The organism is Pseudomonas rubra, from assembly GCF_028656935.1.
Taxonomy (GTDB): Bacteria; Pseudomonadota; Gammaproteobacteria; order Pseudomonadales; family Pseudomonadaceae; genus Aquipseudomonas; species Aquipseudomonas rubra.
The window spans coordinates 1-56,034 of record NZ_JAMDGZ010000043.1; the positions used below are offsets into that span (position 1 = coordinate 1).

55 protein-coding genes (1 of these 55 only partly in view) are annotated in these 56,034 nt (G+C 61.9%); 26 read left to right on the top strand and 29 right to left on the bottom strand.

The window, feature by feature from the left end:
* The 5 genes from M5G17_RS18405 to M5G17_RS18425 all read left to right on the top strand — a co-directional run.
* Positions 1-253, top strand: a 253-nt coding sequence (locus M5G17_RS18405) for a hypothetical protein (RefSeq protein WP_273894350.1), incomplete at its 5' end; no start/stop codon positions are given.
* Between the two features lie 92 nt (positions 254-345).
* On the top strand, positions 346-843 hold the full coding sequence (locus M5G17_RS18410; RefSeq protein WP_273894351.1) for a universal stress protein: 498 nt from the start codon (positions 346-348) through the stop codon (positions 841-843).
* Between the two features lie 123 nt (positions 844-966).
* A complete protein-coding gene (gene cysB, locus M5G17_RS18415) occupies positions 967-1,941 on the top strand; it encodes an HTH-type transcriptional regulator CysB (protein ID WP_045189882.1) in 975 nt (324 codons plus the stop codon).
* A gap of 226 nt (positions 1,942-2,167) precedes the next feature.
* Positions 2,168-2,791, top strand: a complete 624-nt coding sequence (locus tag M5G17_RS18420) for a response regulator transcription factor (RefSeq protein ID WP_273894352.1) — start codon at positions 2,168-2,170, stop codon at positions 2,789-2,791.
* Positions 2,763-5,309 carry an ATP-binding protein gene (locus M5G17_RS18425; RefSeq protein WP_273894353.1) on the top strand — a complete coding sequence of 849 codons (2,547 nt, stop codon included), beginning with the start codon at positions 2,763-2,765 and terminating at the stop codon, positions 5,307-5,309. The genes M5G17_RS18420 and M5G17_RS18425 overlap by 29 nt, the downstream gene beginning before the upstream one ends.
* Positions 5,310-5,327: 18 nt before the next feature.
* On the opposite strand, the gene M5G17_RS18430 is transcribed toward M5G17_RS18425, so the two are convergent.
* On the bottom strand, positions 5,328-6,062 hold the full coding sequence (locus tag M5G17_RS18430) for a phosphoadenylyl-sulfate reductase (RefSeq protein ID WP_273894354.1): 735 nt from the start codon (positions 6,060-6,062) through the stop codon (positions 5,328-5,330).
* A 129-nt stretch (positions 6,063-6,191) separates the two neighbouring features.
* Between M5G17_RS18430 and thrH the strand changes: the two genes are divergently transcribed.
* Positions 6,192-6,809 (top strand): bifunctional phosphoserine phosphatase/homoserine phosphotransferase ThrH, encoded by a 618-nt coding sequence (gene thrH, locus M5G17_RS18435; protein ID WP_273894355.1) that lies wholly within the window; start codon positions 6,192-6,194, stop codon positions 6,807-6,809.
* 50 nt (positions 6,810-6,859) lie between these two features.
* Here the strand turns inward: thrH and pabB are convergent, their stop codons facing one another.
* The 4 genes from pabB to rloA form a co-directional block, all read right to left on the bottom strand.
* A complete protein-coding gene (pabB, locus tag M5G17_RS18440; protein ID WP_273894356.1) occupies positions 6,860-8,203 on the bottom strand; it encodes an aminodeoxychorismate synthase component I in 1,344 nt (447 codons plus the stop codon).
* 128 nt (positions 8,204-8,331) lie between these two features.
* Positions 8,332-9,309 carry an alpha-L-glutamate ligase-like protein gene (locus M5G17_RS18445; protein ID WP_273894357.1) on the bottom strand — a complete coding sequence of 326 codons (978 nt, stop codon included), beginning with the start codon at positions 9,307-9,309 and terminating at the stop codon, positions 8,332-8,334.
* Entirely contained in the window at positions 9,309-10,841 is a 1,533-nt protein-coding gene (rloB, locus tag M5G17_RS18450) for an osmotic stress tolerance membrane protein RloB (RefSeq protein ID WP_273894358.1), read from the bottom strand. The genes M5G17_RS18445 and rloB overlap by 1 nt, the downstream gene beginning before the upstream one ends.
* A 5-nt stretch (positions 10,842-10,846) precedes the next feature.
* On the bottom strand, positions 10,847-11,383 hold the full coding sequence (gene rloA, locus M5G17_RS18455) for a retropepsin-like aspartic peptidase RloA (protein WP_026001282.1): 537 nt from the start codon (positions 11,381-11,383) through the stop codon (positions 10,847-10,849).
* Positions 11,384-11,676: 293 nt separating this feature from the next.
* Here rloA and M5G17_RS18460 point away from each other — a divergent pair, with 293 nt between their 5' ends.
* The 6 genes from M5G17_RS18460 to prpD all read left to right on the top strand — a co-directional run bounded on the left by M5G17_RS18460 (position 11,677) and on the right by prpD (position 20,061).
* Complete coding sequence (locus tag M5G17_RS18460; protein ID WP_273894359.1) at positions 11,677-12,387, top strand: GntR family transcriptional regulator; 711 nt, start codon at positions 11,677-11,679, stop codon at positions 12,385-12,387.
* Entirely contained in the window at positions 12,384-13,274 is an 891-nt protein-coding gene (prpB, locus tag M5G17_RS18465; protein ID WP_273894360.1) for a methylisocitrate lyase, read from the top strand. The genes M5G17_RS18460 and prpB overlap by 4 nt, the downstream gene beginning before the upstream one ends.
* A gap of 79 nt (positions 13,275-13,353) precedes the next feature.
* Complete coding sequence (gene prpC, locus M5G17_RS18470; protein ID WP_273894361.1) at positions 13,354-14,481, top strand: bifunctional 2-methylcitrate synthase/citrate synthase; 1,128 nt, start codon at positions 13,354-13,356, stop codon at positions 14,479-14,481.
* Positions 14,482-14,646: 165 nt separating this feature from the next.
* Positions 14,647-17,235, top strand: coding sequence for a Fe/S-dependent 2-methylisocitrate dehydratase AcnD (gene acnD / locus M5G17_RS18475; RefSeq protein ID WP_273894362.1), 2,589 nt, complete (start codon positions 14,647-14,649; stop codon positions 17,233-17,235).
* 99 nt (positions 17,236-17,334) lie between these two features.
* Positions 17,335-18,525, top strand: coding sequence for a 2-methylaconitate cis-trans isomerase PrpF (gene prpF, locus M5G17_RS18480; RefSeq protein WP_273894363.1), 1,191 nt, complete (start codon positions 17,335-17,337; stop codon positions 18,523-18,525).
* Between the two features lie 51 nt (positions 18,526-18,576).
* Positions 18,577-20,061 carry a 2-methylcitrate dehydratase gene (gene prpD, locus M5G17_RS18485; protein ID WP_273894364.1) on the top strand — a complete coding sequence of 495 codons (1,485 nt, stop codon included), beginning with the start codon at positions 18,577-18,579 and terminating at the stop codon, positions 20,059-20,061.
* A gap of 89 nt (positions 20,062-20,150) precedes the next feature.
* Here prpD and acnB read toward each other — a convergent pair whose 3' ends face one another.
* The gene (acnB, locus tag M5G17_RS18490) at positions 20,151-22,760 is read right to left on the bottom strand and encodes a bifunctional aconitate hydratase 2/2-methylisocitrate dehydratase (RefSeq protein ID WP_273894462.1); all 2,610 of its coding nucleotides are present in this window, start codon (positions 22,758-22,760) and stop codon (positions 20,151-20,153) included.
* A gap of 406 nt (positions 22,761-23,166) precedes the next feature.
* On the opposite strand from acnB, the gene M5G17_RS18495 reads away from it, so the two are divergent.
* The gene (locus tag M5G17_RS18495) at positions 23,167-23,634 is read left to right on the top strand and encodes a DUF1289 domain-containing protein (protein ID WP_273894365.1); all 468 of its coding nucleotides are present in this window, start codon (positions 23,167-23,169) and stop codon (positions 23,632-23,634) included.
* Between the two features lie 73 nt (positions 23,635-23,707).
* On the opposite strand, the gene M5G17_RS18500 is transcribed toward M5G17_RS18495, so the two are convergent.
* Complete coding sequence (locus M5G17_RS18500; RefSeq protein WP_273894366.1) at positions 23,708-24,571, bottom strand: universal stress protein; 864 nt, start codon at positions 24,569-24,571, stop codon at positions 23,708-23,710.
* A 158-nt stretch (positions 24,572-24,729) separates the two neighbouring features.
* On the opposite strand from M5G17_RS18500, the gene M5G17_RS18505 reads away from it, so the two are divergent.
* From M5G17_RS18505 to M5G17_RS18520, 4 genes are all read left to right on the top strand, one after another.
* Positions 24,730-25,335: a MiaE family protein gene (locus tag M5G17_RS18505; RefSeq protein ID WP_273894367.1), complete on the top strand. Its 606-nt coding sequence runs from the start codon at positions 24,730-24,732 to the stop codon at positions 25,333-25,335.
* Positions 25,336-25,499: 164 nt separating this feature from the next.
* A complete protein-coding gene (locus M5G17_RS18510; protein WP_273894368.1) occupies positions 25,500-25,973 on the top strand; it encodes a MarR family winged helix-turn-helix transcriptional regulator in 474 nt (157 codons plus the stop codon).
* A 54-nt stretch (positions 25,974-26,027) separates the two neighbouring features.
* Positions 26,028-27,224, top strand: a complete 1,197-nt coding sequence (locus M5G17_RS18515) for an HlyD/EmrA/EmrK family protein (RefSeq protein ID WP_273894369.1) — start codon at positions 26,028-26,030, stop codon at positions 27,222-27,224.
* Positions 27,221-28,753 carry a DHA2 family efflux MFS transporter permease subunit gene (locus M5G17_RS18520; protein WP_273894370.1) on the top strand — a complete coding sequence of 511 codons (1,533 nt, stop codon included), beginning with the start codon at positions 27,221-27,223 and terminating at the stop codon, positions 28,751-28,753. The genes M5G17_RS18515 and M5G17_RS18520 overlap by 4 nt, the downstream gene beginning before the upstream one ends.
* An 81-nt stretch (positions 28,754-28,834) precedes the next feature.
* Here the strand turns inward: M5G17_RS18520 and lpxH are convergent, their stop codons facing one another.
* Both lpxH and M5G17_RS18530 read right to left on the bottom strand, forming a co-directional pair.
* Positions 28,835-29,557 carry a UDP-2,3-diacylglucosamine diphosphatase gene (gene lpxH, locus M5G17_RS18525; protein WP_273894371.1) on the bottom strand — a complete coding sequence of 241 codons (723 nt, stop codon included), beginning with the start codon at positions 29,555-29,557 and terminating at the stop codon, positions 28,835-28,837.
* Entirely contained in the window at positions 29,554-30,057 is a 504-nt protein-coding gene (locus tag M5G17_RS18530; RefSeq protein ID WP_273894372.1) for a peptidylprolyl isomerase, read from the bottom strand. The genes lpxH and M5G17_RS18530 overlap by 4 nt, the downstream gene beginning before the upstream one ends.
* Positions 30,058-30,294: 237 nt before the next feature.
* Here M5G17_RS18530 and M5G17_RS18535 point away from each other — a divergent pair, with 237 nt between their 5' ends.
* On the top strand, positions 30,295-31,998 hold the full coding sequence (locus tag M5G17_RS18535; RefSeq protein ID WP_273894373.1) for a glutamine--tRNA ligase/YqeY domain fusion protein: 1,704 nt from the start codon (positions 30,295-30,297) through the stop codon (positions 31,996-31,998).
* Between the two features lie 9 nt (positions 31,999-32,007).
* Positions 32,008-33,390 (top strand): cysteine--tRNA ligase, encoded by a 1,383-nt coding sequence (cysS, locus tag M5G17_RS18540; RefSeq protein ID WP_273894374.1) that lies wholly within the window; start codon positions 32,008-32,010, stop codon positions 33,388-33,390.
* Between the two features lie 85 nt (positions 33,391-33,475).
* Here the strand turns inward: cysS and M5G17_RS18545 are convergent, their stop codons facing one another.
* The 3 genes from M5G17_RS18545 to M5G17_RS18555 form a co-directional block, all read right to left on the bottom strand.
* Positions 33,476-34,852: a sensor histidine kinase gene (locus M5G17_RS18545; protein WP_273894375.1), complete on the bottom strand. Its 1,377-nt coding sequence runs from the start codon at positions 34,850-34,852 to the stop codon at positions 33,476-33,478.
* Complete coding sequence (locus M5G17_RS18550; protein ID WP_115086207.1) at positions 34,830-35,510, bottom strand: response regulator transcription factor; 681 nt, start codon at positions 35,508-35,510, stop codon at positions 34,830-34,832. Before M5G17_RS18550 ends, M5G17_RS18545 begins: the two co-directional genes overlap by 23 nt.
* Before the next feature lie 169 nt (positions 35,511-35,679).
* On the bottom strand, positions 35,680-36,699 hold the full coding sequence (locus M5G17_RS18555; RefSeq protein WP_273894376.1) for a branched-chain amino acid aminotransferase: 1,020 nt from the start codon (positions 36,697-36,699) through the stop codon (positions 35,680-35,682).
* A 347-nt stretch (positions 36,700-37,046) separates the two neighbouring features.
* Here M5G17_RS18555 and M5G17_RS18560 point away from each other — a divergent pair, with 347 nt between their 5' ends.
* A complete protein-coding gene (locus M5G17_RS18560; RefSeq protein WP_273894377.1) occupies positions 37,047-37,583 on the top strand; it encodes a cysteine hydrolase family protein in 537 nt (178 codons plus the stop codon).
* Here the strand turns inward: M5G17_RS18560 and M5G17_RS18565 are convergent.
* The 13 genes from M5G17_RS18565 to M5G17_RS18625 all read right to left on the bottom strand — a co-directional run bounded on the left by M5G17_RS18565 (position 37,560) and on the right by M5G17_RS18625 (position 47,284).
* Entirely contained in the window at positions 37,560-39,167 is a 1,608-nt protein-coding gene (locus M5G17_RS18565) for an ABC-F family ATP-binding cassette domain-containing protein (protein WP_273894378.1), read from the bottom strand. The two genes, M5G17_RS18560 and M5G17_RS18565, sit on opposite strands and share 24 nt — an antisense overlap.
* Before the next feature lie 414 nt (positions 39,168-39,581).
* The gene (locus M5G17_RS18570; protein WP_273894379.1) at positions 39,582-39,830 is read right to left on the bottom strand and encodes a hypothetical protein; all 249 of its coding nucleotides are present in this window, start codon (positions 39,828-39,830) and stop codon (positions 39,582-39,584) included.
* A 66-nt stretch (positions 39,831-39,896) separates the two neighbouring features.
* Positions 39,897-40,139 carry a hypothetical protein gene (locus M5G17_RS18575; protein ID WP_130265395.1) on the bottom strand — a complete coding sequence of 81 codons (243 nt, stop codon included), beginning with the start codon at positions 40,137-40,139 and terminating at the stop codon, positions 39,897-39,899.
* 9 nt (positions 40,140-40,148) lie between these two features.
* Positions 40,149-40,391 carry a hypothetical protein gene (locus M5G17_RS18580; RefSeq protein ID WP_273894380.1) on the bottom strand — a complete coding sequence of 81 codons (243 nt, stop codon included), beginning with the start codon at positions 40,389-40,391 and terminating at the stop codon, positions 40,149-40,151.
* 7 nt (positions 40,392-40,398) lie between these two features.
* Positions 40,399-40,884 (bottom strand): hypothetical protein, encoded by a 486-nt coding sequence (locus tag M5G17_RS18585; protein WP_273894381.1) that lies wholly within the window; start codon positions 40,882-40,884, stop codon positions 40,399-40,401.
* A 148-nt stretch (positions 40,885-41,032) separates the two neighbouring features.
* Entirely contained in the window at positions 41,033-41,275 is a 243-nt protein-coding gene (locus M5G17_RS18590) for a hypothetical protein (RefSeq protein WP_273894382.1), read from the bottom strand.
* Between the two features lie 12 nt (positions 41,276-41,287).
* A complete protein-coding gene (locus tag M5G17_RS18595; protein ID WP_115086215.1) occupies positions 41,288-41,767 on the bottom strand; it encodes a hypothetical protein in 480 nt (159 codons plus the stop codon).
* Positions 41,768-41,849: 82 nt separating this feature from the next.
* Entirely contained in the window at positions 41,850-42,419 is a 570-nt protein-coding gene (locus M5G17_RS18600; protein WP_273894383.1) for an HD domain-containing protein, read from the bottom strand.
* An 85-nt stretch (positions 42,420-42,504) separates the two neighbouring features.
* Complete coding sequence (locus tag M5G17_RS18605) at positions 42,505-43,062, bottom strand: helix-turn-helix domain-containing protein (protein WP_273894384.1); 558 nt, start codon at positions 43,060-43,062, stop codon at positions 42,505-42,507.
* 90 nt (positions 43,063-43,152) lie between these two features.
* Positions 43,153-44,541 (bottom strand): hypothetical protein, encoded by a 1,389-nt coding sequence (locus tag M5G17_RS18610; protein ID WP_273894385.1) that lies wholly within the window; start codon positions 44,539-44,541, stop codon positions 43,153-43,155.
* Positions 44,542-44,562: 21 nt separating this feature from the next.
* Positions 44,563-45,420 (bottom strand): ammonia-dependent NAD(+) synthetase, encoded by an 858-nt coding sequence (nadE, locus tag M5G17_RS18615; RefSeq protein ID WP_273894386.1) that lies wholly within the window; start codon positions 45,418-45,420, stop codon positions 44,563-44,565.
* 11 nt (positions 45,421-45,431) lie between these two features.
* On the bottom strand, positions 45,432-46,637 hold the full coding sequence (pncB, locus tag M5G17_RS18620) for a nicotinate phosphoribosyltransferase (RefSeq protein WP_273894387.1): 1,206 nt from the start codon (positions 46,635-46,637) through the stop codon (positions 45,432-45,434).
* Positions 46,638-46,639: 2 nt separating this feature from the next.
* The gene (locus M5G17_RS18625) at positions 46,640-47,284 is read right to left on the bottom strand and encodes a nicotinamidase (RefSeq protein ID WP_273894388.1); all 645 of its coding nucleotides are present in this window, start codon (positions 47,282-47,284) and stop codon (positions 46,640-46,642) included.
* Between the two features lie 99 nt (positions 47,285-47,383).
* On the opposite strand from M5G17_RS18625, the gene M5G17_RS18630 reads away from it, so the two are divergent.
* The 4 genes from M5G17_RS18630 to M5G17_RS18645 all read left to right on the top strand — a co-directional run bounded on the left by M5G17_RS18630 (position 47,384) and on the right by M5G17_RS18645 (position 50,064).
* Complete coding sequence (locus tag M5G17_RS18630) at positions 47,384-47,944, top strand: adenylyltransferase/cytidyltransferase family protein (protein ID WP_273894389.1); 561 nt, start codon at positions 47,384-47,386, stop codon at positions 47,942-47,944.
* Entirely contained in the window at positions 47,941-48,651 is a 711-nt protein-coding gene (locus M5G17_RS18635) for an NrtR DNA-binding winged helix domain-containing protein (RefSeq protein WP_130265384.1), read from the top strand. Before M5G17_RS18630 ends, M5G17_RS18635 begins: the two co-directional genes overlap by 4 nt.
* Before the next feature lie 24 nt (positions 48,652-48,675).
* The gene (locus tag M5G17_RS18640) at positions 48,676-49,143 is read left to right on the top strand and encodes a GNAT family N-acetyltransferase (RefSeq protein ID WP_273894390.1); all 468 of its coding nucleotides are present in this window, start codon (positions 48,676-48,678) and stop codon (positions 49,141-49,143) included.
* Between the two features lie 132 nt (positions 49,144-49,275).
* Positions 49,276-50,064: a suppressor of fused domain protein gene (locus M5G17_RS18645; RefSeq protein ID WP_273894391.1), complete on the top strand. Its 789-nt coding sequence runs from the start codon at positions 49,276-49,278 to the stop codon at positions 50,062-50,064.
* Between the two features lie 152 nt (positions 50,065-50,216).
* Here M5G17_RS18645 and M5G17_RS18650 read toward each other — a convergent pair whose 3' ends face one another.
* Positions 50,217-51,089 carry a LysR substrate-binding domain-containing protein gene (locus M5G17_RS18650; protein WP_273894392.1) on the bottom strand — a complete coding sequence of 291 codons (873 nt, stop codon included), beginning with the start codon at positions 51,087-51,089 and terminating at the stop codon, positions 50,217-50,219.
* 132 nt (positions 51,090-51,221) lie between these two features.
* On the opposite strand from M5G17_RS18650, the gene M5G17_RS18655 reads away from it, so the two are divergent.
* Together M5G17_RS18655 and M5G17_RS18660 are read left to right on the top strand one after the other, a co-directional pair.
* Entirely contained in the window at positions 51,222-52,523 is a 1,302-nt protein-coding gene (locus tag M5G17_RS18655; RefSeq protein ID WP_273894393.1) for an NAD(P)/FAD-dependent oxidoreductase, read from the top strand.
* Between the two features lie 50 nt (positions 52,524-52,573).
* Entirely contained in the window at positions 52,574-53,662 is a 1,089-nt protein-coding gene (locus M5G17_RS18660; RefSeq protein WP_273894394.1) for a polyamine ABC transporter substrate-binding protein, read from the top strand.
* Between the two features lie 50 nt (positions 53,663-53,712).
* Here M5G17_RS18660 and makE read toward each other — a convergent pair whose 3' ends face one another.
* The 3 genes from makE to makB all read right to left on the bottom strand — a co-directional run.
* On the bottom strand, positions 53,713-54,768 hold the full coding sequence (gene makE / locus M5G17_RS18665) for an alpha-pore-forming cytotoxin subunit MakE (RefSeq protein WP_273894395.1): 1,056 nt from the start codon (positions 54,766-54,768) through the stop codon (positions 53,713-53,715).
* Positions 54,769-54,837: 69 nt separating this feature from the next.
* The gene (gene makA, locus M5G17_RS18670) at positions 54,838-55,962 is read right to left on the bottom strand and encodes an alpha-pore-forming cytotoxin MakA (RefSeq protein WP_273894396.1); all 1,125 of its coding nucleotides are present in this window, start codon (positions 55,960-55,962) and stop codon (positions 54,838-54,840) included.
* 30 nt (positions 55,963-55,992) lie between these two features.
* On the bottom strand, positions 55,993-56,034 hold the final stretch of the coding sequence (gene makB, locus M5G17_RS18675; protein WP_273894397.1) for an alpha-pore-forming cytotoxin subunit MakB. It continues 1,035 nt past the right edge of the window; only the last 42 of its 1,077 coding nucleotides appear in the window; its start codon lies beyond the right edge, outside the window; its stop codon occupies positions 55,993-55,995.

Consider the following 56,034-nt stretch of genomic DNA (forward strand, 5'->3'; position numbering starts at 1 on the left):
CGAGCAAGGTGAAAAAAGCTACAGTCGAATAAGGCTGACAACGCCGGCCCTCACAGGCCATGGCACGTTGCAACAAATGTGGGGGCCGGCCTTGCCGGCGATGCGCCGCGTGGGCGGCGCTCGATCTCAAGAGCGCTACAAGCCTTACGGCTTACACTTGATAGGCTTTACCCCACTTCCGAACCCTGCACGCAGCGTGGTCGCCACCGGCCATGTGCCCCACGGCATCAGCAACGAACCCACCCTGGGCTAAGGGCCAAACCTCGGCGCCGGATGACCCTGCGGCTGATCTTGGCGCTGCTAAGCTGAAGCTTGCTCTGCCGTAGTGGCAGTCGAGGAGGTCGAATGATCCGTTCCATGCTCTATGCCACTGACCTCGGTGTGTACGCTCCTTTTGTCCTGCAACACGCGCTGGCGCTGGCGCGGACTTTCAATGCAGAGCTCTACGTCATTCATGCAGTCGAGCCTATGGGCCAGTTCGCCGAATCGCTGCTGCAAAGCTACCTGGACGAGCAGACCCTCGATGAGCTGCACAGCGAAGGCGTGACGACGGTCATGGCCAACATCGAACAGCGGGTTCTGGAAAACTTTCGTGACGAATTAGGTGAGGAGGCCGACCTGGCCCTGATCAAGGCCGTGCGCGTGCGCCAGGGCGACCCGGCCCAGGTGATTCTTGAACAGGCCCAGCGCTTGAGTGTCGACCTGCTGATCTTCGGCAGCCACAGCCAGGGCGCTGGCGTCGACATTCCGATTGGGCGCACCGCCGTTCGCCTGCTGCAGTTGTCGCCGGTGCCGGTGTATATGGTGCCGCTGGCTCAGCACCTTGGGCGTAGGAAGTCCTGACCTGCTGCGTAGGTGCGTTCCTAAAAGACTGCTAAAATAGTTCTAGATTTATTCTTCAAACCACTAATATAGTTATAAATCGTCGCTGCTGCCGGTGACGCCCAGCTGATTTGAGGGATACCTATGAAGCTTCAACAATTGCGCTACATCTGGGAAGTGGCGCACCACGACCTCAACGTCTCCGCGACGGCGCAGAGCCTGTACACCTCCCAGCCTGGCATCAGTAAACAGATCCGCCTGCTCGAAGACGAGCTGGGCGTCGAAGTGTTCGCCCGCAGCGGCAAGCACCTGACCCGCGTGACCCCGGCCGGTGAGCGGATTATCACCACCGCTGGCGAGATCCTGCGCAAGGTCGAAAGCATCAAGCAGATCGCCCAGGAATTCTCCAACGAGAAGAAGGGCACCCTGTCGATCGCCACTACCCACACCCAGGCGCGTTATGCACTGCCGCCGGTGATCAGCAGCTTCATCAAGCAGTACCCGGAAGTGGCCCTGCACATGCACCAGGGCTCGCCCATGCAGATCGCCGAAATGGCTGCTGACGGTACCGTCGATTTCGCCATTGCCACCGAAGCGCTGGAGCTGTTCGGCGACCTGGTGATGATGCCGTGCTACCGCTGGAACCGCTGCGTGGTGGTACCCCAGGGTCACCCGCTGACCAAGCTTCCCAAGCTCACCCTCGAAGCGCTGGCCGAGTATCCGATCGTCACCTATGTGTTTGGTTTCACCGGTCGCTCCAAGCTCGACGAAGCTTTCAGCCACCGTGGCCTGACCCCGAAAGTGGTGTTCACCGCCGCCGACGCCGACGTGATCAAGACCTATGTACGCTTGGGCCTGGGCGTGGGTATCGTGGCCAAGATGGCGGTCGACACCAAGCTCGACAATGACCTGGTGGTGCTCGATGCCAGCGAGCTGTTCGAGTCCAGTGTGACCAAGATCGGTTTCCGTCGTGGCACCTTCCTGCGCGGCTTCATGTGCGACTTCATCGAGAAGTTCGCCCCCCACTTGACCCGCGAAGTGATGGCCAAGGCGATCCAGTGCCACAACAAGCAAGAGCTCGAAGAGCTGTTCGAAGGTGTGGAACTGCCCGTGCATTGATCATCGCGCCAAGCGCGCACTGAAAAATGCCCGTCAGGCTGCCTGACGGGCATTTTTGTTTTCAGAGGGGTGCAAAGGTGTGATGGCTGTCCAAAAAAGAAAACAATCGGAAATTTCTCTTTTGGTTTCGGATGTGTCTGGTAGGTCGTGGCGACGCCGCTGTCGATAATGGCGGGCATGGCGATGTTAGATTGCCGCTATCTGATTGGCATTGGCTGGAGCCCTTATGCAAAAAGCGCTAATTGTCGATGATCACCCCTTCATTCGTTCAAGCGTCAGCCTGTTACTCCAGGGCGAACGCTTCGAAGTGGCGCAGACCGACAACGGAATCGATGCTGTGCGCCTGGCCCGGGACCTGCAGCCGGATTTACTGATTCTGGATATCAGCATGCCGGGGCTGGATGGCCTGGAAGTCATGCGCCGCATCAGGGCCATGGGGCTGCAGGTGAAAATCCTGATTCTGACCTCGCAATTGGCGGAGTACTTTTCCATCCGCTGCATGCGTGCCGGTGCCATCGGTTTCGTCTCCAAGACCGATGACCTGAGTGAACTGGGCAAGGCCGTGCAGGCGGTGATGTCCGGGTACAGTTACTTTCCGGAAGTGGCCTTGAGCTCGGTAAGGAAAGTCGATTTCTGTCTGTCTGAAGCCGAGTGTATCGCCAGGCTGACCGACCGTGAGGTGCTGATTTTGCAGCAGCTTGCGCGCGGCTTGAGCAACAAGGCGATTGGCGAGGCGATGTTGCTGAGCAACAAGACCGTCAGTACCTATAAAACCCGGCTGATCGAAAAGCTGCGGGTCTCCTCGTTGGTGGATCTGGCGGATGTCGCCAAACGCAATCAGCTCATCTAGGGTGTCGGGCGGGGTAGTTGGCAGGCTGTTGCAATGGGGGGTGATGCTGGTGCTGCTTGGCCAGGCACTGCCTGGTGTCGCCGAGCATGCTTACCGGCCAGCGGTGACCGCCCTTGAGGCGCAGCGCCAGTTGCCATTGAGCAACGAGCAGGTACGCTGGCTGTGGCGCCAGCGGGTGCTGCGAGTCGGCACCTTGACGCCCGAGGGTGCGCCCTGTGACGGCAAGCTCAAGGACAGTCGCGACCAGGGCATGAGTGGCGACTACGTCGAGCTGATCGGCCAGTTGCTCAATTTGCAGGTGCGTTTGCAGCGTTACGACACCTACGCCCAATTGCTGCAGGCGCTCAAGTCGCAGGAAATCGACCTGATCGGTGCGCTCAGCGCCCAGCAAGCCGAGGCAGCGGGCCTGTTGCTGTCTGTGCCCTATGCCCAGGAGTTGCCGGTGCTGGTGACACGGGTAGGGGCGGTGCGCAGCGTCAACCCGGGGCAGGCCGGTACGCGCCTGGTGTACCTGGACGGGCAGGCGGGTGCCGATGATCTGCAGTCGGCGTTTCCTGAGGCCGAAATCACCACGGTGGACTCCACCCGTACTGCCTTGGGCGCAGTGGCGCTGGGGTTAGCCGACGGTTTTCTGGGCAGCGCCCAGGGCCATGCCCTGGGCTTTGCCATGGCACATGATCAGACGCTCATGCAGCAGGTGGTCAACATCGCCCTGGCCGCGATCAGTGCCGAGCAGCGCCAGCAGATCAAGCAGCGCTGGGATGACTTGGGGATCAAGCTGCACCTGGCCGAGCCTTCGCAACTGGCCAGTGCTCTCAAACTGGCCGACAGCTACTGGCATCACCATCGGCGCCTGATCAGCCAAGGCATTGCCCTGGTGGCCAGTCTGCTGGCCCTGGCCCTGGTGTGGATTCATTACCTGCGTCAATCGGTGCGCCGCTGTGTGCGCGCCGAACAGGCCATGGCACAGCTGTACGAGGCGCTGCAGCAGGCCAAGAATGAGGCCGATGCGGCCAATCAGGCCAAGACCAGCTTCCTGGCGACCATGAGCCACGAAATTCGCACGCCGATGAATGCCGTGCTGGGGATGCTGGAGTTGGCGTTGAAAAAGGCCGACCAGGGGGTGATCGACCGATTGGCCATCGATGTGGCCTCCAGTTCGGCGCGAGGGTTGCTGGAGTTGCTCGGTGACATTCTCGACGTGACCCGCATCGAGTCTGGCCATCTGACGCTGACGCCGGAGCCTGCGTCGTTACGCAAGCAGATAGAGAGCGTGGCGCGGATGTTCGAGCATCAGGCTCAGCAAAAAGGCTTGCAACTGCGGGTGCTGGTCGATGGTCCGGCAGAGCATGAAGTGTTGCTTGATCCGCTGCGCTTCAAGCAGGTGCTGTCCAACCTGCTGAGCAATGCCATCAAGTTCACCCAGCGGGGGGAAATTCGTATCCGCCTGGCCGTGCGTCTGCAAGGTCATGCGCTGGCCGTCAGCCTGGCGGTGGAGGACACCGGCGAGGGTATCGCTCCGGCCGACCTGGCACGGGTGGGCACCCCCTGGTGCCGGGCCGCCAACAACCGTCAGTCGGCCCGCAGCGGTGCAGGGCTGGGCTTGAGTATCAGTCGTACGCTCTGCGAAATGATGGGCGGGCAGTTGCACATCGAGAGCACTCAGGGCCTGGGTACGCGAATCAGCGTCGAGCTGACCCTGCCGGTGGTGGCTGCAGCCAATGTCCGTGTGCCCAGGGCTGGCGCTGCGATGGCGGTGCCCAGGGGGCGGCGGTTGAGTGTTCTGGTTGTTGATGATTACCCGGCCAATCGCATTCTGTTGCTGCAGCAACTGAGCTATCTGGGCCACCATGCCCGGGCCTGCGAGCAGGGTGGTGACGCCTTGCGCATCTGGCTGGGGGGCGGTTTCGATGTGCTGATCAGTGACTGCAATATGCCGGTGCTTTCAGGTTACGAGCTGGTGCGTGCAATCCGTGAAGATGAACGTCGTCGGCACAAGTCCAAGGCGTTGATTATCGGGATGACCGCCAATGCCCAGGTCGATGAGCGGCGCCGCTGCCTGGCCTCGGGCATGGACCTGTGCCTGTTCAAGCCCACCAGCATCCAGGTGCTGGCCGACGCCCTGGGGCTTGCCGATGAGAGCGCGGCGGCCGTAGCCGGTCAGGCCCGGCAACGCCCCGAGGGAGTGGACCTGATGGCCCTGGAGCAACTGACCGGGGGCAACCAGGCCAGCATGAAAGCCTTGTTGGGCGATTTGCTGCTGAGCATCGAGCAGGACCTGGGAGGGCTCGATGGCCTGCGCCTCAGTGGCGAGCTGGGTGGTCTGGCTGATCTGGTGCACCGGATCAAGGGCGGTGCGCGGATGATCCGGGCGCGCGCCTTGCTGGACGCCTGCGCGCAACTGGAACAGGCTTGCAGCAACTGCGCGCCGAACCAGCAGCTGTGGCGGTTGGTCGATCAGCTATGCGATGCCATGGCGCACCTGCAGAGCAGCCTGTCGCGCTACTGCAGTGCCTAGGCGATCAGCCCTTGGTGATCAGCCCTTGGTGATCAGGTTGCCGGCGTGCAGCCCGCATTCCTTCTGGGTCGACTCTTCCCACCACCAGCGGCCTTCGCGTTCGTGCTGGTTCGGCAGCACCGGGCGGGTGCAGGGTTCGCAGCCGATGCTGATGAAGCCGCGCTCGTGCAGGCTGTTGTAGGGCAGCTCGAGCATGCGGATATAGCCCCAGACTTCTTCGCTGCTCATCTGCGCCAGCGGGTTGAACTTGTACAGGGTGTGCTCGGGGGTGGAGAAGGCGCTGTCGATCTCCAGTGCGGCCACCTGGCTGCGGGTGCCCGGGCTCTGGTCACGGCGCTGGCCGGTGGCCCAGGCGCTGACGGTGCTCAGTTTACGCCGCAGCGGTTCGATCTTGCGGATGCCACAGCACTCGCCATGGCCGTCCTTGTAGAAGCTGAACAGGCCTTTGTCTTTGACGAAGGGTTCGAGCTTGCTGTGGTCGGGGCTAAGGATCTCGATCGGCAGCTTGTACTGTTCGCGCACCTGCTCAATGAAGCGGTAGGTTTCCGGGTGCAGGCGGCCGGTGTCGAGGCTGAACACCTTGACGTGCTTGTTGAGCTTCCAGGCCATGTCCACCAGCACCACGTCCTCGGCGCCGCTGAAGGAGATCCACAGGTCATCGCCAAAGTGCTCGAAGGCCAGCTTGAGGATGTCTTGCGGTGACTTGTTGGCGTAGGTCGCGGCCAGGGCGGCGACGTCGAAGGGTTGGCTCATCAGGCGGCTTCCGGTCTTTGAATGGCGCTTGGCGCTCGTAATGCCCTGATCTTAACAAAAATTGCCGGGGTAGACGCCGCGCATGTAGAGTGCGGCTTCCCATTTTTGGCGTTGTTCGAGGAGTGTGCTGTGGAAATTGCCTGTCTCGACCTGGAAGGTGTATTGGTCCCGGAAATCTGGATCGCCTTCGCGGAAAAAACCGGAATCGAATCGCTGCGGGCCACCACCCGCGACATCCCCGATTACGACGTGTTGATGAAACAGCGCCTGCGCATTCTCGATGAGCATGGCCTGAAGCTTTCCGATATCCAGGCCGTGATCGCCACGCTCAAACCGCTGGACGGTGCCATCGAATTCGTCGACTGGTTGCGCGAGCGCTTCCAGGTGGTGATTCTTTCCGACACCTTCTACGAGTTTTCCCAGCCGCTGATGCGTCAGCTGGGCTTCCCGGCGCTGCTCTGTCACCGCCTGATCACCGATGAAACCGACCGGGTCACCGGCTACCAGTTGCGCCAGAAAGACCCCAAGCGTCAGTCGGTGCTGGCCTTCAAGAGCCTGTACTACCGGGTGATTGCCGCCGGCGACTCGTACAACGACACCAGCATGCTCGGTGAAGCGGATGCAGGGATCCTGTTCCATGCGCCGGACAACGTGATTCGCGAGTTTCCGCAGTTCCCGGCGGTGCATGATTTTGCTGCGCTCAAGCAGGAATTCATCAAGGCTTCGAATCGCTCGTTGAGCCTGTAAGGCCACCTGCTCCCACAAACCTGTGGGAGCGGGCTTGACCCGCGATGTTTTTAGAGACCCTGCAAGGTCTCGAGCAACACCTTGACCTTGGTGATCGACTCCTCGTATTCAGCCTGCCAGTCCGAATCGGCCACCACTGCGCCACCGCCCCAGCAACACACCTGACCGTCCTTGACCAGCAAGCTGCGAATGGCGATCGAGCTGTCCATTTCGCCGCGCACGTCCACATACAGCAACGACCCGCAATACAAGGCGCGACGGCTGGGTTCCAGTTCATCGATGATCTGCATGGCACGAATTTTCGGTGCGCCGGTGATCGAGCCGCCGGGGAAGCTGTCGGCGATCAGGTCCAGGGCATCCTTGCCAGCGGCCAAGCGGCCAGTGACGCTGCTGACCAAGTGATGCACGTTGGGGTAGCTTTCCAGGCTGAACAGCTCCGGCACCTGCACCGAGCCGATCTCGCAGGTACGCCCCAGGTCGTTGCGCAGCAGGTCGACGATCATCAGGTTCTCGGCGCGATCCTTGTCGCTGCCCAGCAGTTCGGCGGCGTTGCGCGCATCCTCGTCGGCATCGCGGCTGCGTGGCCGGGTACCTTTGATCGGACGGGTTTCCACCTGGCCGTCACTGACCCGGATGAAACGCTCCGGCGAGAAGCTCAGCAGCGCGCTGCCATCGGCCAGCAACTGGAAGCCCGAATAGGGTGTCGGGCAGGCCTGGCGCAGGGCCTGGTAGGCGTGCCAGGGGTCGCCCTGGCAAGGTGCGCGAAAGCGCTGGGTCAGGTTGATCTGGTAGCAGTCGCCGGCATGAATGTACTGCTGTACCCGATCAAAGGCCTGGCGATAGCCGGCTGCGCTGATATCACCGCGCATCGGCGCTTGCAGCGAAAACCTGTCAACCTCGGCAGTTGTCGGCCCCTCGAACAGATCGATCAGGCGCTGGCGCTCGGCCTCGCCCAGGCTTGGGTGGAACAGCAACTGGCTGCGCTGTTGCTGGTGATCGCTGATCAGCGCCCAGGCATACAGGCCAAGGCTGGCATCGGCCAGGCCCAGGTCGTCGACGGCAAGGTTGGGCAGGTGCTCAAGGCGTCGGCCGAAATCGTAGCTCAAATAGCCAATCAGGCCGCCGGCAAACGGCAATTCAACGCCATCGGGCAGCTGCGCCAAGCCTAGCTGCGCCAGGCATGTGCGCAGGCGCTGCAAATAGGCGCTGCCGCTTTCTTCCTCTGTGGGTGCCAGGGTCTGCAGCGGCCAGGCGCTGAGCAGGTCGAAACGGCCGCGTTCGGCGGTTGGCCGGGCGCTGTCGAGCAGCACGGCGCCAGGTGCCTTGCGGATGCGCGCAAAGTAGGTCGCAGGGTCAGCCTGGTAGGGCAGGGGGTGGAGCGTACAGGTCGGCATGCAAGTAACAGCTATGAATGCGGGGGAGGCGATTGTAGTCCCGTGTAGGAAATGCTCCTAGCGCTGACTACGACATTGAGTCTGCCGCCCGCGCCAGCCGGGCAGGCTGACGCGAACGGGCAGTGGACTCAGCTCGGCACGTGACCGAACAGCTCCTGGGCGAAGCGCACGCGCTCCTCGGCGGTTTCCTGGCGACCGTCCTTGGCCAGTTGCTCCAGGTGTGCCTCGACCGCGTGGGTGCGCAGGGTCAGGCCGCAGTCGTTGGCGATCTGGATGTTCAGGCCGGGGCGGGCGTTGAGCTCAAGGATCAACGGGCCCTTGTCCTGGTCCAGGACCATGTCGACACCGATGTAGCCCAGGCCGCACAACTCGTAGCAGCCGGCGGCCAGCTTCATGAAGCCGTCCCAGTTTGGCAGTTGCACGCCGTCCACCGCGTTGGTGGTGTCCGGGTGCTTGCTGATGATGTTGTTCAGCCAGGTGCCGCGCAGGGTCACGCCGGTGGCCAGGTCCACACCCACGCCGATAGCGCCCTGGTGCAGGTTGGCCTTGCCGCCGGATTGGCGGGTGGGCAAACGCAGCATGGCCATCACCGGATAGCCCATCAGCACGATGATGCGGATGTCCGGCACGCCTTCGTAGCTGATGCTCTTGAAAATCTGGTCCGGGGTGACCCGATACTCGATCAGCGCACGGTCACGGTGGCCGCCCAGGGAGTAGAGCCCAGTGAGGATGCTGGAGATCTGGTGCTCGATTTCCTCATGGCTGATGATCTTGCCCGAGACCGTGCGGTAACGGTCCTCGAAGCGATCGGCCACCACCAGGATGCCGTCACCGCCGGCACCCTGGGCAGGCTTGACGACGAAGTCGCTGCGCCCGCCGATGATCTCGCCGAGCTTGTCGATCTCTTTCTCGGTGGAGATGATCCCGTACATCTCCGGCACATGGATGCCGGCCTGGATCGCACGCTCCTTGGTGATGATCTTGTCGTCGACGATCGGGTACAAATGGCGCTTGTTGTACTTGAGGACGTAATCCGCATTGCGCCGGTTGATACCCATGATGCCCCGGGCCTCCAGGGCTTTCCAGGTTTTCCAGAGACCGAACATCAGGCGTCAGCCTTCACGAAAGCCTTGAAACGCACCAGCTCCGTCAGGCGGTAGCCGCGGTAGCGACCCATCGCCAGCATGAAGCCCACCAGAATCAGCAGTACCGCCGGGAAGGTGAAGACGAAGTACACCAGCTCCGGCACGCTCATCAGCAGGTGTGCGACGGAGGCGGCGAACAGGGTGCCGATTGCCACTTTCATGGCATGGCCACCGCCGCGTTCTTCCCAGGTGATCGACAGGCGTTCGATGGTCATGGTCAGGATCACCATCGGGAACAGCGCTACCGACAGGCCGCGTTCCAGGCCCAGCTTGTGGCTGAACAGGCTGATGGCGGCGATCAGTACCACGACGAAGGTCAGTACCACCGACAGACGCGGCAGCATCTGCAACTTCAGGTGCTCAAGGTAGGAGCGTAGTGACAGGCCGAGCGCGGTGATCACCGTGAACAGGATGATGCCGAAGCCCAGCTGGGTTTCGCGGAAGGCCAGGGCGATCAGTACCGGGGTGAAGGTTCCCAGGGTCTGCAGGCCGATCAGGTTGCGCAGCACCAGGATCACCAGCACGCCGATCGGGATCATCACCATGATCATGAAGGTCTGTTGGGTCTGCAGCGGCAGGCCGTACAGCGAGTACTCGAGGAAGTCGGCGTCGGTGTTCTCGTCGGTCAGCTTGGCCAGGCGAATGGCGTTCATTTCGCTGTTGTTGAGGCTGAAGCTGACATTGGCTTTCTTGCCGCCATCGACGGTGATCAGGTTGTCATCACCGGTCCACCACAGCAAGCGGTCGGTCGGCAGGCCCTGCTCGCCGGTGTCCGGGTTGAAGTACAGCCAGTCGGTGCCATTGAAGCTGCGCAGCCACAGTTCCGGGGTTTGTGGCTGGTCGGCGACCAGGCGGATGGTGTGGACCTTTTCCACCGGCACGTGGGCGATGGACAGCAGCAGGTCGATGATCTTGGCCTTGTTCAGCGATGAAGTATCGCCGGCCAGCAGCAGCTTGACGTTGTCATCGTTAAGGTTGTTGACCCGCTTGATGGTCTCGCTGACAAAGGTCTCGACGTCGGCCGAGTGCTGGCGAATGGGCGCCATCAGGGCTTCGGCGGCGACCTTTTCCGGGCCTTCGACCGCCAGGCTGTCGCGGAAGGTCGGGCCTTTGATCTTGGCCTTTTCGGTGCTGTAGCGCTTGGTCAGTACCAGGCGGTAGTAAAGCGTCTGGTTGCCGCTGGCGCGACGGGCCGACCAGGTCACCTTGCGGTTGCCGTCGACACGGTTGACGCTGACGCCGTAGTTGTTGGAGATGAAACTCTCGTTGAGGCTGACGTAGTCGCGGCTCAGCGGCGGCACGAACATCTGGACCTTGACCGGATCCTTCGGGCTGGCGACGAACTCGACCTTGGCGTCGATGTTCCACAGGTCATCGGTTTCATCCTCGGTCACCGGAATGCCGAGAAAGAAGATCTGATAGGCCGTGACCATGACGCCCAATAGCACCAGGACGGTAATCAGGACTTTCAGGTGGAGGGTAAGAGAGCGCATCGGGATTACTCTGCGGTGTGAGCGTCAGTGGCGCAGGCGGGTTTGCCGGCAGCGTATTTAAGGCTTGGGTCGACCAGCGCATCGAAGTGCTTGAGTGCCTCGGAGCCGATCAGCAGCGGGTACTGGAACGCGCTGCGGTCGGTCAGGTTCACTTCGATGCTGCGCAGGGCCGTACCCATGCAGATGTTCATGGCAATCACCGGACGGGCGGTATAGGCCTTGCCTTCGTCCGGGTCGTAATCACCGGCGCGTCGCTTGATCTTGCTGACGCGGGCCAGTGGTCGTTCTATCGGATGCGAGTGAGCAGCGTCAATTGCCAGGTAGAAGCGCACCCAGGACTCACCATTGCGCTTGAAGCGCTTGATGTCACGGGCACTGAGCGAGGCGGTCTTGGCCCCGGTGTCGAGTTTGGCCGCCACTTCCAGGTCGATATCGGCCAGGCGGGCGTATTCGTTAAGGCCATACACGGTCTTTTCCGCAGCCTGGCCCAGGGCCGGCAACAGACAAAGGCTGAACAACAGTGGGAGGGGCGTAAGTCTCATAAATCCTGGCGCGGTGCTGTGCGATGTTCGGGTCAAGGCCACTGGCAATTCTGCGCAAGCTTCCTCGTTTACCTGCCACCTGCATATACAGATGACAGACACACTATTCGTGCCCCGTCGGGAGGCGCGGCATTCTATCACGCTGGTGTGCTGGCGCCAGCGGCTGCACTCAGACAACACCGCAGACCTTGAAGTTCGTTCTTAGACGATTGTCGACAATGTTGAATTTGTCTTTGACTATGCGCTGCTGTTTGGCTAGTTTTGCCCTCATTGATTTATGAGGTGTCGACAATATGTTGGATGTAGCCCAAGCCTCCAGCGCAGTGGCAGACGACAGCGAAACCCTCTCGGAAAACGTCTTCCGGCGCATCCAGGCGGCCATCGTCAAAGGCGAGATCGCCCCTGGCAGCAAGATCTCGGAGCCTGAGCTGGCGCGCACCTACGGTATCAGCCGCGGGCCGCTGCGCGAGGCGATCCACCGCCTGGAAGGCCAGCGCCTGCTGGTGCGCGTGCCCCATGTCGGGGCGCGGGTAGTGTCGCTCAGCCACGCCGAACTGATCGAGCTGTACGAGATTCGCGAGTCCCTCGAAGGCATGGCCTGCCGTCTGGCCGCCGAGCGTATGAGCGTAGCCGAGATCGACGAGCTGCGCCGGGTACTCGACACCCACGAGCGCGATGCCACCTTCCAGGCCGGGCTTGGCTATTACCAGCAGGAAGGCGATTTCGACTTCCACTACCGGATCATCCAGGGCAGTGGCAACCGCACCTTGGTGCAGATGCTCTGCGGCGAGCTGTATCAACTGGTGCGCATGTACCGCATCCAGTTCTCCGCCACGCCCAACCGGCCACGCCAGGCGTTCGCCGAACACCACCGGATTCTCGATGCCATCGCCGACCGTGACGGTGAACTGGCCGAGCTCTTGATGCGCCGTCACATCGGCGCCTCCAAACGCAACATCGAGCGTCACTACCTGGACGCTTCCAGCCCACGAGGTGAGTCATGAGTCAGAAAAGCAGTCCCGGCCAGCGCTTTCGCGATGCAGTCGCCGCCGAGCACCCGTTGCAGGTGGTCGGCGCCATCAACGCCAACCACGCGCTGCTGGCCCAGCGTGCCGGCTTCAAGGCTATCTACCTGTCGGGTGGCGGCGTAGCTGCAGGCTCCCTGGGCCTGCCTGACCTGGGCATCAGCGGCCTGGACGACGTACTGACCGACGTACGGCGCATCACCGACGTCTGCGATCTGCCGCTGCTGGTGGACGTGGATACCGGTTTTGGCTCTTCGGCATTCAACGTCGCCCGTACCGTCAGGTCGATGATCAAGTTCGGCGCCGCCGCCATCCACATCGAAGACCAAGTCGGCGCCAAGCGTTGCGGCCACCGTCCGAACAAGGAAATCGTCTCCCAGCAGGAGATGGTCGACCGCATCAAGGCCGCCGTCGACGCCCGTACCGACGACAGCTTCGTGATCATGGCGCGTACCGACGCCCTGGCCGTCGAAGGCCTGGAAGCGGCCCTGGACCGCGCCGCCGCCTGCATCGAAGCCGGTGCCGACATGGTCTTCCCGGAAGCCATCACCGAGCTTTCGATGTACAAGACCTTCGCCGACCGGGTCAAGGCGCCGATCCTGGCCAACATCACCGAATTTGGCGCCACGCCGCTGTACACCACTGAAGAACTGGCCTCGGTCGATGTCTCGCTGGTGCTGTACCCGCTGTCGGCCTTCCGCGCCATGAACAAGGCTGCGGAAAACGTCTACACCGCGCTGCGTCGCGACGGCACGCAGAAAAACGTCATCGACACCATGCAGACTCGCATGGAGCTGTACGACGCCATCAACTACCACGTCTTCGAGCAAAAGCTCGACGCACTGTTCGCCCAGAAAAAGGGCTGAATGTTCGAATAATGTAGGAGCGGGCTTGCCCCGCGATCAGCCTGAGATTCCATAACAAATTCAAGAAAGGAGAAAGACAATGGCCGAAGCAAAAGTACTCAGTGGTGCCGGCCTGCGTGGTCAAGTGGCCGGGCAAACTGCACTGTCGACCGTGGGCCAGGCCGGTGCCGGGCTGACCTACCGTGGCTACGATGTGCGCGACCTGGCGGCCGGTGCCGAGTTCGAGGAAGTGGCCTACCTGCTGCTGTACGGTGAACTACCCAGCGCGGCCGAACTCGCCGACTACAAGCGCAAACTCAAGGGCCTGCGCGACCTGCCCCAGGCCCTCAAGGAAGTGCTTGAGCGCATCCCGCGCGATGCCCACCCGATGGACGTGATGCGTACCGGTTGCTCGGTGCTGGGCACCCTGGAGCCGGAGCTGACCTTCGACCTGCAGCACGACAAGACCGACCGCCTGCTGGCGCTGTTCCCGGCAGTGATGTGCTACTGGTACCGCTTCACCCACCATGGCGTGCGCATCGACTGCACCAGCGATGAAGACACCATCGGCGGCCATTTCCTGCACCTGTTGCATGGCAAGAAGCCGAGCGCGCTGCACGTCAAGGTGATGAACGTCTCGCTGATCCTCTACGCCGAGCACGAATTCAACGCCTCGACTTTCACTGCCCGGGTCTGCGCCTCGACCTTGTCCGACCTGTACTCCTGCGTCACCGCTGCCATCGGCTCGTTGCGCGGCCCGCTGCACGGTGGCGCCAACGAAGCGGCGATGGAGCTGATCGAGCGCTTCCAGAGCCCGCAGGAAGCCACTGCCGAACTGCTGCAGATGCTGGCGCGCAAGGACAAGATCATGGGCTTTGGCCATGCCATCTACAAAGAGTCCGACCCGCGCAACGAGGTGATCAAGGGTTGGGCGAAGCAGTTGGCCGACGAGGTGGGTGACAGCGTGCTGTACCCGGTCTCCGAAGCCATCGACAAGACCATGTGGGAGCAGAAGAAACTGTTCCCCAACGCCGACTTCTACCATGCCTCGGCGTACCACTTCATGGGCATCCCGACCAAGCTGTTCACCCCGATCTTCGTCTGCTCGCGCCTGACCGGCTGGGCGGCGCATGTGTTCGAGCAGCGGGCCAACAACCGCATCATCCGCCCGAGCGCCGAGTACACCGGCGTCGAACAGCGCAAGTTCGTGCCAATCGAACAACGCTGAGACGGTAGCGCAGCCCGGGCTGTTGTGGGAGCCGGCCTTGCCGGCGATTGGATCGACGCGGTGCCTGGAGTACCGCGGTGTCTGCATCGCTGGCAAGGCCAGCTCCCACAGGGTTTCGGGTTGGCTGCCGCACCACCGACCTTACCGTGATTGAGTCCCTGTGCCATGAATAGTGAATTTCGCAAGAACCTGCCGGGCACCGACCTGGATTATTTCGACGCCCGCGCGGCGGTCGATGCGATCAAGCCCGGCGCCTATGACCAGCTTCCTTACACCTCCCGCGTACTGGCGGAAAACCTGGTGCGCCGCTGCGATCCGGCCAGCCTCAATGCTTCGCTGGGCCAGCTGATCGAGCGCAAGCGCGACCTCGACTTCCCCTGGTTCCCGGCGCGCGTGGTGTGCCACGACATTCTCGGCCAGACCGCGCTGGTGGACCTGGCCGGCCTGCGCGATGCCATCGCCGACGGTGGCGGTGACCCGGCCCAGGTCAACCCGGTGGTGCCGGTGCAGTTGATCGTCGACCACTCCCTGGCGGTGGAGTGCGGTGGTTTCGACCCGCAGGCGTTCGACAAGAACCGCGCTATCGAAGATCGTCGCAACGAAGACCGCTTCCACTTTATCAACTGGACCAAGAAGGCGTTCAAGAACGTCGACGTGATCCAGCCGGGCAACGGCATCATGCACCAGATCAACCTGGAGAAGATGTCGCCGGTGATCCACGCCGAGCGCGGCGTGGCCTACCCGGACACCTGTGTCGGCACCGACAGCCACACCCCGCACGTTGACGCCTTGGGCGTGATCGCCATCGGCGTTGGCGGCCTTGAGGCGGAGAACGTCATGCTCGGCCGCGCTTCGTGGATGCGCCTGCCGGAAATCGTTGGCGTCGAGCTCTCGGGCAAGCCGCAACCGGGCATCACCGCCACCGACGTGGTGCTGGCCCTGACCGAATTCCTGCGCCAGCAAAAAGTGGTCGGCGCCTACCTTGAGTTCTACGGTGAAGGCGCCCGCGCCCTGACCCTGGGCGACCGTGCGACCATCTCCAACATGGCCCCGGAATACGGTGCCACCGCAGCGATGTTCTCCATCGATCAGCAGACCATCGACTACCTCAAGCTCACCGGCCGTGAAGATGAGCAGGTCAAGCTGGTGGAGACTTACGCGAAGGCCGCAGGCCTGTGGTCCGACAGCCTGGCCAATGCCGAGTACGAGCGGGTGCTGCGCTTTGACCTGTCGAGCGTGGTGCGCAACATGGCCGGGCCGTCCAACCCCCACGCCCGGGTCGCCACCAGCGACCTGGCGAGCAAGGGCATTGCCGGCCAGTGGGACGAAGTGCCGGGGCAAATGCCCGATGGTGCGGTGATCATTGCCGCTATCACCAGCTGCACCAACACCAGCAACCCGCGCAATGTGATTGCCGCAGGCCTGCTGGCGCGCAACGCCAACAAGCTTGGCCTGGTGCGCAAGCCGTGGGTGAAATCATCGTTGGCGCCAGGTTCCAAGACCGTCGCTTTGTACCTCAAAGAAGCGGGCCTTGACGACGAGCTTGAACAACTCGGTTTTGGCATCGTCGCCTTTGCCTGCACTACCTGTAACGGTATGTCCGGTGCGCTGGACCCGGTGATCCAGCAGGAAATCATCGACCGCGACCTGTACGCCACCGCCGTGCTCTCGGGCAACCGCAACTTCGATGGGCGTATCCACCCGTACGCCAAGCAGGCGTTCCTCGCTTCGCCGCCGTTGGTGGTGGCCTACGCGATTGCTGGCACCATTCGCTTTGATATCGAGAAAGATGTGCTGGGCGTGGTCGACGGCAAGGAAGTTCGCCTCAAGGACATCTGGCCAAGCGACGAAGAAATCGACGCAGTGGTCAAGGCGGCGGTCAAACCCGAGCAATTCCGCCAGGTCTACATCCCGATGTTCGCCGTGCAGGAAGACACCGGGCCCAAGGTCACCCCGCTGTACGACTGGCGCCCGATGAGCACCTATATCCGCCGCCCGCCATACTGGGAAGGCGCCCTGGCCGGCGAGCGCACGCTCAAGGGCATGCGCCCGCTGGCGGTGTTGCCGGACAACATCACCACCGACCACCTGTCGCCGTCCAACGCCATCATGCTCGACAGCGCCGCGGGCGAGTACCTGGCGAAAATGGGCTTGCCGGAGGAAGACTTCAACTCCTACGCCACCCATCGCGGTGACCACCTGACCGCGCAGCGCGCAACCTTTGCCAACCCGAAGCTGTTCAACGAAATGGTGCAAGAGAACGGCAAGGTCAAGCAGGGTTCGCTGGCGCGCATCGAGCCCGAAGGCAAGGTCGCGCGCATGTGGGAAGCGATCGAAACCTACATGGAGCGCAAGCAGCCGCTGATCATCGTTGCCGGTGCCGACTACGGCCAGGGCTCATCCCGTGACTGGGCGGCCAAGGGCGTACGCCTGGCCGGTGTCGAGGCGATCGTCGCCGAAGGCTTCGAGCGTATCCACCGCACCAACCTGGTGGGCATGGGCGTGTTGCCGCTGGAGTTCAAGCCGGGCGTCAACCGCAAGACCTTGGGCATCGACGGTACCGAGACCTACGACGTTGAGGGCCCGCGCACGCCGCGGGCGACCCTGACCCTGGTGATCACTCGTCAAAACGGCGAGCGTATCGAAGTGCCGGTGACGTGCCGCCTGGATACCGCCGAAGAAGTGTCGATCTACGAAGCGGGCGGGGTGCTGCAGCGCTTTGCCCAGGACTTCCTTGAATCGGCGGCCGTTTGAGGTAGGGCCCCATCGCGGGGCAAGCCCGCTCCCACAGTACTGTGGGAGCGGGCTTGCCCCGCGATAGCTCCCCCACAGCACTCACAGGACAACCCAGCTATGGCACATGCACCGCAAATCAAAATCCCCGCCACCTACATCCGTGGCGGCACCAGCAAGGGCGTATTCTTTCGCCTCCAGGACCTGCCCGAGCGTGCACAGGTCCCTGGTCCGGCCCGTGACGCCCTGCTGCTGCGGGTAATCGGCAGCCCCGACCCCTATGGCAAGCAGATCGACGGCATGGGCGGCGCGACGTCCAGCACCAGCAAAACCGTGATCCTCTCGCGCAGCATCAAGCCCGAGCACGATGTGGACTACCTGTTTGGCCAGGTCTCGATCGATACCGCTTTTGTCGACTGGAGCGGCAACTGCGGCAATCTCTCGGCGGCGGTCGGCTCTTTCGCCATCAGCGCCGGCCTGGTCGACAGCAGCCGCATTCCTCATGACGGCGTGGCCGTGGTGCGCATCTGGCAGGCCAATATCGGCAAGACCATCGTCGCCCATGTGCCGATCACTGACGGCGAAGTCCAGGAGACCGGTGACTTCGAACTGGACGGCGTGACCTTCCCGGCCGCCGAAGTGCAGCTCGAATTCATGGACCCGGCCGCCGACGAAGACGGCGAGGGCGGTTCGATGTTCCCTACTGGCAACCTGGTCGACGACCTGGTAGTGCCCGGCGTCGGCACCCTCAAGGCCACGCTGATCAATGCCGGCATCCCGACCATCTTCATCCAGGCCCAGGATATCGGCTACACCGGCACCGAGCTGCAGGAGGCGATCAACAGCGACCCGCAAGCCCTGGCCCGTTTCGAGACCATCCGTGCCTATGGCGCGGTGCGCATGGGTCTGATCGAACATATCGATGAAGCCGCCAAGCGCCAGCACACACCGAAAGTCGCCTTTGTCGCGCCGCCGACGGCCTATCAGTCATCCAGTGGTAAAGCCGTGGCCGCCGCCGACGTTGATCTAGTGGTACGGGCGCTGTCCATGGGCAAATTGCACCACGCCATGATGGGTACCGCTGCGGTTGCCATTGGTACGGCTGCGGCCGTGCCCGGCACCCTGGTCAACCTCGCTGCCGGTGGTGGCGAACGCAGCGCCGTACGATTCGGCCATCCCTCGGGCACCTTGCGCGTTGGCGCCCAGGCCCGCCAGGTGAACGGCGAGTGGACGGTTACCAAAGCAATCATGAGCCGCAGCGCTCGCGTGCTGATGGAGGGCTGGGTGCGGGTACCCGCTGATGCCTTCTGACCAGTAACGGCGCTTGGCTCCCTGTTACCTACGTCAACAGAGAGATGTGAAATGAGTGCCAACGTTGATCTGAACAACCGCCCCGACTACGACCGGGTGCTGCAGGACATTGCTGACTATGTCTTGAACTACAAGGTCGAGTCGGTGGAGGCGCTGGACACCGCGCGCAACTGCCTGATGGATACCCTGGGCTGCGGCCTGCTGGCGTTGCGTTTTCCGGAATGCACCAAGCACCTGGGGCCGCTGGTGGAAGGCACTGTGGTGCCGTTCGGCGCACGGGTGCCGGGTACCAGCTACCGCCTGGACCCGGTCAAGGCGGCCTGGGACATCGGTTGCATCGTGCGTTGGCTCGATTACAACGACACCTGGCTGGCTGCCGAGTGGGGGCATCCTTCCGACAACCTCGGCGGCATTTTGGCGGTGGCCGACCACCTGTCGCAAAAGCGCGTGGCCAATGGCGAGGCACCGTTGAGCATGCGTACGGTGCTTGAGGCGATGATCATGGCCCACGAGATCCAGGGCGTGATTGCCCTGGAAAACTCCTTCAACCGCGTCGGCCTTGACCATGTGCTGCTGGTCAAGGTCGCCTCTACAGCGGTGTGCGCCAAGCTCATGGGCGCCACTCGTGAACAGCTGCTGGCGGCGCTTTCCCACGCGTTCGTCGATGGCCAGGCCTTGCGCACCTACCGCCATGCGCCCAATGCCGGCTCGCGCAAGTCCTGGGCGGCGGGGGATGCCTCCAGCCGTGGCGTGCGTCTGGCCGATATCGCCTTGCGCGGCGAGATGGGCATTCCCGGGGTGCTGAGCGCACCGCAGTGGGGCTTTTACGATGTGCTGTTCAGCCACACCAACAAGGACCTGGCGCTCAAGCCCGAAGACAAACGCAGCTTCAGCCTGACGCAAAAATACGCCAGCTATGTGATGGAAAATGTGCTGTTCAAGATCAGTTTTCCCGCCGAATTCCATGCCCAGACCGCCTGCGAAGCGGCGGTAGCCCTGCACCCGCAGGTGCGTAACCGCCTGGATGAAATCGAGCGCATCGTCATTACCACCCATGAATCGGCGATCCGCATCATTTCCAAGGTTGGCACCCTGGCCAACGCCGCTGACCGCGATCACTGCATTCAGTACATGACCGCCGTACCGCTGATTTTCGGCAACCTGGTGGCCGAACAGTACGAAGATGATTTTCATGCTGCGCACCCGATCATCGACCGTTTGCGCGAGAAGATGGAGATCGTCGAAGAGCCGCGTTTTACCCGGGAATACCTGGAGGCCGACAAGCGCTCGATCGCCAATGCCGTGCAGGTGTTCTTCAACGATGGTTCGAGCACGGAGCGGGTGGTGGTGGAGTACCCGATTGGTCACCGTCGGCGGCGAGCCGAGGGCATTCCGTTACTGGAAGAGAAGTTCAAGGCCAACCTGGCGACACGCTTCACCGGGCAGCGTTCAGCGCAGATCTTTACCTTGTGCAAGGATCAGGCGGCGCTTGAGGCGACGGCGGTGCATCGGTTTGTTGATCTGTTGGTGATCTGAGGCCCTCATCGCTGGCTTGCCAGCGATGCTTTTCAAAGACAATAAAAAGCCCCGCCAATTGGCGGGGCTTTTTTTCACGCTAGGTCAGCTTAGGCTTGAACAACCGGAATCTTGGCGTTCGCAGCGGCTTCACGGAACTCGGCGATCTGGTCGAAGCTCAGGTAGCGGTAAACGTCGGCAGCCATGCTGTCGATGTTCTTCGCGTACTCCATGTACTCTTCGACGGTTGGCAGTTTGCCCAGGATCGAGGCAACGGCAGCCAGCTCGGCAGAAGCCAGGTAGACGTTGGTGGCGTCACCCAGGCGGTTCGGGAAGTTACGGGTCGACGTGGAGACCACGGTCGAACCGGTCTGCACACGTGCCTGGTTACCCATGCACAGCGAGCAGCCTGGCATTTCCATGCGTGCACCGGCTTTGCCGTAGATGCCGTAGTAGCCTTCTTCGGTCAGCTGGTGGGCGTCCATCTTGGTTGGCGGAGCCAGCCACAGACGGGTAGGGATGCCACCCTTGACCTTGTCCAGCAGCTTGCCGGCAGCGCGGAAGTGGCCGATGTTGGTCATGCACGAACCGATGAACACTTCGTCGATCTTCTCGCCCTGAACGCTCGACAGCAGGCGCGCGTCGTCCGGGTCGTTCGGCGCGCAGAGCACAGGCTCTTTCACGTCGGCCAGATCGATTTCGATGATTTCGGCGTATTCGGCATCGGCGTCGGCCGCCAGCAGTTTCGGGTTGGCCAGCCAGGCTTCCATGGCTTGCGCACGGCGCTCCATGGTACGGGCATCGCCGTAGCCTTCGCTGATCATCCAGCGCAGCAGGGTGATGTTCGACTGCAGGTACTCGGCGATCGCCTTCTCTGGCAGCTTGATCGAGCAACCGGCAGCGGAGCGTTCGGCCGAGGCGTCGGAAAGTTCGAACGCTTGTTCGACGGTGAGGTCGTCCAGGCCTTCGATTTCCAGGATGCGGCCGGAGAAGGCGTTGATCTTGCCCTTCTTCTCGACGGTCAGCAGGCCTTTCTGGATGGCGTAGTAAGGGATGGCATGAACCAGGTCACGCAGGGTGATGCCTGGCTGCAGTTTGCCCTTGAAGCGCACCAGGATCGACTCCGGCATGTCCAGCGGCATGACGCCGGTGGCAGCGGCGAAGGCGACCAGGCCGGAACCGGCCGGGAACGAGATGCCGATCGGGAAACGGGTGTGCGAGTCACCACCGGTACCGACGGTGTCCGGCAGCAACATGCGGTTCAGCCAGCTGTGGATGATACCGTCGCCTGGACGCAGGGACACGCCGCCACGGGTGCGGATAAAATCCGGCAGGGTATGGTGGGTGTTGACGTCGATCGGCTTCGGATAGGCCGCGGTGTGGCAGAACGACTGCATGACCAGGTCGGCGGAGAAGCCCAGGCAGGCGAGGTCTTTGAGCTCGTCGCGGGTCATCGGGCCAGTGGTGTCCTGGGAGCCGACGGTGGTCATCTTCGGTTCGCAGTAGGTGCCTGGACGCACACCTTTGTCTTCTGGCAGGCCGCAGGCCTTGCCGACCATCTTCTGCGCCAGGGTGTAGCCCTTGCCGGTGTCGACCGGGGCTTCTGGCAGCTTGAACAGGTCGGTTGGGCCCAGGCCCAACTCGGTGCGGGCTTTTTCGGTCAGGCCACGGCCGACGATCAGCGGGATACGGCCGCCAGCGCGGACTTCGTCGAGCAGCACTTCGGTCTTGAGCTGGAAGCTGGTGACCAGGTCGTCGCTGCCATGACGGCGCACTTCACCTTTGAACGGGTAAACGTCGATGACGTCGCCCATGGCAAGGTCGGTGCAGTCGAATTCGATTGGCAGGGCGCCGGCGTCTTCCATGGTGTTGTAGAAGATCGGGGCGATCTTGGTGCCGAAGCAGAAACCGCCAGCGCGCTTGTTCGGCACGTAAGGGATGTCGTCGCCGAAGAACCACAGCACCGAGTTGGTGGCGGATTTACGCGAAGAACCGGTGCCGACCACGTCACCGACGTAGGCGACCGGGAAGCCCTTGGCTTTGACTTCTTCGATCTGCTTGAGCGGGCCGATCGAGCCAGGCTGCTCAGGCACGATGCCGTCACGGGCCATTTTCAGCATGGCCAGGGCGTGCAGCGGGATGTCTGGGCGCGACCAGGCGTCCGGGGCAGGGGACAGGTCGTCGGTGTTGGTTTCGCCAGGCACCTTGAACACGGTCAGGGTGTACTTGTCGGCGATGGCCGGACGGGCGGTGAACCACTCACCGGCGGCCCAGGAGTCCAGCACGGCTTTGGCGTGGGCATTGCCCGCCTTGGCTTTCTCGGCGACGTCGTGGAACGCATCGAACATCAGCAGGGTGTGCTTGAGTTGTTCGGCAGCGACGGCAGCCAGTTCGGCGTCGTCCAGCAGCTCGACCATGGTGGCGATGTTGTAGCCGCCCTGCATGGTGCCCAGCAGCTCTACGGCGCGCTTTTTGTCGAGCAGCGGGGAGCTGGCTTCGCCCTTGGCGACGGCGGACAGGAAGCCGGCCTTGACGTAGGCAGCTTCGTCCACGCCTGGTGGAATGCGGTTGGTGATCAGATCAACGAGGAAGGCTTCTTCGCCAGCCGGAGGATTCTTCAGCAGCTCGACCAGGCCTGCGGTTTGTTCGGCGTTAAGCGGCTGGGGCACGATACCCTGGGCGGCACGCTCTTCGATGTGTTTGCGGTAGGCTTCAAGCACAGTTATTACCCTCATCAGTGGTCCCAAATGGGTGTCCGGGACGCTCATCCAGAAATTCCGGCAGCCGTGCGCAATACGGCTTCTTGGGCCGCGTAGCCAGGGTTGCAGGAAATCCTTACAGAAGCTGCTTTCAAAGTTTTACGCCTGTAGAACGGAGGCTGATGAGGGCTGGCGCGGGACATGCGCGAAGTGAATATCCCGGGCCAACGCCGTTCTACCGGATTAACTGTGCTCGTGACGCTTTGAAAACAGCTTCTAACGGACATTGCTGCCTTGAAAAGGCCGGATGATTCTACGGCAAAAAGTCGATAAAGGTAAGGCGCGCTGTATGACTTTAGCGGGTGACCCTCGTTAGACAAAGGGCTAACATGACAGCCTGTTCCACCGCCAAGCTGCCTTATTTTTCATGTCCAATCAGTCAATTAAAACGCCCTGTGTCGGCCTCTGCTCCACGGTTTACGGGGATCTGGTGTGCCGTGGCTGCAAGCGTTTTCACCATGAAGTGATCAACTGGAACGGCTACAACGAAGATGAGAAGCGTGCGGTGTGGCTGCGCCTGGAGCAGTTGCTGGTGCAGGTCATGGTGGCCAAACTTGAAGTCTTTGATGCCACGCGCCTGCGCCAGCAACTGGAGCTGCGCAAGATCCGCTTCGTGGTGCACCAGTCCGAATACTGCTGGGCTTATCAGTTGATTGCCCGTGGGGCGCGGGTGATTCGTGAGCTGGAGGCCTACGGCATGGTGTTGCTGCCGGAGTTTCGCGACTGGGAATTGCCCGAGTTGCGCGATGCCATTGATCGGGAATTCTTCCTGCTGTCCGAAGCCCACTACCAGCGCTATATCGCGCCGGGGTTTCTCAAGGATGCCCTGGGTTAGGCAGTGAATGCATCGCGGAGCAAGCCCGCTCCTACAGGTGCCGTAGGAGCGGGCTTGCTCCGTGATGAGGCCCTCAGCCCCTCGCCAGTTCAGCTAGCTGCACCTTCACTTCCTCGGTCTTGAGCACCAGCACATCGCATTCCAGCGAATCGAGCACCACCTCGGCAGTGTTACCGATCAACGCCCCGGAAATCCCGGTACGCGCCACAGTACCGATCACCGTCACCACCGCATCGTACTTGCTGGCGGTGTAGGGAATCAGCACATCCGCCGGCCCTTCGGCCACATGCAGGCGCTCGTCCTTGATATCGAACTCGGCCTGAAACGCTGTGCATTCCTCGCGATAGCGTTGCTCGATGGTTTCTTTCAATTGATAGACCGGGTCCGCCGCCGACAGCATCGGTGATGGATGGGCGCTGATCACGTGCAACTCGCCTTTGGCCAGGCTTGCTATCGCGTAGCCGTGATCGATGATGCTGGTGTGCAGCAGGCGATGGGCCTCGTCGTGATTGCCGACATCCACTGCAGCGAGGATCACCCCTCCAGTCCAAGGGCGTTCGGTCTTGACCATCAGCACCGCGCACGGGCACTGGCGCAGCAGCTTCCAGTCGCTGGGAGTGAGCAGGGCTTTTTTCAGCGGATTGTCCGGGCGGTGCTCCTTGATCACCAGGTCGCAGCCTTCGTCCTGCTGCACTTTGATGATCGATTCGTGCAGGCTGCCATGCCAGGCTTCTTCATGGGTCACATTGTCGAAGCCGTCATCATGCAACTGGCTGCTGAGCAGACTGAGCAGGGCGCTGTGGTCGTGGTTCTTGTCGCACATCAACAGGTGCAGGCGCGCACCAGTGGTACCGGCGATCAGTTTGGCCCGGGTCAGCGCGCGGCTGTGGGCGTGCTCGGGATCAAGTACCACCAGGATGCTGCGTACTTCTTGCATGAGCGTGAACTCCCTTCAGAAATGGCGACCAATGCCTGACTATAGTCGGCGCCAACTGCAATGGGCGTTGATATGTATCAAGCATAGTTGACTGGTGATCGCCGCCGCTGCCGGTATAATCGCCGCTCTTGCTGTTTGCCCTGCCTGTTTGTGAGCCTATGTCCCTTATTCCCGAAATCGAAGCCTTCCTTGGCTGCCGTACCCCTGACGCCTGGGTCCAGGCGGCGCTTGCCGACCAGGAAACCCTGCTGATCGATCACAAGAACTGCGAGTTCAAGGCCGCCAGTACCGCGCTGAGCCTGATGGCCAAGTACAACACGCACCTGGACCTGATCAACATGATGTCGCGTCTGGCCCGTGAAGAGCTGGTGCATCACGAGCAGGTGCTGCGCCTGATGAAGCGTCGCAAGATTGGCCTGCGACCGTTGTCGGCCGGGCGCTATGCCTCGGGCTTGCGCCGGGTGGTGCGCACCCATGAGCCGGTGAAACTGGTGGACACTCTGGTGGTGGGGGCGTTCATCGAGGCGCGCAGCTGCGAGCGTTTTGCCGCACTGGTACCGCACCTGGACGAGGAACTGGGTAAGTTCTATCACGGCTTGCTCAACAGCGAAGCGCGGCACTACCAAGGTTACCTGAAGCTTGCTCACCAGTACGGTGAGACGGCGGATATCGAGCGGGTGGTGGAGAAGGTCAGGGCGGTCGAGGCCGAACTGATCAGCAGCCCGGATGAAGAGTTTCGTTTTCATAGTGGTGTGCCTGCCTAAGCCTCATCGCGGGGAAAGCCCGCTCCCACAAAACCTGTGGGAGCGGGCTTTCCCCGCGATGGCTTTCTATCGTTCAATTAATAAGCAAGCTAATTAATGTCTTGACGCTAGCTGCCTAAGCAGTAACATTATGTAACTTACTGCCTAAGCAGGTATCTCCGTTCATGCAGCACTACACCCCGGAAAACTTCCAGAACTGCACCCTTGGCATGCTTCTGGGCCGCGCCGCGCTGGTCAAAGACCGCATCCTCGACAGCCATATGCAGCCCTACGGCGTTACCGCCGCGCAGTTCAAGGTGCTGATCATCGTCGCCCAGTACGGCGTCGACACCCCGGCCGAGCTGTGCCGCTACCTGTCGGTAGACAGCGGCTCGATGACGCGCATGCTCGACCGCCTGGAACAGAAAGACCTGATCATCCGCCGTCGCTGCCCAGACGACCGCCGGCAGATTCGCCTGGAGCTCAGCGAGGAGGGCCAGACGCTCGCCGACCAGTTGCCGCAGATCGGTGCTGCGGCGATGAACGAGCTGGTTGGGGTGCTGGAGCCCGGCGAGCTGGCCACCCTCGAAGCCATTCTGACCAAGGTGCTGCTGGCTGCCGGCGACACCTTGACTGCCATGCGTGTGGGGGCCAAATGAGCACCTGGCCCCTCGCCTTCGACTTCACGCATTCACTAAGCCAAGGTATTTGAAATGGCCGCTATTTCTTCTGCAGATGACACCACTCAGGACCTCGACAACGCGCGCAAGCGCAAAACCTGGTTGCTGGCGCTGGTGCTGCTGATTGTCGTCGGCGGCGCTGCGGTCTGGGCCTGGCATGAACTCTACGGGCGCTGGAGTGAAGAGACCGACGATGCCTATGTCAACGGCAACGTGGTGGAAATCACCCCGCAGGTGACCGGCACCGTGGTCAGCATTGGCGCGGACGATGGCGACCTAGTCCACGAGGGGCAGGTACTCATCGCGTTCGATCCCAGCGATGCCGAGGTTGGCCTGCAAGCTGCGCAAGCCAAGCTGGCCCGTGCCGTGCGCCAGGTGCGCGGCCTGTACAGCAACGTCGATGGCAAGAAGGCCCAGGTGGCTGCACGCCAGGCCGAGTTGCAAAAGGCCCAGGATAACTTCAATCGGCGCCGGACCCTGGCGGCTGGCGGCGCCATCTCCCAGGAAGAACTGTCCCATGCCCGCGACGACCTGGCGTCGGCCCAGAGTGCCTTGAGTGATGCCCGGCAGCAGCTCAACACCACCACTGCGCTGGTGGATGACACCGTGGTGTCGTCGCACCCCGAAGTGATGGCTGCTGCCGCCGAATTGCGTCAGGCTTATTTGAACAATGCCCGCACCACCCTGGTTGCGCCGGTCACAGGTTACGTGGCCAAACGCACGGTACAACTGGGCCAGCGCCTGCAACCGGGCATTGCGACCATGGCAGTCATCCCGCTGGACCAGCTGTGGATTGACGCCAACTTCAAGGAAACCCAGCTGCGCAACATGCGTATCGGCCAGCCGGTGGACATCGTCGCCGACCTGTATGGCAGCGACGTCAGATACAGCGGCACCATTGACAGCCTCGGTGCCGGTACCGGCAGCGCCTTTGCCTTGCTGCCGGCGCAGAACGCCACCGGCAACTGGATCAAGATCGTTCAGCGGGTACCGGTGCGCATTCATATCAATGCCGAACAACTGGCCAAGCACCCGCTGCGTGTCGGCCTGTCGACCCAGGTCGAAGTCGACTTGCACGACCAGAGCGGCCCGGTCCTGGCCCAGCAACCACCACAGAAGGCGTCGTTCGCCACCCAGGTATACGACCGTCAGCTGGTCGAGGCCGACACCCTGATCACCAAGTTGATCCATGACAACAGCGTAGGCTCCAGCAAGACGGCGCAGCGATGAGCGGCAGCCAGGCTTCCTTCACACCGCCAAGCCTGTTGCTGACCACCATTGGCCTGTCGCTGGCAACCTTCATGCAGGTGCTCGACACCACCATCGCCAACGTGGCGTTGCCGACCATTTCCGGCAACCTGGGCGTGAGTTCGGAGCAGGGCACCTGGGTCATCACCTCGTTTGCGGTGAGCAACGCCATTGCCTTGCCGCTGACCGGCTGGCTGAGCCGGCGCTTCGGTGAGGTCAAGCTGTTCATCTGGGCCACCCTGCTGTTTGTATTGGCCTCGTTCCTCTGTGGCATTGCCCAGTCGATGCCCGAACTGGTCGGCTTTCGCGTGCTCCAGGGTATCGTTGCCGGGCCTCTGTACCCGATGACCCAGACCCTGCTGATTGCGGTCTATCCACCGGCCAAGCGGGGCATGGCGCTGGCGCTGCTGGCGATGGTCACGGTGGTGGCGCCGATTGCCGGGCCGATTCTCGGCGGCTGGATCACCGACAGCTACAGCTGGCCGTGGATCTTCTTCATCAACGTACCGATTGGCCTGTTCGCCGCGGCCGTGGTGCGCCAACAGATGCGCAGCCGCCCGGTCAGTACCAGCCGTCAGCCGATGGACTACATTGGCTTGCTGAGCCTGATCATCGGCGTCGGGGCGTTGCAGATCGTGCTGGACAAGGGCAATGACCTGGACTGGTTCGAGTCCAGCTTCATCGTCATTGGCAGCTTGATTTCGCTGGTGTTCCTGGCGGTGTTCATCATTTGGGAACTGACCGACAAGCACCCGGTGGTCAACCTGCGCTTGTTTGCGCACCGCAACTTTCGCATCGGCACCATCGTGCTGGTCGGCGGCTATGCCGGGTTCTTCGGCATCAACCTGATCCTGCCGCAGTGGCTGCAGACGCAAATGGGCTACACCGCTACCTGGGCGGGCCTGGCGGTGGCACCGATCGGCCTGTTGCCGGTGCTGATGTCGCCGTTTGTCGGCAAGTACGCGCACAAATTCGACCTGCGTCTGCTGGCTGGGCTGGCGTTCCTGGCGATAGGCACCAGTTGCTTCATGCGCGCAGGCTTTACCAACGAAGTGGACTTCCAGCACATCGCCCTGGTGCAACTGTTCATGGGTATCGGCGTGGCGCTGTTCTTTATGCCGACCTTGAGCATCCTGCTGTCTGATCTGCCGCCTCATCAGATTGCCGACGGCTCGGGGCTGGCGACGTTTTTGCGCACCCTGGGAGGTAGCTTTGCCGCCTCGCTGACCACCTGGATCTGGATTCGCCGGGCGGACCAGCACCATGCCTACCTGAGCGAAAGCATCAGCACCTTCGAGCCGGCTACCCGCGAGGCGCTGAACCAACTGGGTGGGGCGAGCGGGCAGTCGTATGCGCAGCTGGAGCGGATGCTCGGCAGCCAGGCGTACATGATGTCGACGGTGGATTACTTCACCCTGATGGGCTGGATTTTCGCAGGCTTGATACTGCTGGTATGGCTGGCCAAGCCGCCGTTTGCGGCCAAGGCCGGGCCGGCGTCGGCGGGGCACTGAAGCAAAAGCATCGCTGGCAAGCCAGCTCCCACAGGGGCAACACATGACCTGTGGGAGCTGGCTTGCCAGCGATTGGGCCTATCAGGGAAAAGCAAAGGGTTGCAGTTGAAACCCTTGCTCATCCACCTGCAGCGCCCAACCTTGTCGGTCCCAATCACCCAGCACGATACGTCGCGCCGGTTGATCGCCAACCACCAGCTTGTGAATCGCCGGTCGATGGGTGTGGCCATGCACCAGGGTGCGAACCCCGAACTGCTGCATGATCCGCGGTACTTCCTCGGCGGTCACATCGACAATGTCGTTGGCCTTCATCCGCGTCTGCGCCCGGCTTTCGCTGCGCAGCTTGCGCGCAAGCTTTTGCCGGGTGCTCAGCGGCAGGTGCCGAAGAATCCACAGGCTCAGCGGGTTGCGCAGGTAACGGCGCATCTTCATGTAGGCCAGATCGCGGGTGCACAGGCTGTCGCCGTGCATCAGCAACACTGGCTCACCGCCCATCTCGACCACGCTGGGATCCGCCAGCAAGGTACAACCTGCGGCCGTGCAGAAGGCCTGGCCGAGCAGGAAGTCGCGGTTGCCGTGCATCAAAAAGACTTGCGTGCCGCTGTCGCTCAAGGCACGCAGAGCCTGGCAGATCGAGGTCTGGAAGGGCGTCATGGCGTCGTCGCCGATCCATGCCTCGAAGAAATCACCGAGGATGTACAGCGCCTCGGCGTGCCGCGCGCGACCGTCGAGCAGATCAACAAACGCCCGGGTAATGTCCGGGCGTTCTTCTTGCAGGTGCAGATCAGAGATCAGCAGTATCACTCAATGATCTCGGCTTTCTCGATGATCACGTCGTCTTTCGGCACGTCCTGGTGGCCGGACTTGGAGCCGGTGGCGACTTTCTCGATGGCGTCGACGATATCAGTACCTTCGGTCACTTTGCCGAATACTGCGTAACCCCAACCTTGCACGTTCTTGCCGCTGTGGTTGAGGAAATCGTTGTTCGAGGCATTGATGAAGAACTGTGCAGAAGCCGAATGCGGCTCCATGGTACGGGCCATGGCGATGGTGTACTTGTCATTCTTCAGGCCGTTGTCAGCTTCGTTCTGGATGCTGGCACGCTTGTCACGCTTCTCGTTCATGCCTGGTTCGAAACCGCCGCCCTGGATCATGAAGCCCTTGATCACGCGGTGGAATACGGTGTTGCTGTAGTGGCCAGCGTTAACGTATTCGATGAAGTTGGCCACGGTGATCGGGGCTTTCTCGGCGTTCAGCTCGATGACGATGTCGCCGTGGTTGGTGGTCAATTTGACTTGGGTCATGCTCAAATTCTCGCTGTTCAAGGCATTGAAAAATGGTTCGCGCAGTATCGCGATACACACCTGACGCACAGTCTACCGCCCGCGATACGTGATGCGCGGCAGTTTTTTTGCATTCGCTGGCGAATATCGCGCCAGTTTGTCGGCGCGATGCTGTCGGCAGCTCGACCGCTTCGGCTATGATAAGCGCTTTGATTCAGTCGGCCTACCCAGGCCGTGCCCCCCGTATTCAAGGATCCTATGAGCAAGCCCACTGCCGACACCGCTCCCAACGCCGCTGCCAAAGGCGCTCCCGTCATCCCTGCGAACTTCCTGCGCCCGATCGTGCAGGCAGACCTGGACTCGGGCAAGCACAGCAGCATCGTCACCCGTTTTCCGCCTGAGCCCAACGGTTACCTGCACATCGGCCATGCCAAGTCGATCTGCGTGAACTTCGGCCTGGCCCAGGAATTCGGTGGGGCCTGTCACCTGCGTTTCGATGACACCAACCCGGCCAAAGAGGACCAGGAGTACATCGACGCGATCCAGAGTGACATCAAGTGGCTGGGCTTCGAGTGGACCGGCCCGGTGCGCTACGCTTCGCAATACTTCGACCAGTTGCACGACTGGGCTGTCGAGCTGATCAAGGCCGGCAACGCCTATGTCTGCGACCTGACCCCGGAGCAGGCCAAGGAATACCGCGGCAACCTGACCGAGCCTGGCAAGAACAGCCCGTTCCGTGAGCGCAGCGTCGAAGAGAACCTCGACCTGTTCGCGCGCATGAAAGCCGGCGAGTTCAAGGACGGCGAGCGCGTGCTGCGGGCCAAGATCGACATGGCCTCGCCGAACATGAACCTGCGCGACCCGATCCTCTACCGTATCCGCCATGCCCATCACCACCAGACAGGTGATGCGTGGTGCATCTACCCCAACTACGACTTCACCCACGGTCAGTCGGATGCCATCGAAGGCATCACTCATTCGATCTGCACCCTGGAGTTCGAAGGCCACCGTCCGCTGTACGAGTGGTTCCTAGACAACCTGCCGGTGCCGGCCAAGCCGCGCCAGTACGAGTTCAGCCGCCTGAACCTGAACTACACCATCACCAGCAAGCGCAAGCTCAAGCAACTGGTCGACGAACAGCACGTCAACGGCTGGGACGACCCGCGCATGTCGACCCTGTCGGGCTTCCGTCGTCGTGGCTACACCCCGGCCTCGATCCGCAACTTCTGCGACATGGTTGGTACCAACCGCTCCGACGGTGTGGTCGACATGTCGATGCTCGAGTTCAGCATCCGTGACGACCTCGACCGCACCGCGCCACGCGCCATGTGCGTACTGCGCCCACTGAAAGTAGTCATCACCAACTACCCTGAAGGCCAGGTCGAGAACCTCGAACTGCCGCGCCACCCCAAAGAAGACATGGGCGTGCGCGCACTGCCGTTCGAGCGCGAGATCTACATCGATCGCGACGACTTCATGGAAGAGCCGCCAAAGGGCTACAAGCGCCTGGAGCCGGCCGGTGAAGTGCGCCTGCGCGGCAGCTACGTGATCCGCGCCGACGAGGCGATCAAGGATGCCGATGGCAACATTGTCGAGCTGCGCTGCTCGTATGACCCGGACACCCTGGGCAAGAACCCTGAAGGGCGCAAGGTCAAGGGCGTGATCCACTGGGTTCCGGCCAATGCCAGCGTCGAATGCGAAGTACGCCTGTACGACCGCCTGTTCCGCTCGGCCAACCCCGAGAAGACCGATGATGGCGGCAACTTCCTTGACAACATCAATCCTGATTCGCTGCAGGTGCTGACCGGTTGTCGTGCGGAACCTTCCCTGGGCCAGGCCCAGCCAGAAGACCGCTTCCAGTTCGAGCGCGAAGGCTACTTCTGCGCCGACCTGAAAGACTCCCAGCCGGGTCGCCCGGTGTTCAACCGCACCGTGACCCTGCGCGATTCGTGGGGCAGCTAAGGAACTCTCGTGCTTACCATCTACAACACGCTCAGCAAGACCAAGGAAGCCTTCAAGCCGCTTGAAGGCAACAAGGTGCGGATGTACGTCTGCGGCATGACCGTCTACGACTTCTGCCACCTGGGCCACGGGCGCAGCATGGTTGCCTTCGACCTGGTGACCCGTTGGCTGCGTTACAGCGGCTACGACCTGACCTATGTGCGCAACATCACCGACATCGATGACAAGATCATCAACCGGGCCAATGAGAACGGCGAAACCTTCGACGCCCTGACCGCCCGCATGATCGACGCGATGCACGAAGACGAGCGCCGCCTGAACATCCTGCCGCCGGACCAGGAGCCGCGTGCCACCGACCATATCGCCGGCATGCACGCGATGATCCAGACCCTGATCGACAAGGGCTATGCCTACGCGCCGGGTAACGGCGACGTGTATTACCGGGTCGGCAAGTTCGTCGGCTACGGCAAGCTGTCGCGCAAGAAGATCGAAGACCTGCGCATCGGTGCCCGTATCGAGGTTGACGAAGCCAAGCAGGACCCGCTCGACTTCGTGCTGTGGAAGGGCGTCAAACCCGGCGAGCCGAGCTGGGAATCACCATGGGGTCCGGGCCGTCCGGGCTGGCACATCGAGTGCTCGGTGATGTCCACCTGCTGCCTGGGCGAGAGCTTCGACATCCACGGCGGTGGCAACGACCTGGAGTTTCCGCACCACGAAAACGAAATCGCCCAGAGCGAGGCCGCCACCGGCAAGCAGTACGCCAACTCGTGGATGCACTGCGGGATGATTCGCATCAATGGCGAGAAGATGTCCAAGTCCTTGAACAACTTCTTCACCATTCGCGACGTGCTCGACAAGTATCACCCCGAGGTGGTGCGCTACCTGCTGGTGTCGAGCCACTACCGCAGCTCGATCAACTATTCCGAAGACAGCCTGCGCGAGTCCAAGGGCGCGCTGGAGCGTTTCTACCACGCCCTGCGCGGCCTGCCGCGAGTTGCGGCCGAGGGTGGCGAGGCCTACGTCGAGCGCTTCAAAGCGGCGATGAACGACGACTTCGGCACCCCCGAAGCCTGCGCCGTGCTGTTCGAGCTGGTGCGCGAAATCAACCGCCTGCGCGACAGCGAGCCACAGGTTGCTGCCGGCCTGGCCGGTCGTCTGCGTGAGCTGGCTGATCTTCTGGGTGTGTTGCAGCTTGAAGCCGATGACTTCCTGCGCGCCGGTGCCGAAGGCAAGGTCGATGCGGCTGAAGTCGAAGCGTTGATCCAGGCGCGCCTGCAAGCGCGTGCCGACAAGAACTGGGCCGAATCCGACCGTATCCGCGACCAGATCACCGCCATGGGCGTGGTCCTGGAAGACGGCAAGGGCGGCACGACCTGGCGCTTGGCTGATTGATCGGCGGGGTTTTCATCGCTGGCAAGCCAGCTCCCACAGGGGACAACACCTGACCTGTGGGAGCTGGCTTGCCAGCGATGAGGCCCTAACGTCTACAATGCAACACCAGTTTCGCCCCACCCAGCTCACTCCCCCCGACCTCCAACTCAAAGCCATGCAGGTCAACGATCGCCGCAACGATCGACAAACCAAGCCCGAACCCCGTGTGGCGCTGGCCTTCCTCGCTGCGATAAAAACGCTTCAACACCGCCCCACGCTCGTCTGCGGGAATCCCCGGGCCGCTGTCATGCACCTCGATATGCACACTGTCGCCATCGCTCAGTGCCCGCATCAGCACCTGGCCCTGCGCCGGGGTGAACTTGATCGCGTTGCCTACCAGGTTGGCCAGCGCCTCGAACAGCAGTTCGCGGTCGCCGTGCAAGGCCGGTAGTTGTTCGGGCATCTGCAGCTGCAGGTCAATGTCGCCGTCTTCGGCCAGTGGCAGGTAGAAGTCGTGCAGCTCCAGCAGCAGGCCATGGGGATCCAGCTCAACAAAACCGGCGCGGCGCTGGCGGTCTTCCAGCTCACTGATGCGCAGCAGGCCGCGAAAGCGCGCCATCAGCGTGTCGGTCTCGCCGATTGCCTGTTCCAGCGCCTCGGCTTGTGGTGAGTCATCGCCGGCCTGCTGGCGAATGCGGTAGAGCTGGGCGCGCAGGCGAGTCAGCGGGGTGCGCAGGTCGTGGGCGATGTTGTCGCACACGCCTTTGACTTCATGCATCAGCCGCTCGATGCGGTCGAGCATGGCATTGACGATGGCCGCGAGCATATCCAGCTCGTCGCGCCGCGCCGACAACGGCAGGCGCCGGGTCAGGTCACCGGCGACGATCTGCTCGGCACTGGCCTGGATCGCGCGAATACGCTTGAGCGGCCTGCGGCGCAGCAGGTACCAGCCGGCGATACCGGGGATGATGGTCAGCGACAGGCCCCAGAGCAGGGCATGGAGGATGATCCGGGTGACCACGAACAGTGAGCCGTTGTCGCGCACCAGCACCAACCAGCGGCCATCACGGACCTTGATCGCCACCGCATCGCAGCTGTCGCGGGGCAGGTGTGGGTCGTCGGCGTCCAGGCAGCGGCTGAGCTCGTGAATCTTGCCATCCAGGCCCAGCTCGGGCGGCACCTGGCGGATCTGCCCACCCAGCGGATTGAACTGGGCGTCGAACAGTCCGTAGGCGTCGAAACTGCGCTCCTCGAAGGCTTGGCTTGCGATCAGGGCGTCGTCGAGCTGTTTGCCGCTCATGTGCGCGAACAGGTGCTGGCGCTGCAGCAAGGAGTGGCGGGTGAGCTTGTTCAGGTAGCCCGAGACCTCGAAGTACAGCACCCCCATGAGGATGCTGCTCCAGGCCACGAACAGGAAACTGTACAGTGCCAGCAAGCGGCTGGTCGACGAGCTCCAGCCCTTAGACGGGTTCGGCAATGGCATAGCCCGAGCCCCGCACAGTGCGAATCAGCGGTGTCTGGCCAGCGGCGTCGATCTTCTTGCGCAAGCGTCCGATGTGTACGTCGATCAGATTGGTGCCCGGGTCGAAGTGATAGCCCCAGACTTCCTCGAAAATCATCATCCGGGTGATCACCTGGCCGGCATGGCGCATGAGGAACTCCAGCAGCTTGTACTCGGTGGGCAGCAGGTTGAGGGTCTGCTCGCCGCGCTTGGCCTCATGGCTGATCAGGTCCAGCTCAAGGTCGGCGACCTGCAGGCGGGTCTGCGCCAGGGGCACGCTGTTGCGCCGTAGCAATACCTCGACGCGGGCGGCCATTTCGTCTGAGGCGAAGGGTTTGGTCAGGTAGTCATCACCACCGGCGCGCAGGCCGCGAACCCGTTCGTCGACATCCGAGAGGGCGCTGATCATCAGGATCGGCGTGGCGATCTTCAGGGTGCGCAGGGTGGTGACGATGGTCAGGCCATCGACTTCCGGCAGCATCCGGTCCAGGGTGATCAGGTCATAGCCACCGGCAATGGCCTTGGCCAGGCCTTCGCGACCGTTGTCGGCCCATTCCACTTCCAGGCCATGGCTGGAAAGCTCGGCGACGATTTCCTGGGCGGTGACAGCGTCGTCTTCGATAGTCAGTACGCGGGGCATGCTTTTACCTGGGCGGCGGGTAGAGACTTGATTGTGCCAAAGAATAGGCGTTGCCCGGGTTAAAGAAAAATTCATCTAGGGGAGGGGGCCACAATGGGCCGGCATGCACCGGCCCCTGTGGGAGCCGGCCTTGCCGGCGATGGGCCGCAGCGCGGCCCCCGATTGCAGGTCAGGCGACTTTCACAATCCAGCCCGCCGGGCCTTCGACGTCGCCGCTCTGAATACCCGTCAGCTCGTCGTAGAGCTTGCGGGTCACCGGGCCGACTTCGGTTTCGCTGTGGAACACGTGCAGCTTGCCGTTGTACTGGATGCCGCCGATCGGGGTAATCACCGCAGCGGTACCGCAGGCACCGGCCTCGACGAAGCGGGCGAGGTTGTTGATTTCCACGTCGCCCTCGATGACCTTGAGGCCAAGACGCGATTCAGCCAGCTCCATCAGCGACAGACGGGTGATCCCCGGCAGTACGGAGGCGGATTTTGGCGTGACGAACTCGTTGTTGGCGGTAATACCGAAGAAGTTGGCCGAACCGACTTCCTCGATCTTGCTGTGGGTCAGCGGGTCCAGGTAGATGCAGTCGGCAAAGCCGGCCTTCTTGGCCTCATAGCCCGGTTGCAGGCTGGCGGCGTAGTTGCCGCCGACTTTGGCTGCTCCGGTGCCTTGTGGTGCAGCACGGTCGTAGTCGGAGATCAGGAACTTGTGCGGGGTCATGCCACCCTTGAAGTACGAGCCAACCGGAATGGCGAAGATCGAGAAGATGAACTCCGGCGCGGTACGCACGCCGATGTTGTCGCCGGTACCGATGACGAATGGTCGCAGGTACAGCGCGCCCTTGCCATAGGGTGGAATGAAACGCTCGTTGGCCTTGACCACCTGCTTGCAGGCGTCGATGAACTGTTCGGTCGGCACCCGCGGCATCAGCAGGCGGTCGCAGCTGCGCTGCATGCGCGCGGCGTTCTGGTCCGGACGGAACAGGTTGATCGAGCCGTCCTTGCAGCGGTAGGCCTTCATCCCCTCGAAGCATTGCTGGCCATAATGCAGCGCGGTGGAACCTTCACTGATGTGCAGCACGTTGTCTTCGGTCAGGGTGCCGTTATCCCACTCGCCGTTACGGAACACGGACAGGTAGCGCTTGTCAGTCTTGATGTAGTCGAAGCCCAGCTTGTCCCAGTTAATGCTTTCGTTACTCATGGCACCCTCGATTCGGTTACAGACGCCTGCTCGGGCAGGCGGTTCTTATTGCGCACTCGGCCACGATAATACATCCCGTGCAGATCGGGAACGCCCAGTCATGGATTGGACCTTGGTCGCAGTGAAAATCTTGCGCCCGTCCATCGCGCCGGGCGTTGACCACTGACAGGCCCGGGCGCATTATCAAAGCATGAAGATTTGCCTGCTGACCTCGTCGCGTACCACTACTACCGCCATATGCGGGGTGGGTACGGCTGCTTAACCTAAGGCAGCAGGTAATCCAAGGCCCCGCCAGCAATGGACGGGGCCTTGTCGTTTCTCCGTCCGGGCTGGCCTTTCACGGAGAGATGAAAATGCATGCAAAACGCGCACTGTTGGTCCTGGATATGCAAATGGGGTTGTTCCATGGCCCCGAACAGCCCTGGCAGGGTGAGCAGGTGCTGAACCGGGTCAACAGCTTGATCGCTGCGGCCCGCACCGCCCAGGCACCGGTGTTCGCGGTTCGCCACACTGGCCCCGAAGGCTCGCCGATTGCCGTAGACAGCCCCGCGTGGCAGCTGCTGCCGGCGCTGGCGATCGATCCTGCACGCGATAGCGTCTTCAATAAAACCCGTCCCAGCGCTTTCTTTGCCACGTCGCTGGCCGAGCAACTGCGCAAGGCCGCTATCGAAGAGCTGGTCATCGCGGGTCTCAAGACCCAGTACTGCGTCGACACCAATTGCCGGGTCGCCCGCGAGCTGGGCTTCAACGTGGTGCTGGTCAGCGATGCCCACACCTGCATGGACACCCCGGGTCTGTCTGCCGAGGCAATCATCAGCCACCACAACCTGACCCTGGGCGGCGCCTTTGTCCGTCTGCAATCAACTGCAGACGTGCAGTTCTGAGCCTTCGCCCAACTGCAGGTAGCCGTCCAGCGCCAGCTGCTGCATGAACACCTGGTCGTGGGACGCCACCAGCAGGGTCCCGCGGTACTGGCGCAACATGGCTTCCAGGGCGGCGAGGGAGGGCAGGTCGAGGTGGTTGCTCGGCTCGTCGAGCAGTAGCAGCTGCACCGGGGTGTCTCGGTACAGCACCCCGGCCAGCGTGGCCTTGAGCCGTTCACCGCCGCTGAGCACGCCGCTGGGCAAGGTGATGCGTTCAGCGTCCAGGCCCAGTTGCGCCAGACGTGTGCGCAGGGTGCTTTCATCCCGATTGCCGGTGGCTTCGCGCAAGTAATCGAGCACTGATTGTTCGGCGGGCAGCAGGCTGCAGTGCTGGTCGAGCAAGGCGACTTCCCCGCGTATCTCACAGTGACCCGCGGTGGGCGCCAATTGACCCGCCAGCACCTTGAGCAACGTTGATTTGCCGCTGCCATTGGCCCCGGTCAGGCCCAGGCGTTCACCGCTGTGCAGGCTGGCAGTGAGTTGGCCTGGGTGTACAAAGGGTAACTGCATGTCCGTGATGGCCACCACCTGGCTGCTGATCGGCTGCTGCGGCGTGGGTGCATGGATCACAATCGGGTTGCTGGCTTCGACCTGCTGCGCAGCATCGCGCACTTGTGCATTCAGGGCCTGGCGCGCGGCCTGATGATCACGTTGCTGCTTGCCGGCGGTGGTTTCGCTGCGTTGCTGCTTGCGGTCGAGGAGGATCTTCGCCTGGTTGGCCGAGCGCGCGCTTTTGCTGGCACGGGACTGCTGGCGCTCCAGGCGCTCGCGCTGTTGTTGCAGTTCTCGGGCCTGGCGTTGGCGCTCGAGTTTGAGGCGTTCCAGGGTGCGTTCGGCCTGCTCGGTCTGCGCGCTTTTGTGCTGGGCATAGACACTGTAATTGCCGCCGAAGCTACTCAGGCCCAGGGGCGAGAGCTCGACGATGCGCTCCATGCGTTCAAGCAGCGCGCGGTCGTGACTGATCACCAGCAAGCCCTTGCTCCAGCCCTCGAACCAGGTCATCAGCGTCTCGCGGCTGGCAGCGTCCAGGTGGTTGCTGGGCTCGTCGAGGATCAGGTAATCGGCATCACTGACAAAGGCCCCTAGCAGCGCCACACGCATGGCCTGGCCGCCACTGAGGCGGCTTGCCGGCGTATCCCAACTGAGCTGCGCAAGACCTTGCTGATCAAGCTGTGCTTGCAGGCGTTCGCGAATGTCCCAGCGTTCGCCGACGCTATCGAAGTCGGCCGGCTGAGTGCTGCCAGCCTCGATGCGTAGCAGGGCATCGATCACCTCGCCGACCTGGGCCAGGTCCGCCACCGTGGTATTGGCAGCGGTCAGTTGCTGACCCAGATAGTGCACCCGGCCATTGCGCAGGCAGCGGCCTGCGCTGGGTGCAAGACGTCCGGCCAGCAACTGCGCCAGCAGCGACTTGCCCACGCCATTGCGCCCGACCAGGCCGGTGCGGCGCTGGTCGAATGCCTCGACAAGATCGGAAAACAACAGCCTGCCATCGGGCAAGGCCAAGGTGACGCAGTCCAGCGTCAGGATCGACGTATTCGTCATGCAAAACTCCACAAAATGCCCGCGACGTCCCCAGGAAAAGAGGCTGAAGACTGGCCGTCGCAAAGACGGCGGCATTAATGGCGCATTGGACGAATACCTCGGGGGAGATGGGGGAGGGGACAGCTTAGGGGGTAGAGAGCTGTAGGTAAAGCATCCTTCAGTCCAGGTGATCAAATCTTCGACGTCTGAAAAATAAGCTGGAGCCGGAACCTGAAATGAGCAATGACACCAACCAAATGTCCAGTTCGTACCAGTATTTGTCCGGAAATGCGAAGAGACCATAAGTGCCAGCTACCCAAAGCGTGATCCCCAACCACTTTCTTAGCAGGTAGGGCTTCAGGCAGTGATCTATCACTGATACCAGGATCATTGCGTAGCACATTTGTGTAATAACAGACATGGCGCTTGTCCTGCTCAGGCCCAGAGGTCGGGATTGAATCGGTGACGTCTGAAGTACAACTCCAGCCCGCCGACAACTGCAAAGAGTGAAACGAGGTGCAAGTCAAAGCCAAGCCAATGGCTTTCGGCCAGCGTTAATCTGCCCAATAAACCGCCACCTAAGAACAGTAAGCCAAGCCATTTTCGTGGCCTGGAGGGCTTGATCAGACGGTCTATCAGGATGAAAAACGCCAGGGCGAAGAGAAGTTGATTGGACTCTGACATGTACTTTTCAGCCTGGCTTTCTCAGCTGGCGAATGGCCCCAGCTACGGTGTATTGAAATTATTCGTTTATGCGTCTGGTTGAAACTTGCGGCGTCCCTTGACTAGGGTCAAACCCGCGAATAATACGAACAAAGGGAATAGTTTCAGATTCAACTCATGCCAGTAGAGGCCGCCTGGCACAAACAGCAACGTAAAGGCAGCTGCCATGAGCGCCAGTCCCAGCCATTTGCGGAGTAAGTAGGGTTTCAGGCAATGATCCATAAATGAAATCAGGATCAGTGCGTAGCACAGTTGGGTAACGTCTGACATGGGCTTTACTCAAGCGTCCTCATCGAATCGGTTGCGCCTGAAGAACAACTCCAGGCCACCAAGAATCGCAAAAAGTGCAATCAGGTGCAGGTCAACGCCGAGCCAGTAGATACCTTCCAGCGTGAATCTACCCAGTAGACCGCCCAGCAATAACGTCAGGCTTAACCATTTTCGGAGTGTGCTGGATTTGAGCAGGCGCTCGATCACAACAAAGATGAAGAAGGCGAGGAAGAGTTGGCTGAATTCTGCCATATCGTCTTCAGCCTTGATTCTTGATGATCATTGAGGAATCTGATCGTTGGGGGCCGATACCTCCACTGACGGATGCCTGGATGCTGATAATGATGTCGCCGGAATGGTAAATCGGTAGGCGTGGTTCGGCGAGAGAGGCAGCGGCGGATCCAACGAGGGATCCGAAAACAGGCGTTCCGAGCAGAGTGGTGGCGCCCCCAAAATAACCTCCGATGGCAGCGATAACGTCAATTCGCTGGCTGTTCAGCCGATCAGCCTGCTGACGGCTTAGTGACTGGGAAACAGCGACCTTCATCTCGCAAGCACGATTGCCGGCCTGCATTCTGTCGTAGAGCGCCACGAGCATTTTGTTGACCTGGTAGTGCGCCCCCTTCGCCTCGCCGATATGCAGCTCGCGCAGCCGTGCGCGATCCTCCGGCATGACCACAATTTGCGAGACATGGAAAACGATGCCGAAGTTGCCGGCGTACTCATAGGTTTTTACGATCTGCACAAACACCTTCCCTGTGTAATACAGACGCGCCAGGCGCACCTTATCGACGTGCAGGGAAAGATGCCCAAATCAACTTCGGGCGTATGTCGTACTACTCCGACATGAAAGTAGGACTGATCCCAAATGAGCGATCAGCCTTCGGGAAATCTCAGCCAACCTGCTCAAACCGACGGCGCTTGAGGAACAATCCCACCCCCAGCGCCACGGCGAAGATCGACAGCAGCCCCAGGTCCGCACCCAGCCAGCGGGTCTGGCTGGCCGCCACGCAGCCGATCGCACCAACCACCGCCAGCGCCACGCCCAGCCATTTGCGTAGCGGATAGGGCCTGAGAAAGCGATCAAGCAAAAAGAACAGCACCAGGGCCAAAACCAGCTGGGTAATCTCGGACATGTGTGCCTCCGGTCAGGTCTTGATGATCAGGGTCGAGATTGTGCTCTGCGGGCCGATGCCGCCGTTGACCCGCGCCTCGATGCTGACCAGCACGTCGCCGGCATGGTAGGTCGGCAGGATTTCGTTGGCGTACATGCGCACCCCGGCACCTACCGGCACACCCACATAGGGCGAGGCGACGGAGCTGGTGGCGCCGGCGAAGGCGGAGGCTGCGAGGTTGGCGATCTTGGTGCGTTGGGCGTTGAGCACGTCGCCCTGCTGGCGGGTCAGCGGTTTTGAGATGCCGATCATCATGGTGCACGGCAGGTTCTTGGCGAGCATCTTGTCGTAGACCTCGACCACCTTGCTGTTCACTTCATAGTGGGCGCTTTTCGCTTCGCCAAAATGCAGCTCGCGCAGGCGCCCGCGTTCGCTGTCGGTGAGGGTGATCTGCGAGACGTTGAAGACGATCCCGTGTTGGCCCATGTATTGGAAAGTCCCTTCGAACTTCATTGCACGCATCCTTTCGAGGCAAAGGCGGCGATTCTGTACAAGGATCGCCGTGGGTGCAAATCATTCCGCCAGGGAGTGTGACCTACGGCGCATCGGCGGCCAGGCGGCGGGTGTCTTCGTCGATCAGTGCGCGCAGGGCCTGGAACAGCGGACTGGTTCTGGTGTACTTGCGCCCGTAATCGAGATTGAAGGCGTAGTCGAAGTCTGCCGGGTTGGCGCCCTGGGTGTGTTGCAGCAGGGTTTCGAGTTTATCGAGCGCCTTGACCGCCAAGGCTTCGTCGCTGCTGGCGTGTTCGTATTCTTCCCACAAGGCAAGGATCTCGCTTTGCATTCCAGCATCCAGCGAGCGGGTCAGCTCCAGCAGGTCGGCGCGTTCCTGCTCGCTTTTGCCCGGATGAGCAGCCTGGCTGACCGCCGGGATGTCGCCGTGCAGGGCTTCGCCCAGGTCGTGAATGACGCAGAGCTTGAGGACCTTGAGCATATCCAGCGCCGGCAACTGGTCGGCAAAGACGATGGCCATCAGGCACAGGCGCCAGCTGTGTTCGGCCGTGCTTTCGGTGCGGCCACTGGAGGTGTGGGCACTGCGCAGTACATCCTTGAGTTTCTCGGCCTCGCGCAGGAATGCCAGGCGGCCCGTGAGAGTGCTGCTCATGGGAGTGTCGATCCAGGTGGTGGGCATGCAGCAAAGCCTAGGCCGGCGGGCGCCATACGTCCATGGATAAAAAATCCGGGTGGTGTCAGAGCGTTTCCACCAGCCGCGCGGCGCTGCCATCGGAGAGGGTGATGCGGGTCCAGCGGCACAGGCTCTGGGTGATGGGGACGATCAACGAGTCGTTGTAGCCGCTGGCGAAGTCCACTGCCGGTGGCGCCAGCACTTCGCGCCAGCCGAGACTGTCGAGGGCGGCTTCCTTGTTGACGATTTCTTCGCTGCAGTAGCGCCATAGCGAACGACCGAGCAGTTCGCTCAAGGCAATACCGAACTGGGCCGCGCGGGCAGGGGAGCAGGCCAGCAAACGGTGGCTGAGGTCGCAGACCAGGTGCACGGGGCGCGGGCTGTCGTTGACCAGGCGGGCCAGGGCCTGCTCGGCGGGGGCATCAAGGCGTGCGGCCAGCCGGCTTTCGATCAGCACGCGTTCGCTGGGCTCCATGGCCTGGCTGCCGTTTTCCCAGCGCGAGACGGTTGACTGCGCCACGCCGAACAGCTGCGCGGCATGGGCCTGCTTGATACGGTTCAGCAGGCGCCAGCGTCGCAGGGCGACGCCGAGTTGGGCGGGTTGTAGCGGGGTGTCGAGCATGAACGAAGTTTGCCAGCCAAAGCAGGGAGGCTGCAAATCTGTCCGATGGAGGTGGTTGCCGGCGATGGGCCGCGTCAGCGGTCCGGGGAGTTAGTTCACCGTTTGCAGGCGCAGATCACTGTAGTAAAACGCGTTCTTGTCAGTGCTGGCATTGAAGAAGTAGCCGTAGTCTTCCAGGTAGAACAGGTGGTTGACGCGCATGTACTTGTCACCTTTCACGCTGCAGTCCAGTGCCTTGGCATCGCCATTCAAGCGGGCGTTGAGGGTGTTGGCCGGCAGTTGCCGCTCGACCGTGCACTCGGTGATCTTCAGCTCCTGGCCATACTGCCCGACCACGTTGTTGTTGGTCGCGCCCTGGTGGGAATAGCTGAGCTTGCTGCCCACCGCCATGGTCTTCCAGTCGCCCCTGAAACTCAGACTGGTCAGTGCGCTGCTTTCGTTCATGCCGGTGTAGCTGGTCTTGCTCACCAGGGTGATGAGCCCGCGCCAGGTTACCTTCTGCGCTTCATAGCCGTTGCCACGCAGGATCACCATCAACTGCTGGCTGTTGCCATCCACGGAAAGAAAGTGTTCCTCGCGCATGGGCGAGCTCCTGCCTTTCATGGTCGAGGTGCCAACGGTTTCCAGGTACTTGAGCGGCTGCACGGGCTTGGGCAGTTGCAGGCGCTCGAGGGCGACCATTACCGACGGGCTGACCGGCGGCAACTTGCCGGTGGCAATCGGAGCCTTCAGGCGCGCCGTGAAGGGTGTCAACTGCGCGACTTTATCCGGCGTGGCACAGGCCAGGGCGAAGAGCGCCTGATAGTCGGCGTTGCTGCCAGCCACAGGCTCGGGCTTGGGCAACGACGGGACCATACCGTCGGTAACCCGGTTGTTGCCATCGACATCGTAACCGGCCAGCAAGGTGTCGGTGCCGGCGCTGCAGTTGAAGCGGTGATGCTCGCGCTTTTGCGCGTAGGGCGCGTTGTACGGCAGGTCCAGCAGGATGCTCGGCTGGTCGAAGGCGGCCCACAGGCTGACGTCGTTGCCCATTTTGCGAATGCTGTTGCGATCGATCAGGACCCACAGCTCGCCTTCTTCCCCTTTGAGCTTGCGCCAGTCAGGCTTGGGCTGGGTCTTGCAGGCCGCAGCAAAGCTTGGGTTCTTCAGCAGGGTGGCGTGGAAGCGATCCGGCATCGGCTGTGGCGGGGCATAGCCGCTGGGGCTCTTGAAGTAGGCGCGCGTGTCGGCATCCAGGTACATGATCGCCACGTTCGGTTCAACGCACGAGGCTTCAAGCTGGAAACTGCGATCGCTCAGGCCGGCACTGGCCGGTACGCTGACCTGGAAGCTCAATACATCACCTTCGCGAAACAGGCTGTACGTCGACAGCGGCTGGGTCAGCATGCTGCCAATGTACTGGTCGATGTTTTCTTTGGAAGGTGTTGCACAACCGACGAGGGTCGCAGCGCACAGGGCAGTGAGGATCAAGCGTTGCACAACAGTCTCCGGTGGGTCCATTCAAAGGGCTGGCATTGTAGCGAATCCCCTGGCCGGTGCCTTGGGCAATTGACGTTTGTGCAGGGTCTTGTCGTAGGCATTGATGATGGTGCTGGCGATGGCTTCACTGACCTGTTCGCCCTGCAGGAAGGCATCGATCTGCGCGTAGCTGACGCCGTACACCTGCTCGTCAGCAAGGCCTGGGCGCAGCTCTTCAAGGTCGGCGGTGGGCACCTTGTGCACCAGGTGCTCGGGGGCCCCCAGTGCGGCAGCGATAGCCCGCACCTGGCCCTTGCACAACCCGGTAAGGGGCGCCAGATCGCAGGCGCCGTCGCCGAACTTGGTGAAAAAACCCATTACCGCCTCGGCAGCATGATCGGTGCCGATCACCAGGCCGTTGCGGGCATTGGCCAGGGTGTACTGGGCCAGCATGCGCATCCGTGCCTTGACGTTGCCGAGGACAAAATCCCGTTGCCCGCCAGCCAGTTCGTCCAGTTGCGGCAGTTGCCCGGCAAGGCCAGCGACGCCATCGGCGATATTCACCGTGACGCACTCATCCGCGTCGACAAAGGCCAGCGCCGCCTGGGCATCGGCTTCGTCGTGCTGGCTGTTGTGGGGCAGGCGCATGGCGATGAAGCGGTAGCCCGGGTCGTTGTGCTCGTTGCGCAGTGCTTGAACCGCCAACTGCGCCAGGCGCCCGGCGGTGGATGAGTCGACGCCGCCGCTGATGCCCAACACCAGCACCTTCAAACGCGCATCGAGCAGGGTCTGTTTGATGAAGTCGATGCGTTGGCGGATCTCATCCTCCACGGCAGCACCCTCTGCAAAGGGCGCTACCACGCCCAGGGCCTTGGCAATCTCGATCTGACGACTGTTCATGTGCTGCTCCTTTATTGGCCTTGGACCTTGAACACGTGTTTGAGGTAGCTGACGAAGTTGTCGTCGCGGCATTGGGTCTTGCCCGGGCTGTCGGAAATCTTCGCCACCGGCGCGCCGTTGCAGGCAGTCATCTTGATCACGATGTTCATCGGCTCAACGCCGGGAATGTCGCAGGTCAGGTTGGTGCCGATGCCGAAGCTGACGTTGATTCGCGGGCTGAGCTCGCGGTACAGGTGCAGGGTCTTGGCGAAGTTCAGGCCGTCGGAGAACACCAGGGTTTTGCTCTTGGGGTCGATGCCCAGTTTTTCGTAGTGGGCGATGGCCTTGTTGGCCCAGAGCAGCGGATCACCGGAGTCGTGGCGCAGGCCGTCGAACAGCTTGGCGAAGTACAGGTCGCAGTCCTTGAGGAAGGCGTCCATGCCGATGCAGTCGGTCAGCGCGATGCCCAGCAGGCCGCGGTATTCCTTGACCCAGCATTCCAGTGCGGCGACCTGGCTGTCGATCAACCGTGGCCCCAGTTGCTGGTGGGCCATGAACCACTCGTGGGCCATGGTGCCGATCGGCTTGATGTCCAGCTCGCGGGCCAGGTGCACGTTGCTGGTGCCGACAAAACGCCCGGGGAAGTCCTGCTTGAGGGTGTGCACCACGTGCTCCTGGACGCGGTAGGAGAAGCGCCGACGGGTGCCAAAATCTGCCAGTTGCAGGCCGGCCAGTTCTGCCGGCGAGGCCTCGGCCTTGAGCCAGTCGAGTTTTTCGTACAGGCGCTCACCCACTTGCTCCATCACCACGTCGCGGTAGCGGTAGCGGTTGCGTACTTCCGAGACGATCGCCAACAACGGGATCTCGTAAAGGATCACGTGCAGCCACGGCCCGCGCAGGCGGATCGCCAGTTGCCCGGCGTCATCGATGCCAACGTGCACGTAGCGCAGGTTGAAGCGGAACAGGCTGAGGAAGCGGATGAAGTCAGGTTTGATGAAGGGGATGCGTCCCAGGTAGGCCAGTTGATCCTGGGTGATCGACACCTCGGCCAACTGCTCGATCTGATAGCGAATCTCGGCCAGGTACGGGGTCAGGTCTTCGCTGTTGCGGCAGCGGAACTCCCATTCCACCTCGGCGTTGGGGTAGTTGTGCAGCACCGCCTGCATCATGGTGATCTTGTAGAAGTCGGTGTCCAGCAGGTTCTGGATGATGCTTGGGCCGAAGACGCTCTCGCTCATGTTCATGCTCCTTTGAATGCGTTCAGTTGCTGGTCGAGGCTGGCGAGGTCGGTGCAGGCGATCACGCCTTGCCCGGTCATCTCGGTCATTGCCGCTTCACCGCCTTGGGCAGAAATCGCCCGGCAGGCCGGTTGGTAGAGAAACACCTGGAACCCTGCGGCCTGCAGTTGCAGGGCGGTGTTCCTGACACAGAAATCCAGGGCCAGGCCGCCGACGATCACCGCACCCACGCCCTGCACCTTGAGGTACTCGATGACCCCGGTAGAGCGGCGGTTGGCCAGGTCGTGGTAGCAGGCGCCGTAGGGGTGCAGGTCGGGTTCGATGCCTTTCCAGACGAAGAAGTCGTAGTCGATCGGCGCAGGCAGGCCGGGCAGCAGTTCGAAGCCTGGAGTGCCCGGCACGCAGTGGCTGACCCAGGTCAGGTCGGCGTTGGCCAGGTCCAGCGGCTGCAGCATTTCGCTGTGGCTAGCCACCACCCAGGCGGCTTTTGGCGTGTGTGCATCCTTGCTGCCGATGCGCAGGCTGGCACGCTCGGCCATGGCGTTGAGGGCCGGGGCAATCTCGGCGCCGCCGGGGACGGGCAGCTCGTCGGGGGCGTTGTCGGTGAAGCCGTTTTGGGCGTCGACATCGAAGCTGGCGATTTTCATGGGGTGGCTCCTGCGCTTGGTGTGGACACATAATTCACTAGGTGTAATATATATGTCAATTACTTTTTCTTTTTCGTAAGCAATCGCGGTGGATATAGTATGCATAGTGAAATATATGAGTCGGGCCCGGCACGGTTTCGCCTGGCGGTCTACGGCGGAGCTTTCGACCCGCCGCACCCTGGGCATCTGAGCGTGATCACCCGGGCGCTGCAGTGGGCCGATCAGGTGGTCGTGGTGCCCAGTTACCGGCACGCCCATGGCAAGCGCATGGTTGACTTCGACCTGCGTTGCCGTTGGCTGCAGCGGTTGATCGCGCGCATCGGTTGCGAGCGGGTCAGTTGCTCGGCCGTGGAGCGCGAGCTGGGCGGCGAGGGCGGGTCGGTGTACAGCTATGACCTGCTGTGCGCGTTGAGCGAGCGCAGCGGTATTGCCCGCGCTGATATCGCTCTGGTCATCGGCGAAGACAACCAGGCCAATGTTGCGGGTTTCCATCGTGGCCAGGCGTTGCTGGACGACTTCGGCCTGCTGGTGGCCGAAGAACAACTGAGCGTGCACAGCTCGGCGATCCGTGCCGGCCTGCGCAGTGGCCAGGTGCTGCCGGCGGACTGGTGCCTGCCCGACATCGTTGAAGAGTTTGAGGTGTATAGGAGTCCACAGTGAGTGCTGCAGAAGTACTGGCCAGCGTCGACATCGTCGCGCTGCGCCTGAACCCCGAGAGCAAACAGCTGCAAGTGCTGTTGTACCGGCGCGAGCGCGCACCCCACGAAGGTGAATGGGCGCTGCCGGGGGTGATCGTCAATGGCCGCACCCCGGACAACACCCTGGCGGCCGCGGCTGACCGGGCGATGAGCGAAAAAGCGCGGATCTTGCCGCGGCACCTGGAGCAAGTCGGTACCGAAGGCAACGCGTTTCGCGACCCGCGCGGCTGGTCGATGAGCACCTACTACCTGGCCTTGCTCGGCCCGCAGGTCGAAGCTGGCAGCGAGCAGCTTTGTTTTGTCGATGTCGCCAGCGTCATCGGCCGCAAGCAGGTGTTGCCGTTCGACCATAACCTGCTGGTGCAACTGGCCTGCGAGCGCCTGGCGTCCAAGGCGGTATACACCAACTTGCCCCTGTACCTGGCGCCGGAGCGCTTCACCGTGCTCGATGCCTTGAACGCGGTACAGGCCTGTTTGGGTCACCCGGTCAACAACACCTCCCTGCGCAAGCGCCTGGAGCGCATGAAGGACGAGGGCTGGATTCGCGACACCGGCGAAAAGAACTTCCCGAAAATGGGCCGGCCTCAGCAGCTGTTCGAACACACGCCCAAAGCCGAGACACCGTTCGTGTTTGACCGTAGTCTGTTGCCCGAGCGCTCGGGCACCTGAGCCAACACACCATAAGGACTGCACATGCCGAACCTGGAGTGGCTTGAACACCACATGCAGCATTGCGACACCTTCGCCGAACGGCTGTACCGGCAATTCAGCTATGAATACGCCGATATCTCGCTCGAAGATTGGCAGCGCGAGTTTGCCGAGGGCCAGCGCAACGGTGACTGGCAATGCCTGATCGCCGTGCAAGACGGCCGTTTGCTCGGTGGTGCGGCGCTGGCCCGCGATGACCTGCCCGGGCGTCCGGAGCTTGGGCCCTGGCTTGCTTGTGTGCTGGTCGAGCCGCAAGCGCGCGGTCAGGGGCTGGCGCAAAAGCTGATTGAAGGGATCTGCCAGCAGGCCCGGGAGCGCGGCGTGGCCACCTTGTACCTGCACACCCATGACCAGAGCGCGTACTACGCCAAGCGCGGCTGGAGCGTGCGCGAGCAGTTCCAGGAATGGGGTAAGGCGCAGTGGTTGATGTCGCGGGAGTTGTTCGTACAGTAGCGCTCCTGGGTTGTGGGAGCGGGCTTGCCCCGCGATGCGATGTGCCTGACAGAATGCTATCGCGGGTCAAGCCCGCTCCTACCATGTGGGGGCTGCGGTAGAATCCATTCAAGACAACAGCAAGGACCGCCGATGAACATCTTCAAAAAGCTACTCGACGCATTGAAAAAACCAGCGCCCCGGCAAGACCCACCCATCACCCAAGCCGAAGCCGACAACCAGGCCGCAAGGCAAGCCGGCGAAGCCTGCCTGGACCGTCACTGGAGCGGCGTCGGTACGGTGGAGAGCGATGTCCTGGCCTACCTAATCAGCCCGAGCTTTTCCGGTGGCCCACACTGGCCCTCGACCCGTCAGGCCTACCGGGTGGTGCGCCGTGGCGACTCGATTATCCTGGCCACCGAAGGCCTGTCTGACCCCTTCGACGATGACGAAGGGCAGGGTAATGGTTTCGAGATGGAGCTGTTTGTTGAAACAGTGGACATCCCCGAGCATGCCCGTGGGCCACTGGGCGAGGTTGACCCGTTCAAGCGCAGCTGGGCATTCGAGTTGATCGAGAACATTGCCAAGACCGTGGCCGATGCTGGTGGCATCACCCAGCAGTTGGAGAGGTACGGCGCGTTGTCGCTGGAATTGCCTGGCTTTAGCGAGTCGCACCACATCAGTAGCCAGGTCCCCGCGCATTTCGTTACCGACGACGATAGCATCGGCGTACTGCTGGGTGGCCCTGCGCCGGACTTCCCAACCCGCCTTGACGGTATGCCGCTATCACCGGTAACCCTGGTGCCGGTGGTGTTGATCACTGCGGCCGAGCTTGAATACATCCGCGCAGGCGGTGGCGCGGCCCGTGCCGATCTGGTCAGCCGCCTGCAGGCGGCCGGAGTGGGGCATGTCAGCCGTCTGCAGCGCGCCAGCGTGGTGTGATGTGGGAGCACCTGTCTTGATGAAAATCTAAAAACTTGCGCGATCTCTGTGGGAGCGGGCTTGCCCCGCGATAGCATTCTGTCAGTCACATTGCATCGCGGGGCAAGTCGGGCCGCCGCATCGCCGCTCCCACAGGGTTGGTCTGATGCCTGTCAGCAGCCGCGCTGCTCGGCAAACCACTGCATCACCCGCGCACACGCCGGATGCCCAGTCCCGGCGGCTTGCAGGCATAGCGAATAAACCCCACCGGTCTTCAGCGGCTGCCCGAACGGCACGATCAGTACGCCACGATCGATCGATTCTGCAGCCAGGGTCAGGTCGGTCATCGCCACCCCCAAGCCTCGCGCCGCCGCATCCAGCGCCAGTTCATCGAGGTTGAACGGGATGTGCCGGTAGTCCTCACGCGCCTTGCCACCTCGCGCCGCCAGCCACTGGCTCCAGGTCTGCTGGTCGGTGGAGCCGTGCAGCAGGGCGAAGCGCACCAGGTCAGCTTCTGAATCCAGCCCGAGCCCGGGCGTACACACTGGCACCAGGGTTTCTTCAAACAGCGTCGAGCAGGCCGGGTCCTGGGACGGTTCGGCCAGGTAGGCAATGTAGGCGTCGCTGTCGCTGGCCGGTTCCACCCGTTCTGTGGCCACGGTCTCGATCGACAGCGAGATGTCCGGGTGCAAGCGGTAGAACTCGCTGAGCTTGGGCAGCAACCAGCGCACCGCCAACGACACATGCATGCGGATGCGGAACGGGCGCTGTTGCGGTGACAGGCGTTCTTCGAGGGTGTGCAGTTGTTCGAGAATGCTCCGTGCGCTGGCCAGCACCTGTTCACCTTCATGCGTGAGCTGCAGGCTGCGGCTGCTGCGCACGAACATGGCCACGCCAAAATGGCTCTCCAGCAACTGGATCTTGCGGCTCACCGCGCTCTGGGTCAGGCACAGGGTGTGCGCGGCCTGGGTGAAACTGCCGGCTTCGGCGACTTCGACCAGCGCCTGCAGGGCTTGCAGCGAAGGCAGGTGGCGAATTTTATCCATGCGTTTTTCGAATGCCCTGATGAATTTATAACGTTGGTTGAATCAGCAAAGACCTTTTAGATTCTGGCTATGGCAACCGCCAACAGCATAAAGCGTCCATGCGCTGTGTGCATACAGGTCGAGAGGTGATGCATGAAAAACCAATGTGGCTGGATTGCCCTGGCGGGCAATTCGCCGGTACGTGCCCGCCTGAACGGCGCGGAGAAAGCCGACTGGCTGGTGATCGGCGCCGGCATCACCGGGCTCAGTGCCGCCCACGCCCTGGCGCACATGCACCCGCAGGCGCGGATTGTCGTGGTCGATCGGCAAAGCGCTGCCCAAGGCGCGTCGGCGCGCAATTCCGGTTTTGTCGTCGCTCATGAACACCCGGCGGACAACGAGCTGCTGGGGCACGCGGGCTTTGCCGGCTACGAAACCGATACCGCCATCGGCCAGGCGGCCAGCAATGAAGTGCGTCAGTGCATCATGCGCCACAACATCGACTGTGAATTTCGCGACGATGGCTATTTTTTTGCGGTCAACGACCCGGACAAGCTCAGCCACGTCGAGGCCAAGCTTGCGACCTTGAGTGCTGTCGGTGCCCAGGCGCAGTTCCTGCAAGGGGCGGCCTTGCAGCACAAGCTTGGCACGGGTCACTATCAGGCAGCGATCTGGTGCGGCAACGGCAATGCCTTGCTGCAACCGGCCAGGTACGTGAAGGGCTTGCTCGATGCGTTGCCCGCCAGCGTCACCCTTTATGAGCACACCGATATCAGCAGCCTGGAGCGCCTGGGCCAGGGCCGTATTCGCGCCAACTGTGCCGATGGCAGCATCGAGGCGGGGCAGGTGCTGGTGTGCCTGAATGCCTTTATTCCTCGCGCCGGCATCGACGACAGCGGCACCTTCCCCATGGAGCTCAGTGCCAGCCTTACACGTCCGATGACTGATGCCGAGTTCCGTGCCATCGGCAGCATCGAGCCCTGGGGCGTGCTCTCGACCCGGCCGCTGGGTGCCACGGTACGCCTGACCCCGGACCGTCGGGTGATGATCCGCAACACCGCCGAGTACCGCGCCCATGATCTGTCCCTGGCCGACCTGCAACAACGCCAGCGCCACCACCTGCGCGGCTTGCAGCGGCGTTTTCCGTGGTTCGGCGCACACGACATCCAGTTCACCTGGACCGGCCACCTCAGTGCTTCGCGTTCCGGGCAGCCGTACTTTGCCAAGGTCGAGGAGGGGGTATTTGCCGTGGCCGGTTGCAACGGCTCCGGGGTTGCCCGCGGCACCTTGTGGGGGCGTTTGCTGGCGGAGTTTGCCAGCGCTGCCAGCTCGCCGCTGCTGAGTTCGGTCATGGCCCGCGCACAACCTGGCTGGCTGCCGCCCAAGCCGCTGCTCGATATCGGTGCCATGCTGCGTATGCGCGTGGAGGCGCTGCGAGCCAGGACCGAAATCTAGAACACCGTCTGTCCCAACAAGAACAAAGCTCCTCTGAAAGGTGATTGATCATGCAATTCAAAACGCTGCCCCTGGTTGCCTTGCTTGCGACGTTTTCCGCCGCTTCCCACGCCGTCGAAGAAGTGAACATCTCCAACTGGAACGGTTACATCGCCGACGACACCCTGCCCAGTTTCACCAAGGCCACCGGCATCAAGGCGACCTACGACATCCACGACAGCAACGAGGTGCTGGAATCCAAGCTGATGACCGGTAACACCGGCTATGACGTGGTCAGCCCGTCCAACCACTTCATGTCGCGGCTGATCAAGGCCGGGGCCATCCAGCCGTTGGACAAGAGCCAGTTGCCCAACTGGAAGAACCTCGATCCGCTGCTGATGAAGAAGCTTGAGGTCAACGACCCCGGCAACCAGTACGGCTTCCCCTACATGTGGGGCACCGCCGGCATCGGCTACAACGTCGAGAAGATCAAGGCGATCTTTGGCAGCACCGATGTCACCCGCTCGTGGAAGCTGTTCTTTGAAGAAGAGAACATCAAGAAACTCAGCCAGTGCGGCGTGGCGATCATCGACAACCCGACGCAGATCCTGCCTATCACCCTTAACTACCTGGGCCTGCCGCACCATAGCCATAAGCCTGCGGACTACAAGCAGGCCGAACAGGCGTTGCTGAAAATCCGCCCTTACGTGCAGTACTTCCACGCCTCCAAGTACATCAGCGACCTGGCCAACGGCAACGTCTGCGCGGTGATCGGCTTTAACGGCGACGTGGTCCAGGCCGCAGCCAGCGCCAGGGAAGCCAACAACGGTATCGACATTGCCTACTCGATCCCGGAGGAGGGCTCGACGCTGTGGATGGACATGCTGGTCATCCCTAAAAGCGCGCCCCATGAGAAGAACGCCTACGCCTACCTCAACTACTTGCTTACCCCAGAAGTGATCGCCAACATCAGCAACAGCATCCACTACGCCAATCCCAACAGTGCTGCGGGCCCGTTCCTGTCGCCGGCGGTAAAGGACGATGCGGCAATCTACCCGCCCAAGCAGGTGATGGAAAAACTCTTCACCGTCGAAGACCTGCCGCCGGCCATCGCCCGCCTGACTACGCGGCTGTGGACCAAGCTCAAGTCCAACACTTGAGCATGCGGGGTGCTACCGTGGTAGCACCTGGTACGCTTTGAGCGCGTGTATCAGCCCATCGCCTTGCGCTGGCTGGTGACGCTGGCGTCACTGATCTGCGTGACATGCTCGGCAATCAGCGCCCATTCGTTGCAGGCACTCTCAAACCAGGCCTGAGCCACCACAATGTCACTGGCGTGGCTGGCTTTGCCCAGCGAATCAACGATGCCGCCCAGCTCGCCGGCAAATACTGTCCACTGCATACGCAGGGCATCCAGGGCAGTGTTGATGTTGTTCATGTCGGTCAGTACATAACCGGTGCTCAAGGTCAGGCCGTTGAGGGTGGCGATGATCTTCTGGTCGTCCGAGAGTGAACCTTGGTCCGCGAAGATGTTTTGCTGGAACTTGGCGATCTGCTCACCCATGGTATCGATCTGGCTTTGCGCGTCGGCAATCGACGCTGCGCCGATACCCGTCAGTATCAGCGAGATACCGCCGGTGAGCGGAGCCAGAACGATGCCGAAGATAGTTTCGAAAATGCCGCGCTTGCGCGCTGAGCGGGCGGCGGCGATGGCCTGGCGATCGGTCTGTACTTGTTGATTCAGAGCATCGATCCTGCTGTTGATGATGCTGATCTCGCAGCTGATGTCCGCCGCTTGGGCCTGGACCGCGCCGATGGTCGTCTGCATGTTCTGCTCGGCGGCCATCATTTGCGTTTCGAACAGCTTGAGCTTGCCCAGGTAGGTGTCGGTCTGGCCGAGCATGGTTTGCGGGGGGGGTATCAATGCCTGCAGTTGCTTGATCAGGGTGTCCCGTCCACTGTCGGAAAACGCTTTTTCCAGGGTGTCGAAAGCATCGTCGATGGGCCCCTTGGCGTTGTCGAAGGCGTCTGCGCAGTTGAGGATGGCCCCGAGGATGTCGTTGTTGAAGTACAGCATGCCGCTGCGGCGCCAGGCACTCACCAGGTTTTCGGCAACCCCCAGTTCCTGGTCCAGTTGAGCGTACCAGGGGCTGTCGAGCTGCTGTATCTGGGCCTCGATGACGGCCTGGCACGAGGCATTGAGCATGGCAATCGCCGCTTGCGAAGCGTCGATTTGCGCGTTGCAGGTAGTGGCATTGAGTGGCACGGCAACGTTCTCCAAAGATGGCGTGCGAGCGCCGGCTCCCCTGTGCGGGTGGAGCCGGCAAGGCTCGGGTCAGGCTACGCGCAACAGCGCCACTTGCACGGTGGGGCCGTCCATCGGCATGTTTGCTGTGGCCAGTTTCACCGGCGCGCCAGCGATCTGTTGGGCGAAGGTTGTGGCGTCATCCCACTCTTTGCTGGCAGCAGCGGTGAAAGCTCCCTGGAGGATGGTGCTGAGGCTGCCCTCGGCTTTTTTTAGCTCCTCGCTGACATAGCTCAGCTCGCCCTCAAACACATTCCAACTGGTGCGCAGGTCCGACAGTGCAGACGTCGAGGTGGTGATATAGGTGGCTGCCTGGGACGTCGAGCTGGCCAGGCCCTGCAGGGCAACCATCTGCCGTTGGTCGTTGCCCAGTTCTTTTTGGTCCTTGGCGATTTCATCGAACTGGTCGTTGATTTTTTTCTGCATGATCCCCCAAGTCACGGCCCCACCTACCACCAGCAGGCCACCGGTGCCGGCTACCAGCAGTGACGCGCCGCCGGTTTCAGGGGCCAGGGCGATCCCGACCACGGTCAGGAGAATGCCCAGGCCAATGGCGCCGGCCGAGGCCGCAATTGCCTTGTTTTCGTTGGCAATAGTCTGGTTGAGGGCCTTGATGGCCTCGTTCATCTTGTTGATGTCGCCTTGCAGGTCGGCTTCGGCAGACTGGATGTTGGCGGCGCCGCTGGTCAGGTCGTCATGGGACTTCTGCATCTTGTCGCCCCAGTCAGTGAGCTTTTTCGAGGTGGCATCGGCGTTCTTGAGTACCGCTGTCAACTCCTGGACAAGCGCATCGACCAGTTGGTTGACTTGTTTCACGTACATGTTGTCGGCACCTGAGGCGTCGGGGTGGGCCTGGACGATCTGCTGGATCTGCGCAGACAGTGCCGAATAGGTCGAGCCGTAGTTGATCACCTGCAGGGGCACGCCGCCGGTGATTTCCGGCGCCAGGTTGTCGATCCAGTCCTGGGCGGTAGCCTTGGCCGCGTCGAGCTTGCTCGACAAATCATCGAACCAGCTTGGCTTGGGCGAGGGCGCGGTGAAGTTGGTGTTGAGCACGCCATGGCACGCCTGGGTAATGAGGTTGAGGCTGAGAAACGACGACTGGGTATTGTTCTGCAGCGTATCGGTACCTTGGGTAGCGGATGAGTCGGCCATCTTCTTCACTCCATGAGTTGATTGGGCGAGTTATGCAACGTTGGCAATCGGGGCTTGGGGGTTAAGGGTTAC

Bases quoted from the DNA above. Each gene is read 5' to 3' on its own strand.
- M5G17_RS18575 (WP_130265395.1), bottom strand. From the start codon at position 40,139: ATGTCAGACGTTACCCAACTGTGCTACGCACTGATCCTGATTTCATTT.
- pncB (WP_273894387.1), bottom strand. From the start codon at position 46,637: ATGAGCGAGAGCGTCTTCGGCCCAAGCATCATCCAGAACCTGCTGGAC.
- cysB (WP_045189882.1), top strand. From the start codon at position 967: ATGAAGCTTCAACAATTGCGCTACATCTGGGAAGTGGCGCACCACGAC.
- M5G17_RS18660 (WP_273894394.1), top strand. From the start codon at position 52,574: ATGCAATTCAAAACGCTGCCCCTGGTTGCCTTGCTTGCGACGTTTTCC.
- M5G17_RS18410 (WP_273894351.1), top strand. From the start codon at position 346: ATGATCCGTTCCATGCTCTATGCCACTGACCTCGGTGTGTACGCTCCT.
- prpF (WP_273894363.1), top strand. From the start codon at position 17,335: ATGGCACATGCACCGCAAATCAAAATCCCCGCCACCTACATCCGTGGC.
- acnD (WP_273894362.1), top strand. From the start codon at position 14,647: ATGAATAGTGAATTTCGCAAGAACCTGCCGGGCACCGACCTGGATTAT.
- M5G17_RS18645 (WP_273894391.1), top strand. From the start codon at position 49,276: ATGAACATCTTCAAAAAGCTACTCGACGCATTGAAAAAACCAGCGCCC.
- prpB (WP_273894360.1), top strand. From the start codon at position 12,384: ATGAGTCAGAAAAGCAGTCCCGGCCAGCGCTTTCGCGATGCAGTCGCC.
- M5G17_RS18590 (WP_273894382.1), bottom strand. From the start codon at position 41,275: ATGTCCGAGATTACCCAGCTGGTTTTGGCCCTGGTGCTGTTCTTTTTG.
- M5G17_RS18535 (WP_273894373.1), top strand. From the start codon at position 30,295: ATGAGCAAGCCCACTGCCGACACCGCTCCCAACGCCGCTGCCAAAGGC.
- M5G17_RS18545 (WP_273894375.1), bottom strand. From the start codon at position 34,852: ATGCCATTGCCGAACCCGTCTAAGGGCTGGAGCTCGTCGACCAGCCGC.
- M5G17_RS18495 (WP_273894365.1), top strand. From the start codon at position 23,167: ATGTCCAATCAGTCAATTAAAACGCCCTGTGTCGGCCTCTGCTCCACG.
- M5G17_RS18505 (WP_273894367.1), top strand. From the start codon at position 24,730: ATGTCCCTTATTCCCGAAATCGAAGCCTTCCTTGGCTGCCGTACCCCT.
- M5G17_RS18650 (WP_273894392.1), bottom strand. From the start codon at position 51,089: ATGGATAAAATTCGCCACCTGCCTTCGCTGCAAGCCCTGCAGGCGCTG.
- M5G17_RS18570 (WP_273894379.1), bottom strand. From the start codon at position 39,830: ATGTCAGAGTCCAATCAACTTCTCTTCGCCCTGGCGTTTTTCATCCTG.
- M5G17_RS18560 (WP_273894377.1), top strand. From the start codon at position 37,047: ATGAAAATGCATGCAAAACGCGCACTGTTGGTCCTGGATATGCAAATG.
- prpD (WP_273894364.1), top strand. From the start codon at position 18,577: ATGAGTGCCAACGTTGATCTGAACAACCGCCCCGACTACGACCGGGTG.
- M5G17_RS18420 (WP_273894352.1), top strand. From the start codon at position 2,168: ATGCAAAAAGCGCTAATTGTCGATGATCACCCCTTCATTCGTTCAAGC.
- M5G17_RS18430 (WP_273894354.1), bottom strand. From the start codon at position 6,062: ATGAGCCAACCCTTCGACGTCGCCGCCCTGGCCGCGACCTACGCCAAC.
- nadE (WP_273894386.1), bottom strand. From the start codon at position 45,420: ATGAACAGTCGTCAGATCGAGATTGCCAAGGCCCTGGGCGTGGTAGCG.
- M5G17_RS18510 (WP_273894368.1), top strand. From the start codon at position 25,500: ATGCAGCACTACACCCCGGAAAACTTCCAGAACTGCACCCTTGGCATG.
- M5G17_RS18600 (WP_273894383.1), bottom strand. From the start codon at position 42,419: ATGAGCAGCACTCTCACGGGCCGCCTGGCATTCCTGCGCGAGGCCGAG.
- M5G17_RS18655 (WP_273894393.1), top strand. From the start codon at position 51,222: ATGAAAAACCAATGTGGCTGGATTGCCCTGGCGGGCAATTCGCCGGTA.
- M5G17_RS18520 (WP_273894370.1), top strand. From the start codon at position 27,221: ATGAGCGGCAGCCAGGCTTCCTTCACACCGCCAAGCCTGTTGCTGACC.
- M5G17_RS18605 (WP_273894384.1), bottom strand. From the start codon at position 43,062: ATGCTCGACACCCCGCTACAACCCGCCCAACTCGGCGTCGCCCTGCGA.
- pabB (WP_273894356.1), bottom strand. From the start codon at position 8,203: ATGCCGACCTGTACGCTCCACCCCCTGCCCTACCAGGCTGACCCTGCG.
- rloA (WP_026001282.1), bottom strand. From the start codon at position 11,383: ATGAGACTTACGCCCCTCCCACTGTTGTTCAGCCTTTGTCTGTTGCCG.
- M5G17_RS18445 (WP_273894357.1), bottom strand. From the start codon at position 9,309: ATGTTCGGTCTCTGGAAAACCTGGAAAGCCCTGGAGGCCCGGGGCATC.
- M5G17_RS18630 (WP_273894389.1), top strand. From the start codon at position 47,384: ATGCATAGTGAAATATATGAGTCGGGCCCGGCACGGTTTCGCCTGGCG.
- rloB (WP_273894358.1), bottom strand. From the start codon at position 10,841: ATGCGCTCTCTTACCCTCCACCTGAAAGTCCTGATTACCGTCCTGGTG.
- M5G17_RS18460 (WP_273894359.1), top strand. From the start codon at position 11,677: ATGTTGGATGTAGCCCAAGCCTCCAGCGCAGTGGCAGACGACAGCGAA.
- M5G17_RS18515 (WP_273894369.1), top strand. From the start codon at position 26,028: ATGGCCGCTATTTCTTCTGCAGATGACACCACTCAGGACCTCGACAAC.
- M5G17_RS18550 (WP_115086207.1), bottom strand. From the start codon at position 35,510: ATGCCCCGCGTACTGACTATCGAAGACGACGCTGTCACCGCCCAGGAA.
- M5G17_RS18500 (WP_273894366.1), bottom strand. From the start codon at position 24,571: ATGCAAGAAGTACGCAGCATCCTGGTGGTACTTGATCCCGAGCACGCC.
- M5G17_RS18555 (WP_273894376.1), bottom strand. From the start codon at position 36,699: ATGAGTAACGAAAGCATTAACTGGGACAAGCTGGGCTTCGACTACATC.
- makA (WP_273894396.1), bottom strand. From the start codon at position 55,962: ATGGCCGACTCATCCGCTACCCAAGGTACCGATACGCTGCAGAACAAT.
- M5G17_RS18425 (WP_273894353.1), top strand. From the start codon at position 2,763: ATGTCGCCAAACGCAATCAGCTCATCTAGGGTGTCGGGCGGGGTAGTT.
- M5G17_RS18595 (WP_115086215.1), bottom strand. From the start codon at position 41,767: ATGAAGTTCGAAGGGACTTTCCAATACATGGGCCAACACGGGATCGTC.
- M5G17_RS18640 (WP_273894390.1), top strand. From the start codon at position 48,676: ATGCCGAACCTGGAGTGGCTTGAACACCACATGCAGCATTGCGACACC.
- M5G17_RS18565 (WP_273894378.1), bottom strand. From the start codon at position 39,167: ATGACGAATACGTCGATCCTGACGCTGGACTGCGTCACCTTGGCCTTG.
- M5G17_RS18625 (WP_273894388.1), bottom strand. From the start codon at position 47,284: ATGAAAATCGCCAGCTTCGATGTCGACGCCCAAAACGGCTTCACCGAC.
- M5G17_RS18530 (WP_273894372.1), bottom strand. From the start codon at position 30,057: ATGACCCAAGTCAAATTGACCACCAACCACGGCGACATCGTCATCGAG.
- prpC (WP_273894361.1), top strand. From the start codon at position 13,354: ATGGCCGAAGCAAAAGTACTCAGTGGTGCCGGCCTGCGTGGTCAAGTG.
- M5G17_RS18580 (WP_273894380.1), bottom strand. From the start codon at position 40,391: ATGGCAGAATTCAGCCAACTCTTCCTCGCCTTCTTCATCTTTGTTGTG.